The 57671-nt window shown below is 60.8% G+C and carries 46 protein-coding genes (2 of these 46 running past the window's edge); 35 read left to right on the forward strand and 11 right to left on the reverse strand.

Annotated features, from left to right (window positions below):
* From AC07V4_RS03110 to AC07V4_RS03165, 12 genes are all read left to right on the forward strand, one after another.
* On the forward strand, window positions 1-755 hold the 3' end of the coding sequence (locus AC07V4_RS03110; RefSeq protein ID WP_492637231.1) for a methyl-accepting chemotaxis protein. Its footprint begins 1207 nt before the window's first position; the window shows 755 of its 1962 coding nt (coding positions 1208-1962); its start codon lies off the left edge, out of view; the stop codon is at window positions 753-755.
* Between the two features lie 295 nt (window positions 756-1050).
* Entirely contained in the window at window positions 1051-1506 is a 456-nt protein-coding gene (gene aroQ / locus AC07V4_RS03115; RefSeq protein WP_492637232.1) for a type II 3-dehydroquinate dehydratase, read from the forward strand.
* 24 nt (window positions 1507-1530) lie between these two features.
* Window positions 1531-1995 carry an acetyl-CoA carboxylase biotin carboxyl carrier protein gene (gene accB / locus AC07V4_RS03120; RefSeq protein WP_010213489.1) on the forward strand — a complete coding sequence of 155 codons (465 nt, stop codon included), beginning with the start codon at window positions 1531-1533 and terminating at the stop codon, window positions 1993-1995.
* A 17-nt stretch (window positions 1996-2012) separates the two neighbouring features.
* Entirely contained in the window at window positions 2013-3374 is a 1362-nt protein-coding gene (accC, locus tag AC07V4_RS03125) for an acetyl-CoA carboxylase biotin carboxylase subunit (protein WP_492637233.1), read from the forward strand.
* Between the two features lie 266 nt (window positions 3375-3640).
* Entirely contained in the window at window positions 3641-4519 is an 879-nt protein-coding gene (prmA, locus tag AC07V4_RS03130) for a 50S ribosomal protein L11 methyltransferase (protein WP_492637234.1), read from the forward strand.
* A 30-nt stretch (window positions 4520-4549) separates the two neighbouring features.
* On the forward strand, window positions 4550-5779 hold the full coding sequence (locus AC07V4_RS03135; protein WP_492637235.1) for a DUF3426 domain-containing protein: 1230 nt from the start codon (window positions 4550-4552) through the stop codon (window positions 5777-5779).
* Between the two features lie 185 nt (window positions 5780-5964).
* Window positions 5965-6978, forward strand: coding sequence for a tRNA dihydrouridine synthase DusB (gene dusB / locus AC07V4_RS03140; RefSeq protein WP_016976994.1), 1014 nt, complete (start codon window positions 5965-5967; stop codon window positions 6976-6978).
* Window positions 6975-7295: a DNA-binding transcriptional regulator Fis gene (fis, locus tag AC07V4_RS03145; protein ID WP_002555375.1), complete on the forward strand. Its 321-nt coding sequence runs from the start codon at window positions 6975-6977 to the stop codon at window positions 7293-7295. The genes dusB and fis overlap by 4 nt, the downstream gene beginning before the upstream one ends.
* Window positions 7296-7376: 81 nt before the next feature.
* Window positions 7377-8984, forward strand: coding sequence for a bifunctional phosphoribosylaminoimidazolecarboxamide formyltransferase/IMP cyclohydrolase (gene purH, locus AC07V4_RS03150; RefSeq protein WP_431749080.1), 1608 nt, complete (start codon window positions 7377-7379; stop codon window positions 8982-8984).
* 170 nt (window positions 8985-9154) lie between these two features.
* The gene (purD, locus tag AC07V4_RS03155) at window positions 9155-10447 is read left to right on the forward strand and encodes a phosphoribosylamine--glycine ligase (protein ID WP_492637236.1); all 1293 of its coding nucleotides are present in this window, start codon (window positions 9155-9157) and stop codon (window positions 10445-10447) included.
* Window positions 10448-10553: 106 nt separating this feature from the next.
* Entirely contained in the window at window positions 10554-13325 is a 2772-nt protein-coding gene (locus AC07V4_RS03160; RefSeq protein ID WP_492637237.1) for a hybrid sensor histidine kinase/response regulator, read from the forward strand.
* A 162-nt stretch (window positions 13326-13487) separates the two neighbouring features.
* Window positions 13488-14084, forward strand: a complete 597-nt coding sequence (locus AC07V4_RS03165) for a MarC family protein (RefSeq protein WP_060755028.1) — start codon at window positions 13488-13490, stop codon at window positions 14082-14084.
* Here the strand turns inward: AC07V4_RS03165 and AC07V4_RS03170 are convergent.
* From AC07V4_RS03170 to cobG, 5 genes are all read right to left on the reverse strand, one after another.
* Window positions 14081-14860: a hypothetical protein gene (locus AC07V4_RS03170; RefSeq protein WP_492637238.1), complete on the reverse strand. Its 780-nt coding sequence runs from the start codon at window positions 14858-14860 to the stop codon at window positions 14081-14083. The genes AC07V4_RS03165 and AC07V4_RS03170 overlap by 4 nt on opposite strands.
* Window positions 14861-15098: 238 nt before the next feature.
* Complete coding sequence (cobJ, locus tag AC07V4_RS03175) at window positions 15099-16736, reverse strand: precorrin-3B C(17)-methyltransferase (RefSeq protein ID WP_492637239.1); 1638 nt, start codon at window positions 16734-16736, stop codon at window positions 15099-15101.
* Window positions 16736-17467: a precorrin-2 C(20)-methyltransferase gene (locus AC07V4_RS03180; protein WP_492637240.1), complete on the reverse strand. Its 732-nt coding sequence runs from the start codon at window positions 17465-17467 to the stop codon at window positions 16736-16738. The genes cobJ and AC07V4_RS03180 overlap by 1 nt, the downstream gene beginning before the upstream one ends.
* A complete protein-coding gene (locus AC07V4_RS03185; protein ID WP_159953946.1) occupies window positions 17467-18093 on the reverse strand; it encodes a precorrin-8X methylmutase in 627 nt (208 codons plus the stop codon). Before AC07V4_RS03185 ends, AC07V4_RS03180 begins: the two co-directional genes overlap by 1 nt.
* The gene (gene cobG / locus AC07V4_RS03190; RefSeq protein WP_492637241.1) at window positions 18086-19432 is read right to left on the reverse strand and encodes a precorrin-3B synthase; all 1347 of its coding nucleotides are present in this window, start codon (window positions 19430-19432) and stop codon (window positions 18086-18088) included. The genes AC07V4_RS03185 and cobG overlap by 8 nt, the downstream gene beginning before the upstream one ends.
* Window positions 19433-19470: 38 nt before the next feature.
* Between cobG and cbiE the strand changes: the two genes are divergently transcribed.
* The 11 genes from cbiE to AC07V4_RS03245 all read left to right on the forward strand — a co-directional run bounded on the left by cbiE (window position 19471) and on the right by AC07V4_RS03245 (window position 31800).
* Complete coding sequence (cbiE, locus tag AC07V4_RS03195) at window positions 19471-20676, forward strand: precorrin-6y C5,15-methyltransferase (decarboxylating) subunit CbiE (RefSeq protein ID WP_492637242.1); 1206 nt, start codon at window positions 19471-19473, stop codon at window positions 20674-20676.
* Window positions 20673-21392, forward strand: a complete 720-nt coding sequence (locus AC07V4_RS03200; protein ID WP_492637243.1) for a cobalt-precorrin-6A reductase — start codon at window positions 20673-20675, stop codon at window positions 21390-21392. The genes cbiE and AC07V4_RS03200 overlap by 4 nt, the downstream gene beginning before the upstream one ends.
* Window positions 21393-21663: 271 nt before the next feature.
* Complete coding sequence (locus AC07V4_RS03205; RefSeq protein ID WP_492637244.1) at window positions 21664-22059, forward strand: DUF2946 domain-containing protein; 396 nt, start codon at window positions 21664-21666, stop codon at window positions 22057-22059.
* A gap of 47 nt (window positions 22060-22106) precedes the next feature.
* Window positions 22107-22589, forward strand: a complete 483-nt coding sequence (locus AC07V4_RS03210) for a copper chaperone PCu(A)C (RefSeq protein WP_492637245.1) — start codon at window positions 22107-22109, stop codon at window positions 22587-22589.
* 11 nt (window positions 22590-22600) lie between these two features.
* Complete coding sequence (locus tag AC07V4_RS03215) at window positions 22601-22990, forward strand: DUF2946 domain-containing protein (protein WP_492637246.1); 390 nt, start codon at window positions 22601-22603, stop codon at window positions 22988-22990.
* A 95-nt stretch (window positions 22991-23085) separates the two neighbouring features.
* Complete coding sequence (locus tag AC07V4_RS03220; RefSeq protein ID WP_492637247.1) at window positions 23086-25146, forward strand: TonB-dependent copper receptor; 2061 nt, start codon at window positions 23086-23088, stop codon at window positions 25144-25146.
* Between the two features lie 122 nt (window positions 25147-25268).
* Complete coding sequence (locus AC07V4_RS03225) at window positions 25269-26651, forward strand: PepSY-associated TM helix domain-containing protein (protein ID WP_492637248.1); 1383 nt, start codon at window positions 25269-25271, stop codon at window positions 26649-26651.
* 150 nt (window positions 26652-26801) lie between these two features.
* Window positions 26802-28910, forward strand: coding sequence for a TonB-dependent receptor (locus AC07V4_RS03230; RefSeq protein WP_492637249.1), 2109 nt, complete (start codon window positions 26802-26804; stop codon window positions 28908-28910).
* 156 nt (window positions 28911-29066) lie between these two features.
* On the forward strand, window positions 29067-29849 hold the full coding sequence (locus AC07V4_RS03235) for an ABC transporter ATP-binding protein (protein ID WP_492637250.1): 783 nt from the start codon (window positions 29067-29069) through the stop codon (window positions 29847-29849).
* Window positions 29846-30793, forward strand: coding sequence for an ABC transporter substrate-binding protein (locus AC07V4_RS03240; protein WP_492637251.1), 948 nt, complete (start codon window positions 29846-29848; stop codon window positions 30791-30793). Before AC07V4_RS03235 ends, AC07V4_RS03240 begins: the two co-directional genes overlap by 4 nt.
* Window positions 30790-31800 (forward strand): FecCD family ABC transporter permease, encoded by a 1011-nt coding sequence (locus AC07V4_RS03245; protein WP_492637252.1) that lies wholly within the window; start codon window positions 30790-30792, stop codon window positions 31798-31800. Before AC07V4_RS03240 ends, AC07V4_RS03245 begins: the two co-directional genes overlap by 4 nt.
* Before the next feature lie 41 nt (window positions 31801-31841).
* On the opposite strand, the gene AC07V4_RS03250 is transcribed toward AC07V4_RS03245, so the two are convergent.
* On the reverse strand, window positions 31842-35792 hold the full coding sequence (locus AC07V4_RS03250; RefSeq protein WP_492637253.1) for a DUF4329 domain-containing protein: 3951 nt from the start codon (window positions 35790-35792) through the stop codon (window positions 31842-31844).
* Entirely contained in the window at window positions 35740-36450 is a 711-nt protein-coding gene (locus AC07V4_RS03255) for a DUF4329 domain-containing protein (RefSeq protein ID WP_492637254.1), read from the reverse strand. The genes AC07V4_RS03250 and AC07V4_RS03255 overlap by 53 nt, the downstream gene beginning before the upstream one ends.
* Before the next feature lie 288 nt (window positions 36451-36738).
* Here AC07V4_RS03255 and urtA point away from each other — a divergent pair, with 288 nt between their 5' ends.
* The 11 genes from urtA (at window position 36739) to ureC (ending at window position 46842) form a co-directional block, all read left to right on the forward strand.
* Window positions 36739-38004, forward strand: a complete 1266-nt coding sequence (gene urtA / locus AC07V4_RS03260; RefSeq protein ID WP_492637255.1) for an urea ABC transporter substrate-binding protein — start codon at window positions 36739-36741, stop codon at window positions 38002-38004.
* 168 nt (window positions 38005-38172) lie between these two features.
* Entirely contained in the window at window positions 38173-39675 is a 1503-nt protein-coding gene (urtB, locus tag AC07V4_RS03265; protein ID WP_492637256.1) for an urea ABC transporter permease subunit UrtB, read from the forward strand.
* Window positions 39675-40742, forward strand: a complete 1068-nt coding sequence (urtC, locus tag AC07V4_RS03270; protein WP_492637257.1) for an urea ABC transporter permease subunit UrtC — start codon at window positions 39675-39677, stop codon at window positions 40740-40742. The genes urtB and urtC overlap by 1 nt, the downstream gene beginning before the upstream one ends.
* Window positions 40739-41572: an urea ABC transporter ATP-binding protein UrtD gene (urtD, locus tag AC07V4_RS03275; RefSeq protein WP_492637258.1), complete on the forward strand. Its 834-nt coding sequence runs from the start codon at window positions 40739-40741 to the stop codon at window positions 41570-41572. The genes urtC and urtD overlap by 4 nt, the downstream gene beginning before the upstream one ends.
* A 149-nt stretch (window positions 41573-41721) precedes the next feature.
* On the forward strand, window positions 41722-42420 hold the full coding sequence (gene urtE / locus AC07V4_RS03280; protein ID WP_492637259.1) for an urea ABC transporter ATP-binding subunit UrtE: 699 nt from the start codon (window positions 41722-41724) through the stop codon (window positions 42418-42420).
* Between the two features lie 31 nt (window positions 42421-42451).
* Window positions 42452-43291, forward strand: a complete 840-nt coding sequence (locus AC07V4_RS03285) for an urease accessory protein UreD (protein WP_492637260.1) — start codon at window positions 42452-42454, stop codon at window positions 43289-43291.
* A 48-nt stretch (window positions 43292-43339) separates the two neighbouring features.
* Window positions 43340-43642: an urease subunit gamma gene (ureA, locus tag AC07V4_RS03290; protein WP_032878149.1), complete on the forward strand. Its 303-nt coding sequence runs from the start codon at window positions 43340-43342 to the stop codon at window positions 43640-43642.
* A gap of 9 nt (window positions 43643-43651) precedes the next feature.
* Window positions 43652-44164: a GNAT family N-acetyltransferase gene (locus AC07V4_RS03295; RefSeq protein ID WP_492637261.1), complete on the forward strand. Its 513-nt coding sequence runs from the start codon at window positions 43652-43654 to the stop codon at window positions 44162-44164.
* 5 nt (window positions 44165-44169) lie between these two features.
* Window positions 44170-44703 (forward strand): GNAT family N-acetyltransferase, encoded by a 534-nt coding sequence (locus AC07V4_RS03300; RefSeq protein ID WP_492637262.1) that lies wholly within the window; start codon window positions 44170-44172, stop codon window positions 44701-44703.
* Complete coding sequence (locus AC07V4_RS03305) at window positions 44700-45005, forward strand: urease subunit beta (RefSeq protein WP_017737512.1); 306 nt, start codon at window positions 44700-44702, stop codon at window positions 45003-45005. Before AC07V4_RS03300 ends, AC07V4_RS03305 begins: the two co-directional genes overlap by 4 nt.
* A 136-nt stretch (window positions 45006-45141) precedes the next feature.
* Window positions 45142-46842 carry an urease subunit alpha gene (gene ureC, locus AC07V4_RS03310; protein ID WP_492637263.1) on the forward strand — a complete coding sequence of 567 codons (1701 nt, stop codon included), beginning with the start codon at window positions 45142-45144 and terminating at the stop codon, window positions 46840-46842.
* A 100-nt stretch (window positions 46843-46942) separates the two neighbouring features.
* On the opposite strand, the gene AC07V4_RS03315 is transcribed toward ureC, so the two are convergent.
* On the reverse strand, window positions 46943-53812 hold the full coding sequence (locus AC07V4_RS03315) for an NEL-type E3 ubiquitin ligase domain-containing protein (RefSeq protein WP_492637264.1): 6870 nt from the start codon (window positions 53810-53812) through the stop codon (window positions 46943-46945).
* An 85-nt stretch (window positions 53813-53897) separates the two neighbouring features.
* Window positions 53898-54836, reverse strand: coding sequence for a DnaJ C-terminal domain-containing protein (locus AC07V4_RS03320; protein ID WP_492637265.1), 939 nt, complete (start codon window positions 54834-54836; stop codon window positions 53898-53900).
* A gap of 237 nt (window positions 54837-55073) precedes the next feature.
* Here AC07V4_RS03320 and AC07V4_RS03325 point away from each other — a divergent pair, with 237 nt between their 5' ends.
* Window positions 55074-56342 (forward strand): Hsp70 family protein, encoded by a 1269-nt coding sequence (locus AC07V4_RS03325; RefSeq protein WP_492637266.1) that lies wholly within the window; start codon window positions 55074-55076, stop codon window positions 56340-56342.
* A gap of 133 nt (window positions 56343-56475) precedes the next feature.
* On the opposite strand, the gene AC07V4_RS03330 is transcribed toward AC07V4_RS03325, so the two are convergent.
* Both AC07V4_RS03330 and AC07V4_RS03335 read right to left on the reverse strand, forming a co-directional pair.
* On the reverse strand, window positions 56476-57489 hold the full coding sequence (locus tag AC07V4_RS03330; RefSeq protein WP_492637267.1) for an AI-2E family transporter: 1014 nt from the start codon (window positions 57487-57489) through the stop codon (window positions 56476-56478).
* Between the two features lie 110 nt (window positions 57490-57599).
* Window positions 57600-57671, reverse strand: partial view of a PsiF family protein gene (locus AC07V4_RS03335; RefSeq protein WP_492637268.1) — the end only. Its footprint extends 228 nt past the window's final position; only the last 72 of its 300 coding nucleotides appear in the window; its start codon lies off the right edge, out of view; its stop codon occupies window positions 57600-57602.

Here is a 57671-nt window from a genome sequence, read left to right on the forward strand (position 1 = left end):
CCGAGCGCCAGGCCGGCGATACGGCGCAGATCCGTGATTCTCTGGGCGAGCTGGAAGCGACTATCCAGCAGGTGGCGGGTGATGCCAGCCAGGCTGCCGGAGCCAGCCGTAGCGCGGGTCAGGCGGTGGAACAAGGCCAACGCGTGATCGGCCTGAGCCTCACCGGGTTGCATGCCCTGGTAGGAGAAGTGCAGCAAAATGCGCAGATGATCGAAAAACTGGCCGAGGAGTCGGCCACCATCGGCGGCGTATTGACCGTGATCCGCTCGATTGCCGACCAGACCAACTTGCTCGCTCTCAATGCCGCCATCGAGGCAGCTCGTGCCGGTGAGGCCGGGCGAGGGTTTGCGGTGGTGGCCGATGAGGTCCGCTCCCTGGCCCAACGCACCGCAGGCGCCACCGCAGAAATCCAGGGCCTGATCGCTGGCCTGCAAGCCGCCGCCCACCAGTCGGTACAAGGTATGCGCGCCCAGGTCGAGCACGCCGAAGCCACCGCCCAGCAAGCCCAGGCGGCGGATGGTGCGCTGGATGAAATCGTCGGCGCGATCCAGACCATCTCCGACACAGCCGTGCGCATTGCCGATGTGACGGCACAGCAGAGTGGCGCCGTCAGTGAGATTCGCGATAACAGCGAGCGGATTCACCAACTGGGCGAGGATAACTTGCTGCGAATTGGGCAAGGGCGTAGCCAGGGTGAGCACTTGCTGGTGCTAGGTGGGCAGCTCAACACGGCGGTGCAAGCGTTCCGGGTCTGACTCGGTCTCAGCCTGGATGGAGATCAAATGTGGGAGCTGGCTTGCCTGCGATAACAGTGGGTCAGGCAACCTGTTCTGCACTGACATACCGCAATCGCAGGCAAGCCAGCTCCCACATCGATCTGCGTCGACCTCGCGACCGTGTTGGCAATGACCGGATCCAGGGGGCTAGTCACAAATTTTGCGCTATCCTCGCTAATCGTGCCGGCTACTGCATAGAACTGGACAGTCACAAAGGCTTTGCGGCATAGTCGCCGGGTTCTGCCGTACCCACTTCAATAACAAGGAACAGCCGATGGCGACCTTACTGGCTCTTCACGGACCCAACCTGAACCTGCTCGGCACCCGTGAACCGGGCGTCTACGGGGCAGTGACCCTGGATCAGATCAACCTCGATCTGGAACGCCGGGCCCGTGAATCCGGCCACCATCTGCTCTACCTGCAAAGCAATGCCGAGTACGAATTGATTGATCGCATTCATGCCGCGCGTGGCGAAGGCGTGGATTTTATCCTGATCAATCCCGCCGCTTTTACGCACACAAGCGTTGCATTACGTGACGCGCTGCTGGCGGTGAGCATCCCATTCATCGAAGTGCATTTGTCGAACGTGCACAAACGCGAAGCTTTCCGCCATCACTCCTACTTCTCCGACGTTGCGGTAGGTGTGATCTGCGGCCTTGGCGCCAGCGGTTACCGACTGGCCCTGGAGGCCGCCCTGGAACAACTTGAACAACCGGCCAAGCGCCCCTGACCGTCCCTTGGGAGTTGATGATTCATGGATATCCGTAAAGTTAAGAAACTGATCGAACTGCTGGAAGAATCCGGTATCGACGAGCTGGAAATCAAGGAAGGCGAAGAGTCCGTACGGATCAGCCGCCACAGCAAGACCCCGGCCCAACAGTTCTACGCACCGCAAATGCAAGCACCGGCTCCAGCGGCTGCTGCACCGGCCGCCGCTCCTGCTGCCGCCGCCGCTCCTGCCGCGCCAGCTGCTCCTGCGCTGAACGGCTTCGTGGTCAAGTCGCCAATGGTCGGTACTTTCTACCGTACCCCGGCCCCAACCTCGCCAGCCTTCGTAGAAGTCGGCGCAACCGTGAAAGTGGGCGACACCATCTGCATCGTTGAAGCGATGAAGATGATGAACCACATCACTGCTGAAAAAGCCGGCGTCATCGAATCCATCCTGGTAGAAAACGGTCAGCCGGTTGAGTACGACCAGCCGCTGTTCACCATCGTTTGAACCGCGGAGTGCCTTCGATGTTGAAACCTGCGAAGAAACTGGAAAAAGTCCTGATCGCCAACCGCGGTGAGATCGCCCTGCGAATCCTGCGCGCCTGTAAGGAACAAGGCATCAAGACCGTCGCTGTTTACTCGACGGCCGACTCGGAACTGATGCACGTGAAACTGGCGGACGAAAGCATCTGCATCGGCCCGCCACTGGCCACGAACTCGTACCTGAAAGTCCCAAGCATCATCGCCGCGGCAGAAGTGACCGGCGCTACCGCTATCCACCCAGGCTACGGTTTCCTCGCGGAAAACGCTGACTTCGTCGACCAGGTGGAAAAATCCGGTTTTACCTTCATCGGCCCGAAAGCCGAGACCATTCGCCTGATGGGCGACAAGGTCTCCGCCAAGGAAGCCATGATCGCTGCCGGCGTGCCAACCGTTCCAGGTTCCGACGGCCCACTGCCTGAAGACGAGGAAACCGCCCTGCGCATTGGTCGCGAAGTCGGTTACCCGGTGATCATCAAGGCCGCCGGTGGCGGTGGTGGTCGCGGCATGCGCGTGGTGCACAAGGAAGAAGACCTGATCGAAGCCGCCAAGCAGACCCGCTCCGAAGCAGGCGCCTGGTTCAACAACCCGATGGTCTACCTGGAGAAGTACCTGACCAACCCACGTCACGTGGAAGTGCAGGTACTGTCCGACGGCCAGGGCCACGCCATTCACCTGGGTGACCGCGATTGCTCGCTGCAACGTCGTCACCAGAAGGTACTGGAAGAAGCCCCGGCACCGGGCCTGGACGAAAAAGCTCGCCAGGAAGTACTGGCTCGCTGCGTCAAGGCGTGCATCGACATCAACTACCGTGGCGCCGGCACCTTCGAGTTCCTCTACGAGAACGGCCGCTTCTACTTCATCGAGATGAACACTCGTGTGCAGGTAGAGCATCCGGTTTCGGAGATGGTCACCGGTATCGACATCGTCAAGGAGATGCTGAGCATCGCCGCTGGCAACCCGCTGTCCTTCACCCAGGACGACGTGAAGATCCACGGCCACTCCCTGGAGTGCCGCATCAACGCCGAAGACCCGAAAACCTTTATCCCGAGTCCAGGCCTGGTCAAGCATTTCCATGCTCCAGGCGGCAACGGCGTTCGCGTCGATTCGCACCTGTACAGCGGCTACAAGGTTCCGTCCAACTACGACTCGCTGATCGGCAAGCTGATCACCTGGGGCGCGACCCGCGACGAGGCCATGGCCCGCATGCGCAACGCCCTGGACGAAATCGTGGTCGACGGCATCAAGACCAACATCCCGCTGCATCGGGATCTGGTTCGTGATGAAGGCTTCTGCAAAGGTGGTGTGAACATTCACTACCTGGAACACAAGCTGGCCAACCAGTAAGTGCTCCACCCAACACAGCCGCCTTCGGGCGGCTTTGTTGTTTCTGGCCCCTGGATTTTCTGGATGAACACAATCCAATGTGGGAGGGGGCTACACCCCGATGAGGGAGTGTCAGTTGATGCATCTGTGCCTGATCCACCGCCATCGAGGGCAAGCCCCCTCCCACATTTGATCGGTGTATGTCGTCTTCTTCTGTGCGCTCGCGTAAACTTGCGCCCTTTCGCGACCCACCCGTCGCATATTCAATTTTTTCAAAGGTGCCCGCCATGCCTTGGCTGCAAGTCCGTCTCGCCATCAGCCCAGAACAAGCCGAAACCTACGAAGACGCTTTCCTCGAAGTCGGCGCTGTATCGGTCACCTTCATGGACGCCGAAGACCAGCCGATCTTCGAACCCGAACTCAACACCACCCCACTGTGGTCCCACACCCATTTGCTGGCCCTGTTCGAAGACGGCACCGATGCCGCCAGCGTACTGGCCCATATGGAACTGCTCACTGGCGGCCCGCTGCCGGAACATCACAGCGAAGTGATCGAAGACCAGGACTGGGAACGTAGCTGGATGGATAACTTCCAACCAATGCGTTTCGGCCAGCGCCTGTGGATCGTGCCGAGCTGGCACGCCGCCCCGGAGCCGGACGCCGTCAATCTGCTGCTGGACCCGGGCCTGGCGTTCGGCACCGGCACCCACCCGACCACCGCACTGTGCCTGGAATGGCTGGACGGCCAGGACCTCGCCGACTGCAATGTGCTGGACTTCGGTTGCGGCTCGGGGATCTTGGCGATTGCCGCATTGCTGCTGGGCGCCAAGGAAGCGGTGGGCACCGACATCGACGTGCAAGCCCTGGAAGCCTCCCGTGATAACGCCGGGCGCAACAACATTCCGGAAGGCAAATTCCCCCTCTACCTGCCGGAGCAATTGCCCCAGGTGCAGGCCGACGTGCTGGTCGCCAATATCCTCGCCGGACCGCTGGTTGCCTTGGCACCCCAGCTGTCAAGCCTGGTCAAGCCGGGCGGTCGCCTGGCGCTGTCGGGCATCCTCGCCGAACAAGGCGAAGACGTCGCCGCCGCTTATGCCCAGGATTTCGAACTGGACCCGATTGCCAACCGCGATGGCTGGGTACGCATCAGCGGTCGTCGGCGCTAGAATGAGCGCTTGCCTGAATCGGATGGCCGCATGACCGACAGTTTCGTCACCCAGTGCCCGCATTGCCAAGCCCGCTTCCGCGTCAGCCACGCCCAACTGAGCGTGGCCCGTGGCGTGGTTCGCTGCGGTTCGTGCCTGCAAGTGTTCAACGCTGCTCGCCAACTGCTGGAGCAACGCGCCCAGGCACCTGCACCGGAACCTGAACAACCGGAGGTCGTTGAGAAGGCGGCCGAGGCGCCCAGGGCCATCAGCCAAAAGCAGTGGACTGCCGAAGAGCTGGACCTGGATAACCTGGACCTGGACGAAGAACTGGCCAAGCTGGAACGCCGCGAGATTCAACACACCCAGCCACTGGCCGCGGAGCGCCGCCAGCCAGGTGCCGACCGCCGACAAAAAGAAGATTCCCTCAGTGCCAGCCGCGACACCGCCAAGGCCGAGGAAGAAAAATGGGCTGCCAGCCTGTTCAGCGAACCGCCCGAAGAACGTGTCCAGGCCGCCGAGAATGAACACCCCTCTGCGACCAGGCAGCGCACCGAACCGTCGATGTCGCACCCTGCCGGCGATCTGGATGATGAACCGCCGCTGGGCTCGCACCCGGAAGATGACGATCTCGACCCACCCTTGACCCCGGTCATCGACGTAGTGGATGAGCCCGCCGCCGAAGAACCAGCGCAGCCCCGCCGCAAGCAGGCACGGCCGCAGGCAAGCGTTCACGACGACGTGCTCCAGGACCTGGAAGACGACCCGCTGCATCTTTATACGCAGAAGCGCCCTTCAAGCCTGGGCCGCCGACTGCTGTGGCTATTGCTGGTTTTGATTGCCGCCGCCGGTCTTGCAGGCCAATACATTGCCTACCAATTCGATGACCTGTCCCGCCAGGATGCCTACCGTCCATGGTTCCAGCAGCTGTGCCCGAAACTCGGATGCACCGTGCCGTCACGGGTCGATATTGCCCACATCAAGAGCAGCAATCTGGTGGTGCGCAGCCATCCGGAGTTTGCCGGTGCACTGGTGGTGGATGCGATCCTCTATAACCGTGCGACGTTCTCCCAACCCTTTCCGTTGCTGGAGCTGCGCTTCGCGGATTTGAATGGCAACCTGATTGCCAGTCGTCGCTTCAAACCTGCCGAATACCTGAGCGGCGAGTTGGCCGGTGTGAGCGAAATGCCCTCGCAGACGCCGATCCATATCTCCCTGGACATCCTCGACCCAGGCAATAAAGCCGTGAACTACAGCCTGAGCTTCCATTCTCCCGAGTGAGGCGGTGCAGGGCCCAAGGTTTGACGGCGGATTATTGACTGCATCGCCGCCGACCAAACCGACGGCGATAAAGAAATAACTGCTCAGATTTTATCCAATTCAGCCTTTAACCAGTCATCGAGAGCGGGTATCATGCCAACCCTTTTTCGAACTCTAATGATCCGGCCCCACAACAGGGAAGTCCTATGTCGGCGGTACGCATCGGCCCATACACATTGCAGAACGGCTTGATTCTCGCCCCGATGGCGGGCGTCACCGACCAGCCCTTTCGTCAGCTGTGCAAGCGTTTGGGCGCGGGTCTAGTAGTCTCGGAAATGGTCACCAGCGACATGAGTTTGTGGAACACCCGCAAATCGCGCATGCGCATGATCCACGAAGGTGATCCCGAGCCCCGCTCGGTACAGATCGCCGGTGGTGATGCGCAGATGCTGGCGGATGCAGCCCGGGCCAATGTGGAGTTGGGCGCGCAGATCATCGATATCAACATGGGCTGCCCGGCCAAGAAGGTCTGCAACAAGGCCGCCGGTTCCGCGCTGTTGAAAGATGAGCAGTTGGTAGCCGAGATCCTGCAGGCCGTTGTCGCCGCAGTGGATGTGCCGGTTACATTGAAGATTCGTACCGGCTGGGACCGGGATAACAAGAACGGCCTGACGGTGGCGAAGATTGCTGAACAGGCAGGAATTACAGCGCTGGCGGTACATGGCCGCACCCGCGCCGACCTTTATACCGGTGAAGCCGAGTACGACACCATTGCCGCGATCAAGCAGGCGGTGTCGATGCCGGTGTTTGCCAATGGCGACATCGACTCTGCCGAGAAAGCCCGGCGCGTGCTGCACGCAACCGGTGCCGATGGCTTGTTGATTGGCCGGGCCGCCCAGGGGCGGCCGTGGATTTTCCGTGAGATCGAACACTTTCTGCGTACCGGCGAAGTCTTGCCGGCACCGGAGCTGATCGAGGTGGAACGTATTCTGCTAGAGCATCTGGCCGCCCTGCACGCCTTCTATGGGGACGTGATGGGTGTACGCATTGCTCGCAAGCATGTCGGCTGGTATCTCGCAACCCTGCCGGGCGCCAGGGAGTTTCGCGCCCACTTCAATCGTTTGGATGATACGGAAGCACAGTGCGCCAACGTTCGTGAGTTCTTCAGCGAGCGTTACAAGAGCCTGGGGACAGGGGACGGAGAGGGGGTGGCCGCATGACGATGATGACCGAGACTTTAGTGAGTGGAACAACACCCGTGAGCGACAACGTCAATTTGAAACAGCACCTCAACACGCCGAGCGAAGAAGGCCAGACCCTTCGCGGGAGTGTCGAGAAAGCGCTGCACAATTATTTCGCCCACCTTGAGGGCGCTTCCGTCACGGACGTGTACAACCTGGTGCTCTCCGAAGTCGAGGCACCCTTGCTCGAAAGCGTGATGAACTACGTCAAGGGCAACCAGACCAAAGCCAGTGAGCTGCTGGGCCTCAACCGTGGCACCTTGCGCAAAAAGCTCAAGCAGTACGATTTGCTGTAAGCATTCAATCAAACCAGAAAGGCGCCCGCGTAAAACCGGTCGCCTTTTTTGCTGACTCCTTTGCTTTTGATGGAAATTGAGATGACCGACCAGACCACCCGCCTGCCGATCCGCCGCGCCTTGATCAGTGTTTCCGACAAGACCGGGATCCTCGAATTTGCCCGGGAGCTGGAAGCCCTGGGCGTGGAAATCCTCTCCACGGGCGGGACCTTCAAACTGCTGCAGGACAACGGCGTGGCCGCAGTAGAAGTCGCGGACTACACCGGTTTCGCAGAAATGATGGACGGTCGGGTCAAGACCCTGCACCCGAAAATCCACGGCGGCATCCTCGGCCGTCGCGGCACTGACGATGCCATCATGGCCGAGCACGGCATCAAGCCGATCGACTTGGTAGCCGTCAACCTCTACCCGTTCGAAGCCACCATCAACAAGCCAGGCTGCGACCTGCCGACCGCCATCGAAAACATCGATATCGGCGGTCCGACCATGGTTCGCTCCGCCGCTAAGAACCACAAAGACGTGGCCATCGTGGTTAACGCCAGCGATTACGCCAACGTGCTGGAAAGCCTGAAAGCCGGTGGCCTGACCTACGCTCAGCGCTTCGACCTGATGCTCAAGGCGTTCGAACACACCGCAGCCTACGACGGCATGATCGCCAATTACATGGGCACCGTGAACCAGGCCGCCGAGACCCTGAGCACAGAAGGTCGCAGCCAGTTCCCACGCACCTTCAACAGCCAGTTCATCAAGGCCCAGGAAATGCGCTACGGCGAGAACCCGCACCAGAGCGCGGCGTTCTACGTGGAAGCCAAGCCCGCCGAAGTGGGCATTGCCACCGCAACACAACTGCAAGGCAAAGAGCTGTCCTACAACAACGTGGCTGACACCGACGCCGCGCTGGAATGCGTGAAGAGCTTCGTCAAGCCGGCCTGCGTGATCGTCAAGCACGCCAACCCATGCGGCGTGGCCGTGAGCCCGGACGCTGAAGGCGGCATTCGCCAGGCGTACGAACTGGCCTACGCCACCGACACCGAATCGGCCTTCGGCGGCATCATCGCCTTCAACCGTGAACTGGATGCCGAGACCGCCAAGGCGATCGTCGAGCGTCAGTTCGTCGAAGTGATCATCGCGCCAAGCGTCAGCGAAGAAGCCCGCGCCATCGTCGCTGCCAAAGCCAACGTGCGCCTGCTGGCCTGCGGCGAGTGGTCGGCCGAACGTGCCGCTGCCTGGGACTACAAGCGCGTCAACGGCGGCCTGCTGGTGCAGAGCCGTGACATTGGCATGATCGGCAGCGCCGACCTGAAAGTGGTGACCCAGCGCGCCCCGACCGAGCAAGAGATCAACGACCTGATCTTCGCCTGGAAAGTGGCCAAGTACGTTAAATCCAATGCCATCGTCTACGCCAAGAACCGCCAGACCATCGGTGTCGGCGCCGGCCAGATGAGCCGTGTGAATTCGGCGCGTATCGCCGCGATCAAGGCCGAACACGCAGGCTTGCAGGTAGCCGGTTCGGTGATGGCTTCCGATGCGTTCTTCCCGTTCCGTGATGGCCTGGACAATGCCGCCAAGGCAGGCGTGACCGCCGTGATCCAACCGGGCGGCTCGATGCGTGATGCTGAAGTGATTGCAGCCGCTGACGAAGCCGGCATCGCCATGGTGTTTACCGGCATGCGTCACTTCCGTCACTGATTGATTGTGTCTCAAGCGGGCACTGGCTTTAGGTGGGAGCTGGCTTGCCTGCGATAGCATCACCTCGGTGTAACTGATACACCGAGGTGCCCGCATCGCAGGCAAGCCAGCTCCTACAGAAAAACGACCCACAGTGCTCCCAAGAATTTGCGTCATCCGAGGTTTTTGAAATGAATGTTTTGATCATTGGCAGCGGTGGCCGTGAACACGCCCTGGCCTGGAAAGTTGCCCAGGACCCACGCGTCCAGAAAGTATTCGTGGCTCCCGGCAACGCCGGCACCGCCATTGAAGCCAAGTGCGAGAACGTCGCCATCGACGTGCTGGCCCTGGAGCAGTTGGCCGACTTCGCCGAGAAGAACGTCTCCCTGACTATCGTTGGCCCGGAAGTGCCGTTGGTTGCTGGCGTCGTGGATCTGTTCCGTAGCCGTGGCCTGGATTGCTTCGGCCCGACCGCCGGTGCTGCCCAGCTGGAAGGCTCCAAAGCCTTCACCAAGGACTTCCTGGCGCGCCACAAGATCCCGACCGCCGACTACCAGAACTTCACCGAGATCGAGCCGGCCCTGGCTTACCTGCGTGAAAAAGGTGCGCCGATCGTGATCAAGGCCGACGGCCTGGCCGCCGGCAAGGGCGTGATCGTAGCCATGACGTTGCAGGAGGCCGAAGACGCCGTGCGCGACATGCTCGCCGGCAACGCCTTTGGCGACGCAGGTTCGCGCGTGGTTATCGAGGAGTTCCTCGATGGCGAAGAAGCCAGCTTCATCGTGATGGTCGACGGCAAGAACGTACTGCCGATGGCCACCAGCCAGGATCACAAACGCGTCGGCGACGGCGACACTGGCCCGAACACCGGCGGCATGGGCGCCTACTCCCCTGCCCCAGTGGTCACCAGCGAGGTGCACCAGCGCGTCATGGACCTGGTGATCTGGCCGACCGTGCGCGGCATGGCCGAGGAAGGCAACGTGTACACCGGTTTCCTGTACGCCGGCCTGATGATCGACAAAGCCGGCAACCCGAAAGTCATCGAGTTCAACTGCCGCTTCGGCGACCCGGAAACCCAGCCGGTGATGCTGCGTCTGCAATCGAGCCTGGTGCTGCTGGTGGAAGCGGCCCTGGCCCAGGCGCTGGACAAGGTTGAAGCACAATGGGACCCACGCCCGAGCGTCGGCATTGTACTGGCGGCCGGTGGTTACCCTGCCGACTACGCCAAGGGCGATGTGATTGAAGGCCTGGACGCGGCTGCTACGCTGGAAGGCAAGGTGTTCCACGCGGGCACCGCGCTCAAGGACGGCAAGGTCGTGACCGCCGGTGGCCGCGTGTTGTGCGCCACCGCCATGGGTGCCAGTGTCGACGCCGCGCAACAACAGGCGTACAAGCTGGCCGCGAAAATCGATTGGAAAGGCTGTTTCTACCGCACAGACATCGGCTACCGCGCCATTGCCCGTGAACGTGGCGAGAACAGCTGAACAGCTACACTATCCGTTCGGTTAGGTAAGGGCCTTCGGCCCTTGCCCTACCCATGTCACCCCGCGCATAGTTAACCCGTGCATCAACCTACGAAGGGATTTCGCCGTGCGCTGGCTCAGGATCGCCATAGGTTTCACAGTCAGTCTGCTGACACTGCTCTGCTTGTTTCCGGCCCAGGCCGCGGCGCAAGGCAGTGGTTGGGCAGTATTGCTTGATGAACAGGCCGACCTGCAACTGAGTGACATCCGTTCCGCCCGCTACACCAATCAATTCAGCCCCATCGAACTGGACCGGATTACCGCTGCGGAACCGGACGGCGCGTTGTGGGTACGCTTCAAACTGCAACCCGGCAAGCATGAGCAAGTGCTGCGGGTGTTCGCCCCGGACCTGTCCCACCTGAGCCTGTACGTGCTGGACGGCGACACGCTGGTAGAACAACAAACCACCGGCACCCGCCAACCCCAGGCGGAACGGCCGCTGCCCAGCAGCGACTTCATGCTGCCGATGCCCCAGAGCCAGAAGCCCCTCGATGTCTACCTGCGTCTGGTCTCGGAGCACGAGCTGCGCCCTTATATCACTCTGGAGCCAGCCGTACTGGCAGCGGCCGACCAGAACCAGACGCTGATCTACGGGCTGCTGTTCGGCGTGTTGTTGATGCTGATCCTGCACAACCTCACGCGATTCGCCTATCACCGCTCGCGTAGCAGCTTATGGCTGGCCGCCTGCGAGGTCCTGTTGATGCTCAGCCTCGCGCTGTTGCTCAACCTCGTCGGGCCCTGGCTCCCGAACTGGCATGCGGTCCAGACACCAGGTGCCTACCTCGCGCTGCTGCTGACCGCGCCCTGTGGGCTGATGTTTGCCTATCGTTTCTTCATGCCCCTCGGGCCGCACCCACTGAACAAGCTGTTGATGGCCGACATCCTGTTCATCGTGCTGTGCGGCCTGCTGCTGTTGTTCGTCAACACCTTGCCGCTGAACATCATCACCTATGCCTTGGTCGCCCTAGCGGGCTTGAGCATGCTGTTTGTCTCGGCCTATCACTGGCAGAAGGGCTACCGCCCGGCACGCCTGTTCGTGGCGGCCATGGTGGTGTTCAACATCGGTACGCTGATCATCCTGCCCGCCCTACTCGGCCTGACACTGGTGGCGCCACAGGGTTTGATCGTCACCCTGTTGAGTTTCATCTGTCTCAGTGGCCTGCTGATGAGCCTGGCCCTGGGCGAACGCCAGCGTGCGATTGTTGAAACCCGTTTCAGCCTCAGCCGCGACCTGGCGGCCAGCAACGCCGAAATCGCCGCCAAGGCCGAATTCCTGGCGAAGATCAGCCACGAAATCCGCACCCCCATGAATGGCGTGCTGGGCATGACCGAACTGCTGCTGGGCACACCGTTGTCGGTCAAACAACGGGATTACGTGCAGACCATCCACAGCGCCGGGAATGAACTGCTCACGCTGATCAACGAGATACTCGATATCTCCAAACTGGAGTCCGGGCAGATCGAACTGGACGATGTGCAGTTCGACCTCAATGCACTGATCGATGACTGCCTGAGTATCTTCCGGGCCAAGGCCGAGCAGCAGAACGTCGAGCTGATCAGCTTTATCCAGCCCCAGGTGCCCCGCGTTATCAGCGGCGACCCGACGCGCCTGCGCCAGGCGTTGCTCAGCCTGCTGGAAAACGCCCTGCAAAAAACCGATGAAGGCGAAGTGCTGATCGTCGTCGCCCTGGACGAGCGCAGCACCAAGCCGCGCCTGCGCATTGCCGTACAAGACAGCGGCCTGCCCATGGAAGCCGCCGAACGCGACGCCCTGCTGCACAGCGAACTGCACAGCAAGAACTTCCTGTCGGCCACCCGTTTGAGTGGCCACTTGGGCCTGGTCATCGCTCGCCAACTGATCCTGCTGATGAACGGCGAGTTCGGCATCAAGAGCGGCAGCCACCAGGGCAGCACGCTGTGGCTGACCCTGCCGCTGGACCCGGAACGCCTGGAACACCCGACCTCCGATCTCGACGGCCCGCTCAAGGATGCACGTGTGTTGGTCGTGGACGACAACGACACCTGCCGCAAAGTGCTGGTCCAGCAATGTTCGGCCTGGGGCCTGAACGTGAGCGCCGTGCCGTCGGGCAAAGAGGCCCTGGCGTTGTTGCGTACCAAGGCGCACCTGCGTGATTACTTCGATGTCGTGCTGCTGGACCAGAACATGCCCGGCATGACCGGCATGCAGCTGGCGGCGAAGATCAAGGAAGACCCGAGCCTGAACCATGACATCCTGCTGATCATGCTCACCGGCATCAGTAACGCACCAAGCAAGATCATCGCGCGCAATTGCGGGATCAAACGCATCCTCGCCAAACCCGTGGCCGGGTACACCCTCAAGACCACCCTGGCCGATGAACTGACCCAGCGCAGCAAAGGAGTGGTCCAACCGCGCCCCGTGCTCAGCGTGCCGGCAGCTGTCACCGTGCCCAGCGACTTCCGCATCCTGGTGGCCGAGGACAACAGCATCTCCACCAAAGTGATTCGGGGCATGCTCGGCAAGCTCAACCTCAACCCCGACACGGCCAGCAACGGCGAAGAAGCACTGGAAGCGATGAAAGCCCAGCGCTACGACCTGGTGTTGATGGACTGTGAAATGCCGATCCTCGATGGCTTCTCCGCGACCCAACAACTGCGAGCGTGGGAAGTCAGCCACCAGCGCATTCGCACACCGGTGGTGGCGCTGACCGCGCACATTCTGTCGGAACACAAAGAGCGCGCACGACAAGCCGGGATGGACGGGCACATGGCCAAGCCGGTGGAATTGTCGCAGTTGCGCGAGCTGGTCGAGTATTGGGTGGCGCAGCGTCAACAGCGCCCGGAACACGCTCCCTCCTGACCTGAAAGGCAGTCTATTGTGGGAGCTGGCTTGCCTGCGATAGCGGTGTGCCAGGCAACGAATATATGGCAGATGTACCGCTATCGCAGGCAAGCCAGCTCCCACATTTGCAGCGTTTCGCCTGATAGACTCCGCAGACTTCTCTCATCGCGAGCCACGCCCATGCTCCACGTGTTATTCAGCGTCTACCTGAAAATGCTGGTGCTCTACAGCCCGTTCTTCGTGCTGTCCTGCTTTATCAGCCTGACCCGTGGTTACTCCAGCAAGGAACGCCGGCGCCTGGCTTGGAAAGTGGCGTTGGCGACGCTGGTGTCGAGCGTGCTGCTCTACCTGTTCGGCCGGGTGATTTTCAGTGTGTTCGGCATCACCGTGGACGCCTTCCGCATCGGCGCCGGCAGCGTGTTGTTCATCTCCGCCCTGGGCATGGCCCAGGGCAAGTCGGCGGTGCAGGCCGACAACGTGCAGCAGGACGTGACCATCGTGCCGCTGACCATCCCCCTCACGGTCGGCCCCGGCACCATCGGCGCCTTGCTGGTGATGGGCGTCAGCCAACCTCATTGGGATGACAAGATCATGGCCATCCTCAGCATCGCCCTGGCCAGCCTCACGGTGGGTGTGGTGCTGTACTTGTCCAACCGTATCGAACGCATCCTCGGCGACCAGGGCTTGCAGATTGTCAGTCGGTTGATGGGGTTGTTCGTCTGCGCGCTGGCTGCACAGATCATCTTTACCGGTGTGCGCGGCTATCTGGTGCCCTAGATCCGGTACTTGGCGATCGCCAGTTGCACCTTGTCACCCGCACTCTCACGCATTAGTTGAATGGTTTTTTCATTGACCATCGAGGTATTCAGCACCAGGCAGGTCTGCCCGCTGAAGGCCTCGAACGAAGAACTGTCCCACTCCAAAAACGGCAACCCCACCTGCTTGTTCACCCCATGGGAGCTGTAAGTCACCAGCACCATCGTCAGTTCGCCGTCGACTTCGGCGCAAGAGGCCAAACCGAAATCCCCACCTTGGCGCACCGTACAATTGCGCTTGAACAATTCGAAGGACGCCGGTTGTTGCTTCAATGCTTCCAGCGCATCGGCCGCCAGTTTGGGCAGCGTCGCCAGCAACGGGCCGATCAGGGAAGTCGAGGCCAGCATCGCCGTAATGATGTTCAGTGCCGCCAGTTGCACCGTCAGGCCTTTACCCGAGCTTGAGACCCGCTCAAAACGGCTGCGCACCGGCAGCCAGCCCAGGCTGACCATCACCTTGATAAATTCGTCATACCAGGCCTCCGTACCTCGCTGGGCCTTCAATACCTCACTCACGTAGCTGCTCGCCAGCAGGTAGCTCTTGCGGATGTACTCGCGGTTCAGCGCAGACATGCCTTCCACGAACGAAATCACACCGTTGTTCACCACCGCAGCATTGCTGTCATCCTCCGTATCGATTGGCAAGGCGGGATGCTTGGCCGGTGCCCCCGGCAACTTGTAGGCGGCAATCGACTTTCGCCTTTTCGCATTAATGATCCTTCTATGATGTCGCTCCATTTTCAGTTCTCCACAAGCACCCCAACTCGGGGCTTATGTCCACACTAGTCCAGGCGTTGCCAGGCTTTCCAGGCAACAAACATCGCTCGCGCGGGCGCTTCGAAAAACGCTGCCCAGCAATTGCGGGTGCTATGTCGCCCTCTTCCATGTTTCGTCACTGAAAAAAGAAAAAGCCCCGAATCACCGCAGGTTAATACCCACTGTCATTCGGAGCTTTCGTGCAGCCATCCAGCCCTTTTCAGGAGGTCGGTTTTTCGCCATACCAACGCGGCGTGTACACCCATTCGCCACCACCGGCGCGCGGGAACACGCAGGTGGTGGACGAACCGATCAGCACCATGGTGCGCATGTCCACCTGCTCAGGCGTCAGTTGCCCCAGGGTGGTGACGCGCAGGGTCTGGCCCGGACGCCCAATATCACGGCCCAGCACCACAGGTGTTTCAGGCGTACGGTGCAACGCGACGATTTCCAGGGCGCGCCCCAATTGCCATGGCCGCGAACGGGAAATCGGGTTGTAGAACGCCAAGGCAAGGTCGGCCTGGGAGGCGAGGTCCAGGCGCTTTTCGATGATCGACCACGGTTTGAGGTTGTCCGACAGTGACATCACACAGAAGTCATGGCCCAGCGGCGCCCCCGCCTGGGCGGCGGTGGCCAGGGACGCCGAGACGCCTGGAAGGATCTCCAGGTCGACCTGATGCCAGGCCGGGTCGCGGGACTCGTGCAACGCCTCGATCACGGCGGCGGCCATGGCGAACACGCCAGGATCGCCGGACGATACCACCACCACCGAACGGCCCTCGGCAGCCAACTCGAAGGCATGGCGAGCGCGCTGCATTTCTTCGCGGTTATCGGTGCAATGCTGCACTTGGTCGTCACGGAACGGGCCGGCCATGCGCACGTAGGTTTCGTAGCCCAGCACGTCGGTGCAGCGCGCCAGCTCAGCCTTGACGGCAGGGACCATCAACTCGGCCGCGCCCGGCCCCAGGCCGATCACGGCGAGGCGGCCACGGGGCCGGCCAATGCGCGAGAGGTCCAGCGGTTGCTCGGCGACATTGATGACGATATCGGCATCCTGGCTGACGCTGACAAAACGCAGCGCAACACCCAGCTCCAAGGCGGCGTCATGCAACGACGCTTCAGCCATCTGCGTATCACTGGCCAGCAGGCACGCCAGGGATTGCACGGCGATACCCGCTTCACTTAACGCCGTGCGCACACGACCGGCCAGTTGCGCGCCGGGCTTGCAGGTCACGCTCACATTCTTCGGATAGATCAGCAGCTCATTGGCCGCCGGTGCGCGCTCGGCACTCCCCACGTGAATCGCCAGACGCGCCTGTTGATCCTGGGGCAAATGGGCTTGATCCAACCACGGTGCAGTACCTTCGATGCGCACACTCTCGCCGGCCAGCAGATCCGAGACAAAGCGCTTGCCCAGCTCCAGGTCCGCTAGTTCATAACCACTTGGCGGGTTGAGCAGGCAGGTGCCGAAACGCAACTCGCCGCTGGTGGTGATTGCAGCGGCCACGTTCAACGCAGCGGCAATCTCCCGCGCCATGACGTTCACACCGCCCAGACCACCGAGCAACGGCACCACAGCGCTGCCATCCTCAGCCACCGCCAGCACCGCAGGCTCTTCGCCTTTCTCCAGCAGCAACGGCGCTAGCGTACGAATCACGATGCCCGCCGCACACAGCACAATCAACGGCGTACCTTGTTGATACAGCTGACGCAGGGTTGTGCCGAATTCACTGTAGGCCTGGTCCGCACCGTCAACCCGGCCGGTCAGGCCATGGATCAACGCGCCGGGATAAACCTGCTGGATCTTACGCGCCGTGGCCAGGCTGCCTTGGCCCAGAATGACAATCGCCGGAGTCATCAACCTTGCCACCTTTCACCCGGCACGATGATCAGCGAGAAATACGGCGAAGACGCCGGATCGACCTGATCCAGCGCCACGATTTTCTGGTTGGCCATGGTGGCGCGCTCCACATACAGCGCACGCTCGGCCAGGCCGAGCTCTTCCAGCACCTGGCGCACCTTGGGGAAGTTACGGCCCAGCTTCATGATCACCGCCGCGTCGGCATCCGCCAGGCGGCGCTTGAGGTCGTCATGGGGCAATACACCCGACAGCACCGACAGGCTCTGATTGCGATACACCAACGGCGCGCCCAACACCGAGGCACCGCCAAGCATCGAGCACACCCCCGGAATCACCTGGGCTTCGTAGCGTTCAGCCAAGCGGTCATGCAGGTACATGTATGAGCCGTAAAAAAACGGATCTCCCTCGCAGATCACCGCCACATCACGACCGGCGTCCAGATGCGCGGCGACATCGACGCTGGCTGCGTCGTAGAAATCGCTAATCACCTGTTCGTAAGACATCGGTGCCGGTAGCACTTCAGTGGTCACTGGGTACACCAGCGGCATCAGAGTTTGCTGAGGCACCAGATGGTCTTCGATGATGCCGAAGGCATTGCCCTTCTTGCCCTTGGCCACGAAGTACGCCACCACTGGCGACTCACGCAGCAGGCGCAGGGCCTTGAGGGTGATCAGTTCCGGGTCGCCGGGGCCAACGCCCAAGCCGATCAAACGTCCACGTGCCTGCATTATTCGACCTCCGTGGCCAAGGCGTTGACCGCCGCGGCAGCCATCGCACTGCCACCCAGGCGGCCCTGCATGATGACGAAGGGCACGCCACGGCTATCGGCGGCGAGCATGGCCTTGGATTCGGCGGCACCGACAAAACCTACCGGAAAGCCGAGAATCAAGGCCGGTTTCGGTGCACCGGCGTCGAGCATTTCCAGCAGGTAGAACAAGGCGGTCGGCGCGTTGCCGATCACCACCACACTGCCTTCCAGGTGCGGGCGCCACAGCTCCAGAGCGGCAGCGGAACGGGTGTTGCCCAACTCCCGCGCCAGCTCCGGCACGCTGTCGTCGCGCAGGGTGCAGATCACTTCGTTGTTGGCCGGCAGACGCGCCCGGGTCACGCCTTCGGAGACCATCCGCGCATCGCACAAGATCGGCGCGCCGGCGGCCAGCGCATCGCGCCCGGCCTTGCCAGCACCTTCGGAAAACTGCAGGCCATCGATGGCCTCGACCATGCCGCAGGCATGAATCACCCGCACCGCGAGTTTCTCCAAATCAGCCGGAATGCGTTCCAACTTGGCTTCCGCGCGAATGATGGCGAAGGAGTTGCGATAGATCTCCTGACCGTCGCGGATGTAATCAATCATCGGTGTTGCTCCGTGGGCGAGCACGCAACAAGGCGCCCGCCGCTTCAATGGAAAGGGTGCGCGCGTGCAGCCGGCCGAAACCGGGTTGGGCTGCGTCGCGAAAATAGAGGTCGTAGTGGCCGGGACTCACGGCCAGCAAGGTCACGGGGGCGACATGCGCAGCGGCACAAGAACGCAGACAACCGGACAGGTGTACGTCCGCGCCGGGATGCAGCGCAGCCAGTTGCACGGCGTCGACCTTGGTGTCCGCCAAGGCTTTAGCGCAGCCGCTGGAACCGGTGCAGGCGGTCATGTGCGCCAGAGGCTGGTCGACTGAGCAGAGCAAGCCCAACTGTTCCAGGCGCTGGGTCACGGCATGAGGTTTTTCGACGTTAGGCAGCAGCAGGCCTTGCCAGGGGGTGAAGCGCAACGTGCCGTCGCCGTGGTCGCTGGCGAGTTGTGCGATGCCTTTGAGCATTGTCGAATCCAGACGCCCCAAGGGCGCGATGGCGGCAACGTAGAACTGATTCTTTTGAGCCTGTGGATAAGTTCCCAGGTGCAGAAAAGCGCCGCTGGACGGGCGCTTGAAGCCGTCGATAGGCAGAAGCGGCAGATTTAAACGGGCCAGCAAGTTATCCACAGGCAGATGGCGCATGCGGGTCTGTTCCGGGGTGGCGAGGTCTAGAAATGCTTCCAGCACCGCCACCACCAGAGCGTGACCTTGATCCAATGGCACAGCCGCCAGCGGCGCATCCAGTCCTGGACAACCGGCCAGGCCGAAGGCGAGGAGCGTCTGGCCATTACGTACGAACGCCGACAGCCACAGGTCATGGTGATGTTCAAGCATCGCCAGGGCTTCGCCGCCATCCAACTGCACGGCGAACTTGGCCGACAACTCATGAAAACGCGGATGGTTTTGCAGGGTGGCGAGGATCTGATCCGCCAGCGGGCGGGTGTCGAACAGCATCTGCGGGTCAATACCGGCACTGGGGCTGAGCATCAGGTTGCGTACATCGTCACCCGCCGCATTGCTGGGCCCCAGGCCAGCAGCCAGCAGCCTCGCGATCAAGGCATCCTGCTCAGTGCCGATCCCACGAATCTGCAAGTTGGCGCGGTTGGTCGCCTCGATCACCCCGCCCGCATGGGCCTGCGCCGCGTCCGCTACCGCGTGGGCTTGCACAGCAGTAATGGAACCACCGGCCAGTTTGATCCGACAAATACCGCCATCCAACGCCTGGACAATACGCAGCAACCCCGGACAAGCCGAGGGGCGCAAGGTATTCACAGCGGGCGTTGGGTTCACGAAGCTACCGGTTGACGGGTAAAGGCGCGGTATTATGCCTGCTTTGTCCGACGGCATGAAAAGCCTGCCCGTCGGATGTCGTTCAAGGAATTCATATGTCGCCCTGGCTGACGGTTGTAGGCATCGGTGAAGACGGCTTCAAGGGGCTGGGCAGAAATGCCCGGCATGCCCTGTTGCGCGCCACTCGGATTATAGGCAGCCAGCGCCAGTTGGACTTGTTGCCGGTATGCATTCGTGGCGAACGCCAGTTGTGGCCAAGCCCGTTTTCACTGGCACCGGTACTGGCGCGACGCGGTGAACCGGTATGTGTGCTGGCCAGTGGCGATCCGATGTTCTATGGCGTGGGTGCCAGCTTGGCGCGACAGGTGGCAGCTGAAGAGTTGCTGATTCTGCCGTCGCCTTCGTCTGTATCGTTGGCGGCGGCACGATTGGGTTGGCCGTTGCAGGAAGTGGTGACGTTGTCCGTGGTTGCACGGCCGTTGGCGGCGTTGCATGCCCACCTGTCCGGTGGGGTGCGGCTGTTGGTGCTGAGTAATGACGGCAGCAGTCCGGCTTTGATTGCTTCGTTGCTGGCTGAGGCCGGGTTCGGGCCGAGCCGGTTGAGCGTGTTTGAGCATCTGGGCGGTACGGGTGAGCGGCGTATCGACAGCTTGGCGGGTGATTGGCAGCACACCTCAGTCGCTGACTTGAACCTGGTCGCCATCGACTGCGTGGCCGACATCCATGCCCCACGCTTGTCACGCCTCGCCGGGCTGCCTGATTCGGCGTTCAAACACGACGGCCAACTGACCAAACGCGATGTGCGTGCCATGACCCTCGCCCGCCTCGCACCGATGCCCGGCGAATTGCTGTGGGATGTGGGTGCGGGCAGCGGCTCCATTGGTATCGAGTGGATGCGTACTCACCCCAGTTGCAGAGCGCTGGCGATTGAAGCCGATACCGGTCGCCAAGACTTGATCGAACATAACCGCGACGCCCTTGGCGTGCCCGGCCTGCAATTGATCCGCGGCAAGGCACCCGAGGCGTTAAGCGACCTGGAGGCACCGGATGCGATTTTCATCGGCGGCGGTGTCACCCGCGACGGTGTGCTCGATACCTGCTGGCGACAGTTACGGCCGGGCGGCCGGTTGGTCGCCAATGCCGTGACCCTGCAAAGTGAAATGACCTTGATGAACTGGCGTGCCCAACATGGCGGCGAGCTGACCCGCATCCATGTGGCGCAGGCACAGCCGCTGGGGGAGTTCGATACATGGCGGCAGGCGTTGCCGATTACCTTGCTGGAAGTGATCAAGCCGTTATGAAACGGATTCTGTTGCTGGGTGGCGTGACTGAAGCGCTGGCAATTGCCCGTACGCTTGGCCCGGAACATGTTTACAGCCTGGCCGGTGTTGGCCGCGTGCCAACTGATCTCAATTGCCAGGTGCGAGTTGGCGGTTATGGTGGAGCGCAAGGGTTGGCGCAGTTTGTTCGGGATGAGGGGATTAGCCTGATTCTCGATGCAACCCACCCGTATGCGGCGCAGATCAGCCGCAATGCTGCCGAGGCGGCAAGGGCATGCGGCGTACCGTGCTGGGCATTGCGCCGCCCGGCGTGGCAGCCACACGCGGGGGATGATTGGCGGGAAGTCAGTGACTGGGCAGAATTGATCGAAGCGCTGAAACCCTTCAAGCGTCCACTGTTCACGCTGGGCCGAGAGCCGTTGCAGCACCTTGATGAAATTCCACCGGAGCAATTCTGGACGTTACGTGCGCTGGATGTGTACCCGGGGAATGAGCGGTGTGAAGTGATTGGCGCGCGTGGACCGTTTCGGATCGAAGACGAACGCGCCCTGTTCGAACGGCGCGGCATTGATGTGTTGGTCAGCAAGAACAGCGGTAGCACAGCCACCGAGCCGAAGCTGGAAGTGGCGCGGGAGCGCGGGGTGCCGGTGGTGGTGCTGAAGCGGCCGGTGTTGGCAGCGGTGAATCGAGAGTTCACTACCGTAGCTGCGGTGCTACAGGCAATCACCGTTCTCTAAACACCACTGCCCCCTGTGGGAGCTGGCTTGCCTGCGATGGTATCACCTCGATCCAACTGGAAGACCGTGTCGTCTGCATCGCAGGCAAGCCAGCTCCCACAATATTCAGCGTGGCCATGAATTTCGCGCCCCATCGAAAATTGGCAATTCCAGGTTCCCGTCTATCCTCAAATCCAGTACTGCGACACCAAACCACACCGCCCCTTTTTACTTATCCCCCCCGATCAGGCTAAATACCCACCTGATCGTTTAACCCTACGGATTGTCCGCCATGGCCCGTCAACGCTTTGCAATTGTGTGGATCGCCTGCTTTGCAGTGCTGTTCAACGCCTTTGCCATGCCGATGGCCAGTGCGATGCAACAGTCCCAGGACCCCGTGCAGCAATTGCTGTGGGGCAGTTTCTGTTCGTCCAATGGCGCCAGCTTCAAAACCATTGCCTTGGGCAAGCTGGATATTCCGGCGCCGCAACCGGACGATCATTCCACCATGCAGCATTGCTGGTGTTGCTCAGGTTCTGCGCCACTGGTGGCGGTGCCGGGGCATGTGCCGCAGTTGTATCTCACGCATTTCGATGCGATGAAAAGCCTGCCGCCACCCCAACTGCAAAACCCAACCCCGCGCCAGCAATGGCCGAGCCTCAACCCCCGCGCCTCTCCAACGGTCTGATTTTCTTCGCAAGTGAACTGCGTTTAGAACCGTTCTGGAGAACTGCCATGCTCAAATCTTCCCTGCTTCTGGCTGCGTTGTTGTTGCCGGTGTGCGTTGCTGCCAATGCCGACGACTACAAGGCCGGCAACCTGCTGGTCAGCGATCCCTGGTCCCAGGAATTGCCACCCAATGCGCCCACCGTAGCGGCGTACTTCGTGATTCATAACACCGGTGAAACACCAGACCGACTGCTCAGCGTCGAGACACCCGTAGCGGACAAGGCCGAACTGCATGAACATGTGATGCAGGGCGACTTGATGAAGATGCAACAAGTGCCCAGCGTGACGGTGCCGGCCAAGGGAGACCTGACCTTCGCGCCAATGGCCTATCACGTGATGCTGCTGGGGCTCAAAGACCGCAGTCTGCTGGCCGATGGCAAGCAGTTCCCACTGACGTTGACCTTCGAAAAAGCCGGCAAGGTGCAGGTGGAAGTCTCGGTGCAGAAAGCACCGCCAACGGCCGGCCACGAGCATATGCACGCCCAATAAGCTGACACTCGATGGGCGCCCCTCGCGCCAGGTTGTCCCCACGCCGCCACGTGATGCGCGGCAGTTGGATCAGCCTGTTCGCCATGCTGATGATTTTTATCGGTCCGCTGATTTCCCAAGCGATGCCGATGGATCATCACGCCGGTATGTCGATGAGCATGCCGATGGACTACGGCGACTCCCATCACAAAAAAGCGCCCGATGAGCACCACGCGCTCTGGGCCAAATGCGGCTATTGCGACCTGCTCTTCAGTTGCCCCGCCCTGCCCGGCAGCGTCTCGCCTGTCATCCTGGGCTCCCCAACGCCCGCCAACGCCCTCACCCCCGCCACGCGCCTGGGCCATGCCCGGCAGAGCATCTTCCCTGGCGCCCGCAGCCGCGCGCCCCCCATCAACGCGTAAGCGCCCTTAACACCGTTACTTCACCCCGGCCGACTTTAGACAGACAGCCGCAGGCTGCTGGCCGTGTTGTTTACGAATGATTGATGGAATTTTTCATGTCCAGGTTTCCTGCTGACTCCCGTTTGGGATGCACCCCTGTTTTCGCCGTTCTGTGCGGCGCACTGCTGGTACCACAGGCTCACGCCGACGAGCACGAGTTGAGCCCCACCGTGATCACGGCCATCGCTCCCAGCTCGCCGCTGACCGTGGTCACCAACCCGAAAGACCCACGCCAACCAGTGCCCGCCAGCGACGGCGGCGATTACCTCAAGACCATTCCCGGCTTCGCCCTGGTACGCAATGGCGGAACCAATGGCGACCCGGTGTTGCGTGGCATGTTCGGCTCGCGCCTGAATATCCTCACCAATGGCGGCATGATGCTCGGCGCCTGCCCCGGACGGATGGACGCGCCCACCTCGTACATCTCGCCGGAGACCTACGACAAGCTGACCGTGATCAAAGGCCCACAGACCGTGCTTTGGGGCCCGGGCGCGTCGGCCGGTACGATACTGTTCGACCGCGAGCCAGAGCAGTTCGGTGAGCTGGGCACACGGGTCAACGCCAGTGTGTTGGCGGGTTCCAACGGACGCTTCGACAAGGTCATCGACGCCGCGGCCGGTGGGCCGCTGGGCTATGTACGGGTGATCGGAAACCAGGCCCATGCCGACGATTACAAGGACGGCAATAACAAAACCGTCGCCTCGCGCTACGACAAGTGGAACGGCGATGTGGCCGTCGGTTTCACGCCGGATGCCGACACCCTGCTGGAACTCACCGCCGGCCGCGGCGATGGCGAAGCACGCTACGCCGGGCGTGGCATGGACGGCTCGCAGTTCCTGCGCGAAAGCCTGGGGCTGCGTTTCGAGAAATCCAACATCGGCGAAGTGCTGGATAAGGTCGAGGCCCAGGTCTACTACAACTACGCCGATCATGTGATGGACAACTACACGCTGCGCACGCCATCCGGCACAGGGATGATGGCCGGGCCGATGGCTTCCAACGTCGACCGGCGTACCCTCGGCGCGCGGATCAAGGCGACCTGGCGCTGGGCCGATGTGCAACTGATCAGCGGCCTGGATGCGCAGACCAACGAACACCGCCAGCGCAGCAGCATGGGCATCGACACCTACAAGGATTTGCCACGGGTCAAGGACGCCAACTTCCATAACTACGGGGTGTTCGGTGAGCTGACCTGGTACGCCGCCGAGCGCGACCGCCTGATTACCGGCGCACGCCTGGACCGCGCCTCGGCCAAGGATTTCCGCCAGACCACCGGCTCGGGAATGATGTCCCGCCCCAACCCCACCGCCGATAACACCCGTGCCGACACCCTGCCGTCAGGCTTTGTGCGCTACGAGCACGACCTGGCCGACACGCCCACCACGGTCTACGCAGGCTTGGGCCACGCCGAACGCTTCCCTGATTACTGGGAGCTGTTTTCGCCAAAAACCGGCGCGGTCGGTTCAGTGAATGCGTTCGACGGTGTGAAGCCGGAAAAAACCACCCAACTCGACTTCGGCGCGCAATACAAAACCGCCGACCTCGAGGCCTGGGCCTCGGGTTACATCGGCCAGGTACAAGACTTCATCCTGTTCGACTACAAGCCCGGCATGATGGGTACCACCTCCCAGGCGCGCAACGTCGACGCCCGCATCATGGGCGGCGAACTGGGCGCGGCGTACAAACTCACACCCCATTGGAAAGCCGACGCCACCCTCGCCTACGCCTGGGGCAAGAACACCAGTGACGGCAAGGCGCTGCCGCAAATGCCGCCGCTGGATGCACGTTTCGGTCTCACCTATAGCGAAGACGACTGGAGCGCCGGTGCCTTGTGGCGTGTGGTCGCGGCACAAAACCGTATCGACCAGAACAAGGGCAACGTGGTCGGCAAGGACTTCGACAAGAGCAGCGGTTTTGGCGTGTTCTCGCTGAACGCGGCGTACCGCATCAACAAAAACTTCAAGGTCAGCACCGGCGTCGACAATCTGTTCGGCAAGGCTTATGCCGAGCACTTGAACCTCGCCGGCAACGCGGGCTTCGGCTACCCGGCCAATGATCCGCAGGCCATCAAGGAACCCGGCCGCACCCTGTGGACCAAGGTCGACATGGCCTTCTAAAAGCATCGGGGGCAAGCCCCCTCCCACATTTGAAGGTGTTCACAAACCAAAAGTGTGGGAGGGGGCTTGCCCCCGATGACGGCCTGACTGACACAAAAAAACCAAGCCTTGCGGAGCACCTGATGAGCACTCAAAAAGTTTCCTTCTACAACCTGGCCTGGCGTTGGCACTTCTACGCCGGGCTCTTTGTCGCCCCGTTCATGGTGCTGCTGGCCCTCACCGGCATCATCTACCTGTTCAAACCCCAACTCGATCCACTGATGTACCGCGACCTGCTCACCGTGCCCGCCGCCGGGCACACGCTGACCGCCGATGAGCAATTGCAACGCGCCCAGGCCGCCTACCCCCAAGGCACGATCAGCAAATACCTGCCACCGGCCGACGCCACCCGCAGCGCGCAGTTCGTGATGCACAACGACGGCCGCGAAGTGACGGTATTCGTCGACCCCTATCGCGGCACCGTGCTCGGCGAACAGGATTCCAAATACAACCTGCAAGCCATCGCCCGCGCCCTGCACGGTGAATTGATGATCGGCACCGTCGGCGACCGCCTGGTGGAGTTAGCCGCTGGGTGGGGCGTGATGCTGGTGGTGTCGGGCCTCTACCTGTGGTGGCCGCGCGGCAAGTCCTCGGCGGGCGTGTTGTGGCCACGCATCAACGCGCGCGGTCGTGTGTTCTGGCGTGATATGCATGCGGTCACCGGCTTCTGGGGCGCGTCACTGCTGCTGGTGATGCTGCTCAGCGGCATGACCTGGACCGGCTTCTGGGGCAAACAGTACGCCGAACTGTGGAACACATTCCCGGCGGCCATGTGGAACAACGTGCCGCAGTCCGACCAACAGGCACGCAGCCTCAATACGGCCAGCCAACAGACCGTGCCCTGGGCCATGGAGAACACGCCGATGCCGATGTCCGGCGACCACGCCGAACACATGAACCACGGCACCCTACACTCGGGCCCCGCTGCGCCCACCGTGCGCCTGCAGCAGGTGGTGGACCTGGCCAACGCACGCAAGGTCGAGCCCGGCTACAGCATCACCTTCCCCACTACGGCCACCGGCGTGTTCACTGTCGCGGTATTCGCCAATGACCCGCGCAATGACGCCACCCTGCATGTGGACCAGTACACCGGCAAGGTCCTGGCCGATGTGCGTTGGGAACACTACAACGTTGTCGCCCGCACCACCGAAACCGGCGTGATGCTGCACGAAGGCAAGATGTTCGGCGTGGTGAACCAGATCATCGTGCTGCTGATCTGCCTGATGATTCTGCTCAGTGCGGTCAGCGGTGTGGTGATCTGGTGGAAGCGGCGGCCAGTTGGCGGATTGGGTGTTCCGCCATTGCGCCATGACCTGCCAAAGTGGAAAACCGCGATGGTGATCATGCTCGCGCTGGCGATCATTTTTCCTCTTGTTGGCGCGTCTTTGATCGTGGTGTGGGCGCTGGATCGTCTGGTGCTGTCGCGCTTGTTCGGCCAACATGAATCTGCCTCAGGTTCGGCATGAATCAGGCGAGATGCCCATGGCAGAGGCCTTCTGTAGCCTTGCGCGACTTTTGTCCCGCAGCCAATAAGTGTTAACTTATAACACTTTCTGCGTTATCGTTGCCCGCCGCACCTTGCGGCGGCAACCCTCCAAGAAGCGATTGACCGACCGATGAACAAGTACCTTGCGTCCGGCCTGTGCCTGCTCGCCTTGCACAACAACGCCCAGGCCCTGACCCTGCCCGCCAGCCCCGTGACCGCACCTGCCGTGGATAACGAACGTGTCGATCTGAACACGCCGACCACCGCCGGTTCGCGCCTGAACCTCACGGCGTTGCAAACCCCTGGCAGTGTCGAAAGCCAGACCGGCACGCAGATCCGCGAACGTGGCGATGCCAGCGTGCAAGACGCGATCTCCCGCGCCACCGGCATCAGCCGTACCGGCACACCAGGCGACGGCGGCACCTCATTGTCGGCCCGTGGTTTTACCGGCCAGGGTTCGGTGATGCAGCTGTACGACGGCAATCGCATGTACATGGGCATGGGGACCTCGACGTTTCCAGTGGACACCTGGTCGGTAGAGCGCGTCGACGTGCTGCGCGGCCCGGCCTCGGTGCTATACGGTGAAGGCGCCACGGGCGCAGTCATCAATACCGTGTCGAAAAAGCCCTTCGAAGGTGAGATCGAAAACCACATCCGCCTCGGTTACGGCTCTTATGATCGCCAACAGCAAGCCCTCGACAGCGGTGGTTCGCTGACCGACACCCTGAGCTATCGCCTCAACCTCAATCGCCTGCGCAGCAATGGTTTCATCGATCGTGGCGATTCCAGCAGCGACTTCGTCAGCGGCGCCTTGCGCTGGCAGGCGGCGGATAACCTGAGCTTTACCTTCGCCAGCGACTACGGCGACCAGCGCCCACAAAACTACTTCGGTACGCCGCTGATCAACGGCCAGTTGCACAAGGGTCTGCGCGAGAAGAATTACAATGTCAGCAACGACACCCAGCACTACAACGACCAATGGACGCGCCTGACCAGCGAGTGGCAGGTCAACGACAACATCAGCGCCACCAACGAGCTGTACTACCTGAAAAACCAGCGCCGCTGGCAGAATGCCGAGAACTACAACTTCACCGGCGGCCAACTCACCCGCAGCGGCAACTACGGCATCAAGCACAACCAGGAACAGGTCGGCGACCGCCAGACCTTTACCTTCAAGCACACGTTGTTCGGTCTCGACAGCCAGACCGTGACCGGCGTTGAATACAATCGCATCCGCTTCCGCCTGGCCAGCAACACGCCGTTTAGAGATGTGCTGGACAACGGCCAACCCATTGACCTGTACCATCCGGTACCCGCGCCGTTCCAAAGCAAAGATCCGTTCAAGCCGGTGTTTGCCACCACCACCAAAACGGTCGCCGGCTTCGCGGAAAACCGCCTGCAACTCACCGACCAGTTGTCGCTGATCACCGGCATCCGTCGCGACTACGCTCATATCGAGCATGATGATTTGCGCACCGGTGGCCAAGCCGACAAGACCCTCACCGGCAATAACTGGAAGGCCGGGCTGGTGTATACGATTACCCCGGATACCTCGATCTACGGTCAGTACGCTACCAGCACCGACGGTGTCGGCGGCCTGATTTCCCTAAGCCCCGGCCAGCAGCAGTTCGACTTATCCACCGCCAAACAGACCGAGGTGGGCATCAAGCAAGCGTTCTGGGACCAGCGCGGTGAATGGACGTTGGCGGCCTATCACATCGTCAAGAAGAAACTGCTGACTGACGTACCGGGCGATCCGAACCTCAAGCAGCAAGTCGGCCAGCAATCCTCACGCGGCCTGGAAGCAAGCCTCGACCTACAACTGCCCCACGCCTGGGCACTGCAAGCCAACGCCGCCATCGTGCATGCGCAGTACGACGACTTCAAACAGGACGTCGGCGGCGTGCAGGTCTCCCGCGACGGCAACCGTCCGGTGGACGTACCGCGTCGCACCGCCAACCTGTGGCTGAGCAAAGCCGTGACCGACGACATCCGCGCCGGTGCCGGTGTGCGTTATGTCGACGCACGCTACGCCGACATGGCCAACCAGAATGAGCTGCCGAGCTACACCGTGGTCGACGCCACGGTGTCGTGGAAGGCGATGCGCAACACCACGTTGGGCCTGCAATTGAACAACTTGTTCGACCGAACCTATGCCGTCAGCCAGTACAACGACGGACAGCAATGGATTCTGGGCGAACCGCGCTCGCTCTTCGTCACAGCGGACTACACCTTCTAACCGACCAAAACACAGGTCAGAAATGTGGGAGGGGCGGTGCGACGATTCGACTTGCCCCCGATAGCAGTGTGTCAGTCAGCACATCCTTCACTGATACACCGCCATCGGGGGCAAGCCCCCTCCCACATTTGAACTGTGCTGGACTTGAGAGACACGATGACATCGCTAAGCCTCACCGCCCTCAACTGGTCCCCAACCAGTCACTGCCAGCACCAGTTCCACCTGCGTGACGCCAGCCTTCAGGTCGGTGCGGGGGAGTTTGTCGGCCTGATCGGCCCCAACGGCAGCGGCAAGACCAGCCTGCTGCGCTGCGCTTATCGGTTCACCAAGCCAGAGAGCGGTGATGTGCGACTCGACCACCAGAATGTGTGGAAACAAAGTTCGAAATGGTGCGCGCAACGCATCGCCGTGGTGCTGCAAGAGTTCCCGGATGCCTTCGGCCTGCGGGTGGATGAGGTGGTCGCCATGGGCCGCACGCCACACAAAGGTTTGTTCGATGGCGACACCTTGCACGACCAACAACTGATCCGGCAGGCACTCGAATCGGTAGGCATGCATGGCTTCGAAGACCACGCATTCGCCACCCTTTCGGGGGGTGAAAAACAACGCGTGATCCTCGCCCGCGCGTTGGCCCAGCAGCCACAATTGCTGATCCTCGACGAACCCACCAACCACCTCGACCCACGGTATCAGCTGGAGCTTTTGCGGCTGGTCAAGCGTCTGCATATCGGCACTCTGGCGAGCATCCACGACCTGAACCTGGCCGCCGCCTTCTGTGATCGCCTGTATGTGATCAACCACGGGCGCATCGTCGCCAGCGGTACGCCCCATGACGTGCTGACCACCGAGTTGCTGCGCGATGTGTTTGGCGTCGAAGCGCTAATCGACACCCACCCCCTGTCCGACTACCCCCGAATCACCTGGATAACCCAACCATGACCTTGCGCGCCCTGCTCGCCGTAGCCCTGCTGTTCGGTTCCGCACACGCCTTTGCCGAAGCTACCCACTACCCGGTGACCATCAAGAGCTGCAACCGCGACGTGACGTTCCAAGAGGCGCCGAAACACGCGGTCAGCCACGACATCAACATGACCCAGATGATGCTCGCCCTGGGTCTCAAGCCGCGCATGGCCGGCTACAGCGGTGTGACCGGCTGGAAGTCGGTCACACCCGAGATGGCCGAGACCCTCGACGGCTTGCCGGAGCTGGCGAGCAAATACCCGTCGGTGGAAACCCTACTCAACGCCAACGTGGATTTCTTTTTCGCTGGCTGGGACTACGGCATGCGCGTGGGCGGGGACCTCACGCCGAGTACCCTGCAACCTTTGGGTATCAACGTGTATGAGCTGACCGAATCCTGCGCCTTTGTGATGAAGCGCAAGGCGGCGACCCTGGACGACACCTACAACGACCTGCGCAACCTGGGCAAAATCTTCGACGTGCAGGACCGCGCCAATGCCGTGATCACGCAAATGCAGGCGCAAGTGGCCGAGGTGCAAAAAGACCTTCCTGCCGACAAGCCGCGAGTGTTCCTGTACGACAGCGGCGAAGACCGTGCCATGACCTCCGGCCGCCTGGGCATGCCCCAGGCGCTGATCGAGGCCGCGGGCGGGCGCAATATCCTCGATGACATCAACGCCAGTTGGACCCGGGTCAATTGGGAAACCGTGGTGGAACGCAACCCGCAGGTGATCGTCATCGTCGACTACAGCGAAATCAGCGCCGAACAGAAGCAGGCCTTCCTGATGAACAACCCAGCCTTGCAAGCGGTGGACGCCATCAGGAACCAGCGCTTTATCGTGATTCCCTACGTGCAAGCCACGCCGGGCATCGACAATGTGCTGGCCGTCGAAACCCTGGCCAAAGGGTTCCACGGCGAATGATCTCCCGTCGCTACGCCTTACTGCTCATGGCCCTCGGATCGCTGCTGCTGATCTCTGGCGTGATCTCGCTGGGCTTCGGCCCCGCACGGGTGCCGGTGGAGGTGGTGTGGCGGATTGTGCTGTACAAGGCGCTGGGGATCGGCGAAGTGAATTGGCCGACGGGGCAGGAACATATCGTCTGGTTGATCCGCGTGCCGCGCATGTTGCTCGGTGCCTTGGTCGGTGCCGGATTGGCATTGATTGGCGCGGTGCTGCAAGCCGTCACGCGCAACCCACTGGCCGATCCACACCTGCTGGGCGTGACGTCTGGCGCCACGTTGGGCGCGGTGATCGTTGTGCTGCATGTGGGCGAAATCGTCGGCCTGCTGACCCTGCCCATCGCTGCATTTATCGGCGCGCTGCTGAGCATGCTGGTGGTTCTGGCGGTGGCCAGTCGTAATGGCCGGTTGGAGAGTGATCGCCTGCTGCTGTGCGGCGTGGCCGTGTCATTCGTGATGATGGCGGCGGCCAACCTTTTGCTGTTCATGGGCGATCATCGTGCGGCGTCAGCGGTGATGTTCTGGATGCTCGGCGGCCTTGGCCTGGCGCGTTGGGAGCTGCTGGCGATTCCGACCGCTACGGTCGTGCTGGGTCTGCTGGTGCTGGTGAGCATGGCTCGTCCGTTGAACGCCTTGATGGCCGGCGAACAGACTGCCGTCACCCTCGGGCTGAACGCACGCAATGTGCGCCTCAAGGTATTTCTGGTGGCATCGTTGATGACCGGCGTACTGGTGTCCATCAGCGGCTCCATCGGCTTTGTCGGGCTGATGGTGCCGCACATCGCCCGGCGCCTGGTCGGCGCCGAGCATCGCCGGTTGCTACCGGTGTGTGCGCTGCTGGGCAGCCTGTTCCTGGTATGGGTCGACGTAGCGGCACGCACGCTGATCGCCCCGGAAGACTTGCCGATTGGCGTGGCCACGGCGGCGATTGGCGGGTTGTTTTTTATCGGACTAATGCGCAAGCCTTGATCAGAATGAGGCGTTTTCGGCAGCCGCGCTGAGGGCGATCGTCAAAGCTCATCCTTGTTGCGCCCATACCAGGGCTCATTTGCCCCCAGCCCCGCCGTATCCGTTTTTTCACCCAAAGGCCCCAGTGCGTTCCAGAAGACGTCGGTGACCAGTACTGATAGGCTGCCCATACGCCGCAACTGACGCACTAGCACACTAGGAGTGGCCGCTGGACGGGCGCGGAGGATGGCGGTTTCCTCCCCAGTCATTGCGGGTATGTACTTGAGCATCCCTCCCCCACGACAAGACAGGTAAAGGCTCTTGGCGTCAGGTAAGTTACTCCGCATGACTGAAAGGTAATTGCCCAGATCATCGCTGGAGGCAAAATTAGCCAGCAGGTTGATGTCAATCCGAGACAGGCCAGGCATGCTGGGAATTGACTTATAAAAGGCATGCACAGCCGCAATTTTGTAGCTGCGCAGCACATTGGTGACCGGCACATCGAACCCGGCGTGATCCTTCCAGAACAAGCCTTCCAACGTACTACTGCCGAAGCCGGCGCGGTCCTCCACAGGATCGATCGCGACAAATCCGGAAATTTTCGGCGGTACAAGCACTGCCCCTAGATATGACGTGTCGACAAACGGGGCAATCAATCGCTGGGCGTATCGGGCAGCGTCATCGGCGTAGAAATACAGCGGGCCACAGAATGAATGGTAGTAAGGATCGTCAGCAAAAGCGTGCGACGGCCGCTTGGGCGACCACTGTGCATCGACCTGCTCTTTGCGGCCCCAGGTCGGACTGGTGACCCGAACGTGCAACTCTCCGATACCCGCCAACAGACGTACATAGTCCCGCACCGTCAAGGAGCCTTCACGTACTCGCGTGGCGTCGTGGCGCACGTTGTTCGACCACTGCGACACAGCTGCTGTTTTAGGCGCGCGAAACCACAGCAGTGCACCGTCCGCACACAACAAGTAAAGCGGCAGTGTCACTCCGTTACGGGGAGTGGTCATGTACGTCAGCGCTTTCACAATCGTGACAGGCGTGAAGAAGTGCCGGGCCATTTCGTCGCTGGCCGGGGCAATCGTTTCGGTCGATGCGCACAGGTACAAGCCATACATCAGGTAGCCCTGGGGTAATTGGCCGTCGACAAAGACGGCTCTCAAGGCGTCAAAGTTCTCTCTGACAAGGGGTAAAGTCGCCATGTACAGCTCCCTGCCCGATGCCTTTAATACATAACCAAAGGCCACTTGAGCCTGTGGCTTCCAACCAAGCTGGACGTGTCGGACAGCATCGAGGGCGCGGGTAAAAATCGGACTGCACGGTGTGTCGGCTGCGACTTGGCGCACGGCCAATGGGCTCGGGATATATTGATTCAGCGCGAAATCAGGCTTGAGTGTCCTCGGACTCCCCCACAACGCATCCCCCTTCACGACGCGCAAGAGACCGGCCTTGGCCACAGCATTGACGAAATCCTGTGGTGATAGCGCGCCCGTGCGCAGTTGCTGCTCAAAATCGTTGTCGGCCAAATCACCTTTGACGAGGTTAAGAGCGACCAACTTACGGCTCAACAGCTTTTCCTCTTCAGAGTCCGACAGGTCATAGCTAAGAATCGCCCCGTTCGCTCCGAAAACGTACTCGCGCTTGATATGCACCTCTCTGTCTAACAACTCTGCCAGCACAGCACTGGGAATCATGCTTTGGTAGACAGTTTTCTGTAGGCCCGACAGCAATATGGGCACTTCTTGAATGGGCAGGGAACGGTAGCGAGCGATGATCGTGCCTCCCCCCGGGTAAAGCCCCTCGGCAACGCTGGCGTCAGGGTAGATCCAGTTCAACGTCACCCCCCGAGGCGGCAGTATCAAGGGTTCAGTGGCCACGCATAGGCCGTTGGCCAGCTTGAGGATGACCCCACCATAGGCGCGGCGAAAGTGGTTGCCGATAGCGCTCAGGGCGTGACGTGCCGCATCATCGGGCGAGGCAAACGCGGGGCTCAAGCGTCGCGAACTCAAGGTTTTGTAGCCAGCCCAGTCGTTGCCCACTTTGCCGACCTCATCCCAACACTGGCTGGTACGCACCACCTGGAGCTCACCCTTGGTTGCCCACTGCCTGACAAAGTCCAAATGCGTCGTGATGCCAGAATCCAGCTGCGTACGTGCCTGCGCTAACAAGTTGTCTGCCTCGCCGCCTATTTTTACGTCGATAGGAGAGGGCTGGTAACTTAACAGCGCGCCATCCAGGGTAGAAAAGTAGATGGGTAGGCTGTGTGTACGATCACGCTGAGCTTCATAGAGCGCGGAATACAGCACTTCCGGCATGACGAAATACAACGTCAGCCAAGTACTCGCCACTGCCTTCCACTGCGGCGACCACTGCTGTGACCTGAATAAGGCATGTAACTCAAACCCCTCGGGCAGCAGGAACTCGTCACGGCTCGTTCGAGAAAACAATCTATTGAGATCGAACAAGTCGCCGGCGGAGACAGCCCCTACCACTTCGGTCGCGATGTACTGTTCCTGGTCCTTGCGCTTGAGGATAAATGCGAAACACGCCTGCGCGGCGAGATTACGACCATGCACTCGCTTGTGCAGGTCGCGGGTGGCCTCATTGAGGGTTGTGAACAAAGAACCATAGGTGACGTAGTCGGGCGGGCCGAGTCTGGGTGCATAGTCATAATTGGGCGTCCAGTCACTGTAGACAACCCCGCGTGGCCCCCACAACGAATTGCCCTGGATGATTTTGAATTCGCCGGCAGAAGCTAATCTCGTGACCCAATCGGTGGGTTTTATCTCTCCGCGATCAAGCTTGCGTGCAAGCCCATGCTCTGCAGCGGACGGGCTGAGATTAGCCCGTAGCAGCACCTCCTGGGACGAGCGGTTCGGGGCGTATTCCAATAAACAGTCCTGCGCCCCGGAAAGGTAGGCCACCCGCCCAGCCTGGAGAATTGAGTACATCTCATCGCAGGAAAACACCTGCAGGTTGATCAACGCTTCATCCCGCGTCCAGTGTCGCTGCTTGACCCAGTCGGGATCGACCATGGACAACGCCGGATGGGAACCATAACGTGCATGCAGCTCATAGTGCTCGGGAGGAATCAGTGCACCTTGCCCGTCCATGGGGAAAAACAGCATGAACGCAAATGGATTGCCGAGGCTTCGCTTGGGAGGCGTGATCACAAAATGACCGTCAGGCCCCTTGAGTATGTAACCACCGAGGTAACGATTTCGAGTGTTGCCAATCTGCTCATGGGCGTACAGCGCAGCATCCCGCGATGACAGAAACGAGCCACTCAAAGCCTCCGGGTACTCCGTAGCCAGTACCGCCGTGCTCTTGCCCACACGCCCGACCTCACGCCAGAATTGGCCTGCCCGAACCACCCACAGGTCGGTGGCATCGATCACCCTGCGCAAAAAATTGCGTGGGGTCAGCGTGCCTGCGGCCATCTCGGCCTGGGCCCCCTTGTCATCGATCCCCCCATCACTGCCTCGTTGGAACAACTCGGTAGCCAGATTCTCGGGAGGGACTTTGAGCTTAAGCAACGCCTGATCCGAGCTACTCATGTAGAGGGCAAGACCACGCTGGGGATTCTGAAGCGCCATCGTCTTGCTTCCCTCCCGGATAGCCGCCCCCACCTGTGCCGGAGAAAAAAACACATTGGCCAGCCAGGCTTCTCGTGCAGCAACCTTGCTCACTTCGGGCCCGTCACCGACATAAAGGGCTTCCAGGCGATACTCAGCAGGTATTTGCGGATGCCCATCCGGTCCCTTTGGAAACAACGCATCGAGCGAAAACAGCGGTTCGCGAGCGGGCGATGCAACAGTTGCGACGTAACGATCCTGATTGACGTGCTTTAGCACCACGCCAATGTGCGATTCAACCGCCTCTGGCGGCGGCGAGGAGAACGCCGCCGTCAGCGCCTGGGACGCGTCGGGGAAGATCGCAGTGAACAGGGGCTGTTCAGTCACCTCTGACGAGGAAAAAGGTTCGAAAACAACCCAGTCGGACGGCACTTTTCCGCGAGAGCCCCCCCCAAAGTGCGGTCGGCACAATCAAGCTGAGCGAGCCAAAGGTGGAGATTTTCTTGACGAAATCATCAAACCCGCCGTACACGCCCACCGGACTGTCGGGTGGTTTTCCGGCCTGCACCCACAGGGCAAAACTGAATTCCGCTGCTGATCCGGATGGGGTATGACGGATCAGCGAACCATCCGGGCCGGAGAGATAAGAAGACGGGAAAAAATCACGGTCATGCACATCCCGATAAAAGTCCGTACCGGACATGAACCCCAGAAACGCCTTGGCCATGCGCTCATCAAAACTGCGGTTTCTCTGGAGAATCCATGCATGTTGCGCGGGGTGCGAATGGTAGCTGGCGACGCAGGTATAGCCTTGTGGCTGAAGATAGTAGCCATCAGTGCCGATGCCCAATACCGTCCGCAAATCGAACTGCATACCCTCGCCCCTCACCGGCCGGGTCGAGAAATACTGGCCGGTGGGGTCTCGCAAAATCACCCCGCCGTATTCGACATCTCGTCGTTGACCAATTTCCTGATGAGCCCAGTTCGCCGCATCCACTTCATGCAAAAAAGCAGGGCTCAATGGTGGCAACTTGGAAGCCCCTCGGTTTGAACTGGCAGCCCGCTCTTCACGTGACAATCTGATAGCCATGACAACTCCTGGAAGAAATGCCTGGGCACAGCGCCCAGGCCTTTCATTCTCGGAGTGAAGCTCCCTGTCCAACCGGTAGATAAGTAGCGGCAGTACCAAGCACCACAACAGCACATCGTCGTGCCCCGAAGCCGCAATCGAGGGCCACATTGGTGCAACCAGCCCGGCTTGCACGTTTGTTTGGCCCTTGCCCATCAGGGTTGGATGACTTCGGCACACCCCTTGCTATCACCTGCGTAACGTCCCTCATTTGCCCCCTAACACAACATCGGTCACGGAGATCGCACCATGAAGCGTCGCAGCTTGATCAAGGCTTTCACTCTTTCGGCATCCATTGCCGCCATGGGCATGACCTGGACCGTACAGGCCGCCGAGACCATCAAGGTCGGCATCCTGCACTCGCTGTCCGGCACCATGGCCATCTCCGAAACATCGCTGAAAGACATGGCGCTGATGACCATCGACGAGATCAACTCCAAGGGCGGTGTGAACGGCAAGATGCTAGAACCCGTGGTAGTCGACCCCGCTTCGAACTGGCCGTTGTTTGCGGAAAAAGGTCGGCAGTTGCTGACCCAGGACAAAGTCGCCGTGGTATTCGGCTGCTGGACTTCGGTGTCGCGCAAGTCGGTGCTGCCGGTATTTGAAGAACTCAACGGCCTGCTGTTCTACCCGGTGCAATATGAAGGCGAAGAGATGTCGCCGAACGTGTTCTACACCGGTGCGGCACCGAACCAGCAAGCCATCCCGGCAGTGGAATACCTGATGAGCGAAGAAGGTGGCAGCGCCAAGCGCTTCTTCCTGCTGGGCACCGATTACGTGTACCCGCGCACCACCAACAAGATCCTGCGTTCGTTCCTGCACTCCAAAGGTGTAGCGGATAAAGATATCGAAGAGGTCTACACCCCATTCGGCCACGCCGATTACCAGACCATCGTGGCCAACATCAAGAAGTTCTCGGCGGGCGGCAAGACGGCGGTGATCTCCACCGTGAACGGCGACTCCAACGTGCCGTTCTACAAGGAGCTGGCCAACCAGGGTTTGAAGGCCACCGAGGTGCCGGTGGTAGCGTTCTCCGTGGGTGAAGAAGAACTGCGCGGCATCGACACCAAGCCACTGGTGGGCAACCTCGCCGCGTGGAACTACTTCCAGTCCGTTGAGAACCCGGTGAACAAGAAATTCGTCGCGGATTGGAAAGCCTACGCCAAGAAACACAACCTGCCGGGCGCCGACAAAGCGGTGACAAACGACCCAATGGAAGCCACCTACGTGGGCATCCATATGTGGGCGCAGGCGGCGGAGAAAGCCAAGTCCACCGACGTCGACAAAGTGCGTGAAGCGCTCGGCGGGCAAACCTTCGCCGCACCGTCGGGCTTCACCCTGACCATGGACAAGACCAACCACCACCTGCACAAGCCGGTGATGATCGGCGAGATCCAGGCCGATGGGCAGTTCTCGGTGGTGTGGCAAACCCAGGAACCGATTCGGGCACAGCCGTGGAGCCCGTACATCCCAGGCAATGACAAAAAGCCGGACTATGCGGTGAAAAGCAACTAAGCCACACCGCAGCCTGGATGTCGGGCACGGTCAATGTGGGAGCTGGCTTGCCTGCGATATAGGCGCCTCGGTGTATCAGTCTTACCGAGGTGATGCCATCGCAGGCAAGCCAGCTCCCACACAAAGCCCTATGCCCACACTGTCCGCACATGATCAGGACACTTTGTTATGCCTACTGCCCTCTACCGTTTCATCCTCACGGCCCTGCTATTGCTGCCTTTTGCGGCACACGCCGGCGACGCCGAAGACTTCCTGGCCGCCAACCCGGCCCAACAAGCCAAGCTCCTCCAGGACTGGGCCGCCCAGCCTGATCCTGCACGTATCGCGTTGGTGGACGCCCTGCAGCAAGGCCAACTCACGCTCAACGGTGAAACCAAGACCGTACGCCTGAACAACCGCCTGCGCAGCCTGATCGACAACGTACAAGCCAGCCAACAACTGCTCGCCGCCGACCCCAAGGTGCGCCTGGACGCAGCGGTAATCCTGCAAAAAAGCGCACAGCCTGCGCAGCTCAAATTTCTCGACCAGCAGGTCGCTGCCGAAACCAACGAGGACGTGCATACCGCCCTCAGTCTGGCACTGGCCAACCTCCAACTGGTGGACCCCGACCCGGTGGTGCGCCTGGCCGCCGTGCGCTTGCTCGGTAGCACCGGCGACCCGTTGGCGCGCACGCGCCTGGAAGCGTTGCTGGCCCCCGGCGTTGAAACCGACGCCGCCGTACACACCGCCGCCGAAACCAGCCTGGCCCAGGTCAAACGCAAACTGATGCTGGGCGAGATTCTCGGCCAGGCCTTCAGTGGCATGTCCCTGGGCTCGATCCTGCTGCTGGCGGCCCTTGGCCTGGCGATCACCTTCGGTTTGCTCGGCGTGATCAATATGGCTCACGGTGAAATGCTGATGCTGGGTGCCTACTCCACTTATGTGGTGCAATTGCTGATGCAGCGCTACGTTCCACAGGCCATCGAGTTCTACCCGTTGATCGCACTGCCGGTGGCGTTTTTTGTCACCGCCGCCATAGGCATGGTCTTGGAGCGTACGGTGATTCGCCATCTCTACGGTCGCCCCCTGGAAACCCTGCTCGCCACGTGGGGCATCAGCCTGATGCTGATCCAACTGGTGCGCCTGGTATTCGGTGCGCAGAACGTAGAAGTGTCCAACCCCGCGTGGCTGTCTGGTGGTATTCAAGTACTGCCCAACCTGGTGCTGCCGTACAACCGCATCGTGATCATCGCCTTCGCGCTGTGCGTGGTGGTGCTCACCTGGCTGCTGCTGAACAAGACCCGCCTGGGTCTCAACGTGCGCGCCGTGACCCAGAATCGCAACATGGCGGCCTGCTGCGGCGTGCCGACCGGGCGTGTGGATATGCTCGCGTTTGGCCTGGGTTCCGGCATCGCTGGCTTGGGCGGCGTGGCACTGAGCCAGATCGGCAACGTCGGTCCCGACCTGGGGCAAAGCTACATCATCGATTCCTTCCTCGTCGTGGTGCTCGGCGGTGTCGGCCAACTGGCCGGTAGCGTCATGGCCGCCTTTGGTTTGGGCATTGCCAACAAGATCCTCGAACCCCAGATCGGTGCCGTGCTCGGCAAGATCCTGATCCTCGCGCTGATCATTCTGTTTATCCAGAAACGCCCGCAGGGACTCTTCGCACTGAAAGGACGGGTGATCGACTGATGAACCAACCCTTGATGCTCACAGCCACACAAAAAGCCGGCCCAAAAGTGACGATCGCGGTGGGCGCCGTCATCCTGATCCTGTTGCTGGCGCTGCCGTTGTTTTCGCTGCTATCGCCGGAAAACCCGCTGCATGTGTCGGCCTACACCCTGACGTTGGTTGGCAAGATCCTCTGCTACGCCATCGTCGCCCTCGCGCTGGATCTGGTGTGGGGTTACGCCGGGATGTTGTCCCTCGGCCACGGATTGTTCTTCGCCCTCGGCGGCTATGCGATGGGCATGTACTTGATGCGCCAGGCCTCGGGCGATGAACTGCCGGCGTTCATGACCTTTTTATCGTGGACTGAACTGCCGTGGTATTGGGTGGGCACCGAGCACTTCCTCTGGGCGATGTGCCTGGTAGTGTTGGCGCCAGGGTTGCTGGCGCTGGTGTTCGGTTTCTTCGCCTTCCGTTCGCGGATCAAGGGCGTGTATTTCTCGATCATGACCCAGGCCCTGACCTTTGCCGGCATGTTGCTGTTCTTTCGCAACGAGACCGGCTTTGGCGGCAATAACGGCTTCACCAATTTTCGCAGCATTCTCGGCTTTGGCATCACCGAACCAGGCACGCGGGCGGTGTTGTTCGTGGCCACGGTGCTGTTGCTGGTGACCAGCCTGTACATCGGCTGGCGCCTGGCCAAAAGCAAGTTCGGCCGGGTGCTGACCGCCCTGCGCGATGCAGAAAACCGTCTGATGTTCTGCGGCTACGACCCTCGCGGCTTCAAGCTGTTCGTGTGGGTGCTGAGCGCCGTGCTCTGCGGTTTGGCCGGGGCGTTGTATGTACCTCAGGTGGGCATCATCAACCCCAGCGAAATGTCGCCGACCAACTCCATCGAAGCCGCCGTCTGGGTTGCGCTCGGCGGGCGCGGCACGCTGATCGGCCCGTTGCTGGGCGCCGGCGTGGTCAATGGCATGAAGAGCTGGTTCACCGTGGCCTTCCCGGAATACTGGCTGTTCTTCCTTGGGGCGCTGTTCATCATCGTCACCTTGTACCTGCCCAAGGGCGTGATCGGGCTGTTGAAGAAATGAGGAACGTCATGCTTGAACCTATTTTCGACGCCGGCACCGGCCGCGATGCCATCGGCATTGGCCAGGCTACCGGCAAGGGCCTCAACACCCGCCACGGCACCATCCTGACCCTGGAAGACATCAGTGTCAGCTTCGATGGTTTCAAAGCGCTCAACGACCTGAACCTGTACATCGGTGTCGGTGAATTGCGCTGCATCATTGGCCCCAACGGCGCGGGCAAAACCACGCTGATGGACGTGATCACCGGCAAGACCCGCCCCAGCCATGGCACCGCCTGGTTTGGCGAAAACATGGACCTGACTCGCCTGAGCGAAGTGCAGATCGCCCAGGCTGGCATCGGCCGCAAGTTCCAGAAGCCCACGGTGTTTGAAGCCTTGAGCGTGTTCGAAAACCTGGAGCTGGCGCAGAAGACCGACAAATCCGTGTGGGCCAGCCTGCGTGCACGCCTGAGCGGTGAACAGAAAGACCGCATTGATGAAGTGCTCGACACCATCCGCCTGACCGCCTCGGCGCAGCGGCCAGCCGGTTTGCTGTCTCACGGCCAGAAGCAGTTCCTGGAAATCGGCATGCTGCTGATGCAAGACCCACAACTGTTGTTGCTGGACGAACCGGTGGCGGGTATGACCGACGCCGAAACCGAATTCACTGCCGAACTGTTCAAGCGCCTGGCGGGCAAACACTCGCTGATGGTGGTGGAACACGACATGGGCTTTGTCGGCTCGATTGCCGATCACGTGACCGTGTTGCACCAGGGCAGCGTGCTCGCAGAAGGGTCGTTGGAGCAGGTGCAGGAAAACGAGCGGGTGATCGAGGTTTATCTCGGCCGATAAGGCTGCCACAGACTGCTTTATGTGGGAGCTGGCTTGCCTGCGATGACGGCGGGTCAGCCAAGCAGTTGTCACTGATAGTCCGCTATCGCAGGCAAGCCATCTCCCACATTTGAACCGGTTCTCACAGGGGGATCGAGGAGGTTTTGGATATGTTGCAAGTCGACAAGTTGCACCAGTACTACGGCGGCAGCCACATCCTGCGCGGACTGTCCTTTGACGTAAAAATCGGCGAAGTCACCTGCCTGCTGGGCCGTAACGGCGTAGGCAAGACCACGTTGCTCAAGTGCCTGATGGGTTTGCTGCCGGCCAAAGAAGGCGCGGTGAACTGGGAGGGTAAGGCCATCACCGGGTTCAAGCCGCATCAACGTGTGCATGCGGGGATTGCCTACGTGCCCCAGGGGCGGGAGATTTTCGGACGGCTGACAGTGGAAGAAAACTTGCTGATGGGTCTCTCGCGGTTTCCGGGTTCAGAGGCCAAGGGAGTGCCCTCATTCATCTACGAATTGTTCCCGGTGTTGCTGCAGATGAAACATCGACGTGGCGGCGATCTGTCCGGCGGCCAACAGCAACAGCTGGCAATTGGGAGAGCCCTGGCCAGCCGCCCGCGCTTGCTGATCCTCGATGAGCCTACCGAAGGCATCCAGCCGTCGGTAATCAAGGAAATCGGCGCTGTGATCAAGCAACTCGCCGCGCGCGGCGATATGGCAATCCTGCTGGTGGAACAGTTCTACGACTTTGCCGCCGAACTGGCCGACCAATACCTGGTGATGTCCCGTGGCGAGATCGTGCAACAGGGCCGAGGTGAAAATATGGAAAGTGAGGGTGTACGCGGGCTGGTTACCATCTAATCTGTAGCGTCCTAACGATAAGCACTAAAACATGACCTTGCCCGTTTCCCCTGCCCTGTTCACCCCCAGCTGGCACGCCGAGCTGGAACTCGGCTACGCGCGTTTCGGCGACACCACACGCCCGGTAATGCGCCGCCACCTCGGCCCGTTGCGGGTGCAAAAGCACCTGTACGCCGAAGGCCCCGAGGTGTGCCAGCACATCATCGTGCACCCGCCCGGGGGTATTGCCGGAGGGGATCGCCTGGACATCAGCGCCCATGTCGGCGCAGGTGCGTGGGCCCAATTGACCAGCCCTGGCGCGGCCAAGTGGTACAGGGCGAGCGGCCCCGCGTATCAGCAACTGGACCTCACGGTGGAAGCCGGTGCCACGCTGGAGTGGCTGCCCCAGGAAACCATCGTATTCAGTGCGGCCCAGGCCGAACTCACCACGCGCATCGAGCTTAAAGGTGATGCACGACTGTTCTACTGGGACGTGATAGCCCTCGGCCGCCCCGCCAGCGGCGAACGTTTCGACCTCGGCTATTTCCAATCCCACGTGGATATCCGCCGCGACGGCCAGTTGCTCTGGCATGAGCGCCAGCGCATTGTGGGCGCCGACGGCTTGCTCGACTCGCCTATCGGGCTGGACGGTCAACCCGTGTTTGCTACGTTGCTGCTGGCCGCTGATATCGACTCTGAACTGCTGGAAACCTGCCGTGCCCTGCCTCATGCGGTGCGCGGCGACCTGACCCAACTACCCGGCCTGCTGGTGGCCCGTTGTCTGGCCAGTGAAGCGCTGTTGGCACGGGCATGGTTGATTGATTTATGGAAATTGCTACGCCCTGCCGTACTGGGCCGAGAAGCCGTATCTCCACGAATATGGAGCACATGAAGACCAAATGTTGCTTTTAAGCATGCACCTTATGAAGGATCTTGAACCATGGACCTGACCCCACGGGAAAAAGACAAACTGCTGATCTTCACCGCAGGCCTGGTAGCTGAACGCCGCCTGGCACGAGGTGTGAAGCTCAATTACCCGGAAACCATCGCCTACATTTCCGCCGCCCTGATGGAAGGTGCCCGCGATGGCCGCACCGTGGCCGAACTGATGCACTTCGGCACTACCCTGCTCAGCCGTGAACAGGTGATGGAAGGCATCCCGGAAATGATCCCGGATATCCAGGTGGAAGCCACCTTTCCCGATGGCACCAAACTGGTGACTGTCCACCAGCCGATCGCATAAGGCCCCACCATGATTCGTGATGCAACCCAAGACGATTTGCCGGCCATCCGCGATATCTACAACGACGCGGTGCTGAACACCACGGCCATCTGGAACGAACAATCGGTCGACCTGGACAACCGCCAGGCCTGGTTCAGTGCCCGCCATGCCCAGGGTTATCCCATCCTGGTCTCGGTCGAAAACAATGAAGTCACCGGCTACGCCTCGTTCGGCGACTGGCGCCCCTTCGAGGGCTTCCGCTACAGCGTCGAACACTCGGTGTACGTGCGCAATGACCAGCGCGGCAAAGGCCTTGGCCCCTTGTTGATGCAAGCCCTGATCGAACGTGCGCGCATCGGCGGCAAGCATGTCATGGTCGCCGCCATCGAAAGCGGCAACCACGCCTCGATCCGCCTGCACGAGCGCCTGGGCTTTATCACGACCGGACAGATGCCCCGAGTGGGCATCAAGTTCGGCCGCTGGCTGAACCTGACCTTTATGCAACTGGCCTTGAACCCGGGCGCCGAACCGCCCAAGGAGTGAGATCGATGAACGCCGCGCAACTGCGTCGAGTCAATGCCGAAAGTTTTGCCCATTACCGCCAGGGCTTGATTGAACTGTTACTGGACGCGGTCAAGCATGGCGCGTCAGTCGGTTTCATGGCCGACTTCGATGAGGCCCAGGCCCGCACGCACTTGAGCGGCGTACAAGCAAGCATCGAAGACGCCAGCCTGCTGCTGTGGGTGGTGGTGCGTGATGAAAAAGTAATCGCCAGCGTACAGTTGGCGTTGTGTCAGAAAACCAACGGCTTGAACCGTGCCGAAGTGCAAAAGCTGCTGGTGCATAGCAGCGCACGGCGCCATGGCCTGGGCCAGCAATTGATGAACGCCCTGGAACTTGCCGCACGCCAGCACAAACGCGGCCTCCTCTATCTGGACACCGAAGCGGGCTCCGGTGCCGAAGCCTTCTATCAATCGCTGCACTACACCAAGATCGGTGAACTGCCCGACTACTGCCAAAGCCCGGACGGGCGTTACACCCCGACCGCCATCTACTTCAAGACCCTGGGGCAACCTGCATGATTCCTGGTGAATATCAGATCCAGCCTGGTGATATCGAACTCAACGTGGGCCGTCGCACGATCAGCCTGAGCGTGGCCAATAGTGGCGACCGGCCGATTCAGGTGGGTTCGCACTACCATTTTTTCGAGACCAATGACGCGCTGACGTTCGATCGTGCGGCCAGCCGTGGCATGCGCCTGAACATTCCGGCGGGGACGGCGGTGCGGTTTGAGCCGGGGCAGAGTCGGGAGGTGGAGTTGGTGGATTTGAGCGGTGGGCGCCGGGTGTTCGGGTTTGCCGGGCGGGTTATGGGTGATCTTTAGGGCCTCATCGCAGGCAAGCCAGCTCCCACATGAGACTGTGTTCACCTATTTGGATTTGTGAATACAGTCTCATGTGGGAGCTGGCTTGCCTGCGATAGCTATTTCACATTCAACACAAATATTTCAGGGCAACCACATGAAAATCAGCCGCCAAGCCTACGCCGATATGTACGGCCCCACCGTCGGTGACAAGGTCCGCCTGGCCGACACCGAGCTGTTTGTCGAAGTGGAAAAAGACTTCACCATTTACGGCGAAGAAGTGAAATTCGGCGGCGGCAAGGTGATCCGCGACGGCCAGGGCCAAAGCCAATTGCTCGCCCATGAAGTGGTCGACACCCTGATCACCAACGCGCTGATCATCGACCACTGGGGTATCGTCAAGGCCGACGTCGGCCTGAAGAACGGTCGCATCGCCGCCATCGGCAAAGCTGGCAACCCGGACATCCAGCCTGGTGTGACCATGGCCATCGGCGCCAGCACCGAAGTGATCGCAGGTGAAGGCATGATCCTCACCGCCGGCGGCATCGACACCCACGTACATTTCATCTGCCCGCAGCAGATCGAGGAAGCGCTGACCAGTGGCGTCACCACCATGATCGGCGGCGGCACCGGCCCCGCGACGGGCACCAATGCGACCACCTGCACCTCCGGCCCGTGGCACCTGGCGCGCATGCTCCAAGCCAGCGATTCGTTCCCGATGAACATCGGTTTCACCGGCAAAGGCAATGCGAGTCTGCCGGAGCCGTTGATCGAGCAGGTCAAGGCCGGCGCCATTGGCTTGAAGTTGCACGAAGACTGGGGCACCACCCCTGCCAGCATCGACAACTGCCTGAGCGTCGCCGACCAATACGACGTGCAGGTGGCAATCCACAGCGACACCCTCAACGAGTCCGGCTTCGTCGAAACCACCCTGGCCGCGCTCAAGGGCCGCACCATCCACACCTACCACACCGAGGGTGCCGGTGGCGGCCACGCGCCGGACATTATCAAGGCCTGCGGTTTCCCCAACGTATTGCCCAGCTCGACCAACCCGACACGCCCCTTCACCCGCAACACCATTGATGAACACCTCGACATGCTGATGGTCTGCCACCACCTGGACCCAAGCATTGCCGAAGACGTGGCCTTCGCCGAAAGCCGCATCCGCCGCGAGACCATTTCCGCTGAAGATATCCTGCACGACCTTGGCGCGTTCTCCATGATCAGCTCCGACAGCCAGGCCATGGGCCGCGTGGGCGAGGTGATCACGCGCACCTGGCAGACCGCCGACAAGATGAAAAAACAGCGCGGCGCCCTGCCCGGCGATGGCCCTGGCAACGACAACTTCCGCGCCAAGCGCTATATCGCCAAGTACACCATCAACCCGGCGATAACCCACGGCATCAGCCATGAAGTGGGCTCCATCGAAGTGGGCAAATGGGCTGACCTGGTGCTGTGGCGCCCGGCGTTCTTTGGTATCAAGCCGACCCTGATCCTCAAGGGTGGTGCAATTGCCTCAAGCCTGATGGGCGATATCAATGGTTCGATCCCCACACCACAGCCGGTGCATTACCGCCCGATGTTCGCCAGCTTCGGCAGCGCACTGCACGCCACCAGCCTGACCTTTATCAGCCAGGCGGCCCAGGACGCCGGATTGCCCAAGTCCCTGGGATTGAAGAAACAAATTGCGGTGGTGAAAGGGTGCCGTAACGTGCAGAAAACCGACCTGATCCACAACGATTACCTGCCGGATATCGAGGTTGATCCACAGACGTATCAGGTCAAGGCCGACGGCGTGTTGCTGTGGTGTGAACCGGCGGATGTGTTGCCGATGGCCCAACGCTACTTCCTGTTCTGAGGCGCACGCCCTATCACTCGGTCAGTCAGGAAGCGAAGAAGACTTTTGCTTTCTTCCCCCCTGGCTGACCATGCTCGACAGTGCTCAAAGCGGTAGGTCGTTAAGTTGTCGACATGCCTCCTGAACCCGAGGAAGTCCCGGGTTGACTCTGCGTGTACGCCGCCGGATTCAACACCCGATCCGCCCGGCGCGACAGAGCCATCAAGGTTTGTGTTTCATCGGCTTGCAGTTGGTATTCCTGCGCTTGCAAGGCGGTGAGGTAACCCTCGTCGGTAACACTCGTATAGGCATCCTCAAGCGCGTCACGTTGCTGCGCTTTTCTTTGTTCAAGGGCAATAACATCCTCGGGGTATCGCTCCTTTAGGTAGTCCACCCAGTAGTCACGGCTGATCAGGTTTTCATGGAAAGCGTCGGTTTTTTCCAACGTCTCAATGGCCTTGGCCTCTTCTTCCATGCCAGCTCCGCTGATCGGAATGGCATAACGCATCTTTTCCGGAACACCCTCCAAATCCAAGCGACGTCGCAGGCCAATCAGGTATTGCAGGCGCACTTCAGCCGCATCGGAGTTGGGCCGGATGTGGCGGTCGGCGAGTTTTTCCACCTGTTCCAGGCGAAACAGGTTGCGCGACAATTTCAACAGAACAGGCCCCTTGCGTGGCAAGTCGGTGGGGTCGATACCAACCAACGTCTCGAACTCCAGGACTTTGATTTCCAGACCACTGAATGTGAGGATGCGCCCATCAGTACAGGTGCCATGAGAGCCGGACATGCCAAACAGGGTTTGACGCAATTCGGTATCACTGGCGGCCGCATCCATCACCCGCCACACCCGCTTGGTCAGGGAGGCACGGGCCGCGTCGAATTCCTTGGTCTGCGGCAACAGCGACAACAGATTGAAGAACGCGGCGTTATCCGGCTCGTGCGCCAGTTGATCCCAGAGCGCAATGCGACTGGTTTGTTCATCGGGAGGCAGGTTTTTCAACCAGGGCTCGCGAAACGCCGGATCAGTATGCGCGTCGCCCAGTACCTCATCGGGCAGCACGGGAGCGGCATCGATACTGCCCTCCTCGTCGCTGCTCGGCTGCGGGTGTTCCAGGTCATTGATCAGTTGCTGCACGTCCGCGCTGCTGAACCCCAGCGCCCGGTTACTTGAGATGCGTTCGGCATACGCCTGCAGGCGGTAAAGGTCATCCAGCGGTAAGTTGAAGTTATCGGACAGATCGACACCGTCCATCAGTGCATCATGCTCACCCTCCAATGCCCCTTGCGGAATAGAAGAAAGCTCATTACTACTCAAATCCAAAGAATGTAGCGCAGTGGCTTGCAGCGTACCTTGCGGCCAACTCGTCAGCTCGTTGTTGCTCAGGTTGAGTTCCTCAACGGTGCCCAGCGCGTCAAGCCGGAAAGTGTCCAGACCGCAATAGCTCACGTCCAGCCAGTGCAGTTGTGCAAGGTTACGCAGGGTGGGATACATCAGCTCTGGATCACTGATACCGCCCCCTGACAACCCCAACCGCTCCAACCTGGCCATGCCGTTCAAAGCACTCGGCAATACACCCAGGGGGTTGCTGTTGAGCACCAGGGAACTGAGGTTCGGAAAAGCGCTGAGAAAACCGTTGGAACCTTGCCCGGTGATCTGTACGCCACTCAAGTTAAGGCGCTCGATATGCTCGAACACCACAGGTAACTCCGGCAGCTCGCCCAGCACCAGACCATGGAATTCCAGCCCATTGCCCGCTGCTCCGACAGCACCGGCAAGGCTGTTGCGCCAGCTCTCCAAGAGACGCGATGCGGCGATCTTGCGGGTGCTGGATGACACTTCCAGATCACGCCCCAGCGTATAGCGGCGGGTGAATAGCCAGCCATTCAAACGCCGCGTCAGCGCCGCTTCGACCGGGTTGTCAACCGGCACCGCAAGCAACTGGCGCGCAAGGTCACTGCCACTCTCGCCAGGCGGAAACACATCGGGGAATGCCTGCTGTTCAAACCGGCTCAGCGTTGCGTCATCCAGGCCCAACACCTGCTCGACGCGCTGCCGCGCCAGCGTAAGGTCTGCCTGGCCCTGCGGGCTCAAAGGCACACCGGCCAGGTGCGTATCGAGCACCAGGCGATCCTGGGCCAGTGCCGCAGCCGGCAGTTGCGTCAGCCGCGTGTCGCGCAGGTCCAGCCAGATCAGATGCGGCAGGTGTTCCGCTCCGGTTGGCCAGGTGGTCAACGCAGTGCCGCGCAGCCCCAGGGAACGCAGTTGCTCCAGCCCGCTTACATCCAGGCGCTCAAGCGCGTTATTACTCAGGTTCAGATGCTCCAGCGCGGGCCATTCACCTTGCGCGAGCACCAACTCGGTGAGGCTGCTGCCGCTGACGTCGAGGCGCTGCACACCGCTGAAACCACGAATGAAGCGACTCATCTGCGATGAAGGCACCCGCGCGTTTTGCAAGTGCAAAGCCGTCACATGTTCGAAGCCGGTGGTCGGTAGGATTGGCAACTCGCTGACTGTCGCCCCCGGCAGGGTCAAAGTGGCCGACTGGGGGAGGCCGTATCGTTGCAGGAGGCCCTCGTTCCAGATCGTGCGCAGTGTGTAGGCGATTGACGAGCGATTGAAACCCTCGGGGCTTGCCGAGCGCCCGATAGCCCAGTGGTCAAGACTGTCGGTCAATTGCGCGTATTCGGTACTCAGCGCCTCAATCGCGTCAAACTGCGCTTGAGCGGTGCTCCAGCGCTCGAAGAACAAGGCATTGAGTGGCCCGCTGAACGGTGTACTGAGGTTACGTGTTCGACCCAACCCATCGCTGAGGACGCCGTTGCAATACTCACGAACCATTTCGTCCTGATCCATCAGGTGTTCAGGGTGGCTGCGCACATAGTCATACGCTGTCTTGAAGCGTTCGCGATTGAAAATCGACCAATTCACCGACAATTTTGACCAATGCTGCTCACCGCCCGGGGCAAATAACTCGGCCGGTAGCTGGTCGATGGATGCGTGTTTCAAGTCCAGGCGTTGCAACTCGGGAAGTCCCATGGCCCCAAGGGGGAAAGCCCGTTGTCCGCCGCCCGACAGCATCAAGCTGCGCAGCTTGGTCAAGCGGCTGACATCCAGCGGCCGTGATGAACTGAGTGTCGAGTGCACTTCCAGTATTTCAAGGCTGGTCATGGCTTCCAATCTTGCCAGCTCATCGGCGGCCAGTTCCGTATCTGAGACTATTTTCAGTCGCTTCAGCCCCGACATCCGTTCCAGCGCCTTGGGCACACTTGAGAGTGACGTACTAGCCCCGCGCAGGGTCAGATCCTGCACCTGAGGAAAGTACCCCAGCACCCGGTCGATATGCCCTTCAATCACCCCACGGCCACTGATACTCAAGGTACGGACATGAGAAAAGTCCGCGCTCAGCTCCGGCAGCGAGGCGTCACCCGACAGGTTGAGCTGGTCAAGCCCCGGCAGTTCGGCCAACGGCGCATTGCGCCAGCTGGCCTTGAGCGCTTGCGCCATAGCGGGGCGTGAATCCAGTATCGAATACTGTCGAATAAAAGGGTCTGTCGATTCGGTCATCTGCCAGACATTGAGCGTCGACTCCAGTTGTCGCCATTCGCTCATGCGATTGTTGAGCAGGGTGAAGATCTGTGCGTCGGTCTTGCCTGCGAGCATTTGCGTGAAGATAAACCCGTTGGCCTGGCCATCCGTCATTTGCGGATAAACGTCCTGCACACGGCTGACCAACGACGGCGAACCACCCTGGCCCCGACCACTGGCCGGGTATCCCACCTGCGTCCGCGAAATCCTTTGCGGCGGCTTGAACCAGCGTTGACGGTGCGACGCGCCCTCAACGATATCCGTCGACGCCGCACGATGCTCGGTAGCGTAGTCGATGATCGCACGGCGCAGTTCCAGGCTCTGCCCTACGTGCGGCAGGCCCAGCGCATGGCGGGCCTGGTCAGGCATAGCGTGCATCAGCGAGGCGTAGAAGTTGTCGCCATGGCGCGGCACACTGTTGAGTTCCTCGCCCCGCTCATTAAATGCCTGGTACTGCGGCCCACGCTTGACCAGATACTTGGTTTGCACGGCCGTTTCACTGCCGATGCTATCGAGTAATGGGCCGCTGATAGCGCCATCGCGCACCTCAAGGCGCAGTTGGTCAGACCATCCAGGCAATTTTTCCAGGGTGTGCAGGGCCAGGCGTTTGCTGTCGGCCGAGACCAGGTTTTCCATGTGCAGGCCGGCATAGGCGTGCCCCATGCGGCCCTGACGCACCTGCCAGTGGGCGTTTTCCTGCATGGCCAGGGGCACGCGGCCGGAGCTCCGGAAGCGGCCCAGTTGTTCGCTATCAGCATCGGCCAACACGCTTCGCGCGGCGTGTTCACTGAGCCCCGGGTACAGCCGTTGCAGCTTGGCCACGTAAGGGTCGGGTAATTCGGTGCCTTTGTAGAGGCTGTCAAACAGCGCCGGTTGGCGGGTACGGGCATAGTCGGTCAGTTGCTTGCGCAACTCCTGTGGCCGGTTGGCGACCACCCGTGCCGATTCGCCGCCGAGCATGGCAACGATTTCAGACTCATCGAGGGCCGCCAGGATACTCGCGGGTAACTGGCTGCTCAGAACGTCGGCGCGGCTGATACGAATCGGCGCCTTGAGCTTGACCCCATGATACAAACGCTCGACGCCATAACGCTGGGCGGGACCGCTGAAGCTTGGCTCGTCGAATACCTCCAGTACACGGCCCATCGGCCAGCGCGGCATTTCCGTGATCAGTGGCAAGGAATACAGATAGCGACCGTCCACGGCCTGGCCGGTACCGACCTGCTCGATAACCCGGGCCACATCCTGATCGGCGTTGAACAGCCGCAAGGCATCGGCCAAAGGTGCGGGCGGCGTGGTGTTATCCAGATGCACCTGGCGCAACGTCGCGTCGCTGATGCCACTGATATCGGCGATTTTCAGCAGTTGCTCGTTGCTTAAGTCCTCCGTCACCGGGCCGAGACGCTGCATCAGCGTCAAGCGGTCCCAGGTCTGCGGCCGCTCCAGGGTATGGCGCCAGGCACCGCTACCGTTATGGCTCAGCGGCGGCTGGTAGGCAGCAGTGTCCGTGGGGTGCTTGATCCGCCAACGGTTGAGGGATGAATCAAAGGTCTTTTCATAGTGCTTGCCGGACTGGCGAATATAGCTGTTGCCTGCGTGTTGATATTCGCCCGCCGGATTGGGAGCGACATCTACTGGCAAGTTGACGGGGCTTTCATAACCAGACAGGTCGGCACGCCACAAGCGCTGCTGACCGTTCGGTAGGGTCACAGGATCAAGGCTTTCGATCACCGGCTCGGGCTTGACCGCGATCACTTTGGGCAGGAGTTTTGCGCCGCCGGCCATCACCGCCAAAAACGCCAGGTTCTCCGCCACATCCACCAGGTGCCCCTTGGCCGCCCGGCGGTCGCCTTCAGCCCATTCGATGGAACCCTCCAAGGTTTCGTACAGCAACTGACCGGCCATCACCACCATCATCACTTCACCCAACACCGGCACAAACATGGACACTACGTTCAACGCCATAAAGCCGATACTCAGCAGCTTGGCGAACTTCTCGGAACGTACTCGCGCGTCCACATCTGCGGTGGGCACCGCATGGCTACGGGCATCGGCAAGCAGCTTGTCGCGGTGCTGTTCGAAGAGGTAGTCCCAGAGGTCAAGGTTATCGTCCCACCACACCGTACCTTTTTGATTCATCGTTCCAACATTGAGGAACGGGTCTGGTCTAGACCGCTTGATCGGCGCCGGGTCGGGTGGCACGTCACGCACGGGGATGAATACCGAAAACGGATTCAAGCCCCTGAGGAAATCATCCAGCAATGGAAAATAAGGCTTCATACCGGCAACGGACCCAGGCGCCGGCGTCACGTCGGTGAGCTCACCGAAATACCCAGGCAAGTCACCGTACCTGACGAACCGGCTGAAAAAACGTTGATACGCCGTCGGGCTGCCATCATCGGGCGCCGAGGTATCTCGCGCAGTGAAACGCTCCTTGAAGATTGCTTGCATCTGGTCGTAGGTGACGCGTTTCAACGGGTGATGCGGGTCATGGGGGATGTAAAGGATCAGGTCATTGGTGTAGCGGCGAATCTCGCAAATCACAAAGGCTATGCAGCCGGTCATGCGGCTTCTCATCAGCCCCAAGTCGCGGAACCACACTTGCCGCGTGCCCATCCACGGATGGTTTTCGCCATTGATCACCGAGACAAGCATCCGGTAGTCATCCGGCCCGATATCTTTTGTCAGCAGCGCCTGCTCCGCCGCCGCCGCCAGGTCGGCCTTGCGTGCAGCACTGAATTTGTGTCGCAACGCTTGCTCGGTCACCGAATCCTTGGGGTGCACGAAGTCTTTGAGATAGCGCTGATATTGCGCGCCAATATCCAGCGATCGGCACAGCCCGGTAAATTGCGCAACGGTCAGTGAGGTATTGACCGCCTCGAAGGTGTCCGCCTGCGTTGCCTCGACAACAAACCCCGACGACGCATCGAACGCCCCGGCCTTGCATTCCCACTCTTCAAAGTTATGCAGCGCCGCCTGTAGCAGAGGCAAGCGCACCACGTCAAAGGTGCGATAGGTGACAACAGGCAGTCTGACTTCGACCCGCGTACGCAATTGAAGGATCGTCTTGTTTACATCCAACTGCACCTTGAACTGCTCCTGCAGCGCTTTGACCAACAGAGGCTTGGCAAAGGTGTCGATGTCTTGCAGCGGCTTCATGGCCTTGTCGAGGGCAGTTTGCGCGGTGAAGCTGGCGATGGTTTTTTCGTTCAGTACCTGGCGTTGTGCCAGTAATGCCTGTTGATACCAGTCCGGCACTGGCGCGGGCGTGGCTTTGAGCTGGGCACGCCGCTCAGGCGTGGCATTGACCAGCCAATCGGGGCTCGCGCTTTCGAGGAAGTCGCGGTGAATACTAAGCGTGGCCGCTGGCCGGGGGCCGGCGGTGGAGAGAAGATCGGCCATGATGTTGCTCCTTTCAAATGGAGCATCAGCACATCATGGCCGATGGGTCGATCAGCGCTAGATAGTTAGCGCCTCACCGCTACTTTCAGAAGTTTTCCCGCGGGTTGAACGCGGCCTTTTTCGCCAGTTCCTGCCACAGCGCAATGGTCTCGTCATCGGCCTGCTTGGGCATCACGGCCTTGAGCTGGATGTACAGGAAACCGCGCACCCCGGCCTTGTTCAGCAAACCATGACCCTTGGCGCGCATGCGCTGGCCGTTCTGGCTGCCGGCGGGCACCTTGAGGTTGATCTTGCCGGTCAGGGTCGGCACCGCCACTTCCGTGCCCAGTGCCAGCTCCCACGGCGCCACCGGCAGGTTGATGATCAGGTTTTCGCCGTCCACTTCGAACTTGGAGTGCGGCGCAAACTTGATGATCAGGTACAGATCGCCATTGGCCCCGCCGCCAATGCCCGGCGCGCCCTGGGCCTTGAGGCGGATGCGCTCGCCGTCGGCCACGCCGGCGGGGATCTTCACGTTCAGGCTCTTGGTGGTGTTGCTGACGTGACGGCCCGAGGCGTCGTATTGCGGCACCTGGAAGCTGATCTGCTTGGACTCGGTGGCCAGCGTCTCCTCAAGGGACACCGTCAGTTGCATCTCCACGTCCTGGCCTTTACGCCCGGCGCTACGGCGCTGGCCACCGCCGAACGCGTCGCCCCGCGACCCGAAAATCGAGCTGAAGAAGTCCGAGAAGTCACCCGCATCCTGACCGCCGCCAAAGCCGCCACGGCTCTGCCAGCCTGGTGGCCCCTGGAACGGCTGACCATGCTGGCCATACTTGCGCAGTTCGTCGTATTCGGCGCGTTTGTCGGCACTTTTGAGCGCCTCGTAGGCTTCGGACGCGTCCTTGAATTTCTCTTCGGCGTCTTTTTCCTTGCTCACATCCGGGTGATATTTACGCGCGAGCTTGCGATAGGCGGCCTTGATTTCCTTGTCATCGGCGCTCGGCTCGACACCCAATATCTTGTAGTAATCTTTGAAATCCATCGGCGGTTCACCATCCTAAATCGAGATCGCACCGTCCGGGGCACAACGTGCGCTGGTTTGCACTTGTTGAGTCTTGTGGCCTGGGAGTACGTCAAAGTGTTATCGGCGCTTGCCGTATGCACCTGATGTGGGGGCAAATCCGGCACTTTCAAGCGCTATTTACGGATAACCGGCCTACGCATCCGCCTTCGACTGGCATACACTGCGCGGCCGTTTTTCGACCGGAACCCGATAGACATGAACAGCCCATCCCCAGCCCGTGCCTGCGGCATCGACTTTGGCACGTCCAACTCCACCGTCGGTTGGATTCGCCCCGGCGAGGAGACGCTCATCGCGCTGGAGGACGACAAGATCACCCTGCCGTCGGTGGTGTTCTTCAACTTCGAGGAGCGCCGTCCGGTGTACGGTCGCCTGGCGCTGCATGAGTACCTGGAAAACTACGAAGGCCGCCTGATGCGCTCGCTCAAGAGCCTGCTGGGTTCCAAACTGATCAAACACGACACCAGCGTACTCGGCACCGCGATGCCATTCACCGACCTGCTGGCACTGTTTATCGGCCAGCTCAAGAGCCGCGCCGAAGCCAACGCCGGCCGTGAGTTCGAAGAAGTGGTGCTGGGCCGCCCGGTGTTTTTCGTCGATGACGACCCGCTGGCCGACCAGGAAGCCGAGAACACCCTGGTGGACGTGGCGCGCAAGATCGGCTTCAAGGACATCTCGTTCCAGTACGAGCCGATCGCGGCGGCGTTCGACTACGAGTCCACCATCCAGAAAGAAGAGCTGGTGCTGATCGTCGACATCGGCGGGGGTACTTCGGACTTCTCGCTGGTACGTCTGTCGCCGGACCGTCGCCACAACGACAACCGTCACGACGACATCCTCGCCACAGGCGGCGTACACATCGGCGGCACCGACTTCGACAAACAGCTCTCGCTGAACGGCATGATGCCGCTGTTCGGCTACGGCAGCCGCATGAAGAGCGGCGCCTACATGCCCACCAGCCACCACATGAACCTGGCCACCTGGCACACCATCAACTCGGTGTACTCGCAGAAATCCCAGATCGCGCTGGGCAGCATGCGCTACGACATTGAAGACACCGGGGGCATCGACCGCCTGTTCAAACTGATCGAACAGCGCGCCGGGCACTGGCTGGCGATGGAAGTGGAAGAGACCAAGATCCAGCTGACCCACACAGACAACCGCCATGTGGCACTGGACCGTATCGAAGCGGGCCTGAGCGTGGACCTCAGCCGGGCACTGTTCGAGTCATCTATCGACAGCCTGTTGGAACGCGTGCGCGGCAGCGTCACGCAATTGCTCAATGACGCCTCGGTGAGCGTAGAGCAGGTAGACACGGTGTTCTTTACCGGTGGTTCCAGCGGCATTCCGGCACTGCGCCACAGCGTGTCGGCGATGCTGCCGAATGCGCGGCATGTGGAAGGCAATATCTTTGGCAGTATTGGTAGTGGTCTGGCGATTGAGGCCAGCAAGCGGTACGGCTACTGAGTTTTAGCTGAGGCTGTGGTGACCCAATCGGGGGCAAGCCCCCTCCCACACTTGACCGAGTTCCAACTTTGAAATGCGGTCGAATGTGGGAGGGGGCTTGCCCCCGATGAGGCCGGCACAGACAACACAAGGCTTAAACCATCCCCCCAAGTTTCAACTCACTCTTGAGGTAGGCGTAATAAATCGGCCCCGCCACCACTCCCGGCAGGCCGAATGCAGCCTCAAACACCAGCATCGCCAGCAACAGCTCCCAAGACTTGGCACTGATCTGCCCGCCCACAATGCGCGCATTGAGGAAGTACTCAATCTTGTGGATCACGATCAAATAGCCCAACGCCGCCACCGCCACCCAAATCGAAATAGACAGCGCCACGATGGTGATCAGGGTGTTGGAGATCAGGTTGCCGATCACCGGTAGCAGGCCCACCAGGAAGGTCAGCACGATCAGGGTCTTGGTCAGCGGCAGGTGAATCCCACACAGCGGCAACACCACGGCGAGAAATACCGCCGTGAAGGCCGTGTTGAGCGCGGCGATCTTGATCTGGGCGAAGACAATGTTGCGAAAGGCCTGGACCAGCAGGTGCAAGCGGTCGAACAGCGCGGCGGCCAGGGGTTTTCGCTTGGTCAGGTCGGGCACGCGTTGCAGGGCGATGATCGCGCCGAGCACCATGCCGATCAACAAGGTGACGAACATGTGGGCGGCGTCTTTGCCGACCAGTTGCAGTTCGCTCAGGTGTTTGCTCAGCCAGTCGCCGATGGCCACGCGGAATTCGGCGGCGCTGGCAGGCAGGTAGGCGTCGAGGAACGGCGGCAACTGGCCGCGCGCGCGGTCGACCACGCCCATGAATTTGTCGAGGGAAGCCCCGGGGTTTTCTGCTTCGTGGAGCAAGAAGCTGATGGCGCCGGCAAAGATCAGCGTCAGCACGCTAACGATCAAAGTGCCGAGCAAGGCCACGGCGAGCCAACGAGCACGTCGCCCTTCGATCAGCCGCTGCAATTGCGGGGTGAGCATATTGACCAGCTCATACACCAGCAAACCGGCCAGCAGGCTGGGCAGTAACTTCAATGGCAGGACCAACAGCAGCCCGCCGAAAATGATGACGCAACTGACCAGCAACAACACGTGACGCTGAGAAAACGTTGGCATACAGCCTCAAAACGAACGGCGTTAAAGGATGTTGCTGCCGGAACGAGGTAACTCGCCCCGGCAGCAGAGGGCTGTGTGCGAGTGTCGCAGCCTTCTATGGCTCGGGGCTATTACTTCTTCAGGCAAGTGCTCATAAAAGTCTTGCGCGCGTCGCCAGCCAAGGCTTGGGTTTTCGCCGTGGC

The sequence above is a fragment of the Pseudomonas sp. GW821-FHT03A09 genome, from assembly GCF_059421065.1.

What these genes read in the sequence shown, in the direction of transcription:
- AC07V4_RS03180 (WP_492637240.1), bottom strand. Translation starts at nt 17,467, where the DNA reads ATGCAGGCACGTGGACGTTTGATCGGCTTGGGCGTTGGCCCCGGCGAC.
- AC07V4_RS03315 (WP_492637264.1), bottom strand. Translation starts at nt 53,812, where the DNA reads ATGGCCGATCTTCTCTCCACCGCCGGCCCCCGGCCAGCGGCCACGCTT.
- cobJ (WP_492637239.1), bottom strand. Translation starts at nt 16,736, where the DNA reads ATGACTCCGGCGATTGTCATTCTGGGCCAAGGCAGCCTGGCCACGGCG.
- AC07V4_RS03295 (WP_492637261.1), top strand. Translation starts at nt 43,652, where the DNA reads ATGATTCGTGATGCAACCCAAGACGATTTGCCGGCCATCCGCGATATC.
- fis (WP_002555375.1), top strand. Translation starts at nt 6,975, where the DNA reads ATGACGATGATGACCGAGACTTTAGTGAGTGGAACAACACCCGTGAGC.
- purH (WP_431749080.1), top strand. Translation starts at nt 7,377, where the DNA reads ATGACCGACCAGACCACCCGCCTGCCGATCCGCCGCGCCTTGATCAGT.
- AC07V4_RS03135 (WP_492637235.1), top strand. Translation starts at nt 4,550, where the DNA reads ATGACCGACAGTTTCGTCACCCAGTGCCCGCATTGCCAAGCCCGCTTC.
- aroQ (WP_492637232.1), top strand. Translation starts at nt 1,051, where the DNA reads ATGGCGACCTTACTGGCTCTTCACGGACCCAACCTGAACCTGCTCGGC.
- AC07V4_RS03305 (WP_017737512.1), top strand. Translation starts at nt 44,700, where the DNA reads ATGATTCCTGGTGAATATCAGATCCAGCCTGGTGATATCGAACTCAAC.
- AC07V4_RS03170 (WP_492637238.1), bottom strand. Translation starts at nt 14,860, where the DNA reads ATGGAGCGACATCATAGAAGGATCATTAATGCGAAAAGGCGAAAGTCG.
- AC07V4_RS03300 (WP_492637262.1), top strand. Translation starts at nt 44,170, where the DNA reads ATGAACGCCGCGCAACTGCGTCGAGTCAATGCCGAAAGTTTTGCCCAT.
- AC07V4_RS03285 (WP_492637260.1), top strand. Translation starts at nt 42,452, where the DNA reads ATGACCTTGCCCGTTTCCCCTGCCCTGTTCACCCCCAGCTGGCACGCC.
- urtD (WP_492637258.1), top strand. Translation starts at nt 40,739, where the DNA reads ATGAGGAACGTCATGCTTGAACCTATTTTCGACGCCGGCACCGGCCGC.
- accC (WP_492637233.1), top strand. Translation starts at nt 2,013, where the DNA reads ATGTTGAAACCTGCGAAGAAACTGGAAAAAGTCCTGATCGCCAACCGC.
- AC07V4_RS03210 (WP_492637245.1), top strand. Translation starts at nt 22,107, where the DNA reads ATGCTCAAATCTTCCCTGCTTCTGGCTGCGTTGTTGTTGCCGGTGTGC.
- dusB (WP_016976994.1), top strand. Translation starts at nt 5,965, where the DNA reads ATGTCGGCGGTACGCATCGGCCCATACACATTGCAGAACGGCTTGATT.
- AC07V4_RS03320 (WP_492637265.1), bottom strand. Translation starts at nt 54,836, where the DNA reads ATGGATTTCAAAGATTACTACAAGATATTGGGTGTCGAGCCGAGCGCC.
- AC07V4_RS03205 (WP_492637244.1), top strand. Translation starts at nt 21,664, where the DNA reads ATGGCCCGTCAACGCTTTGCAATTGTGTGGATCGCCTGCTTTGCAGTG.
- urtC (WP_492637257.1), top strand. Translation starts at nt 39,675, where the DNA reads ATGAACCAACCCTTGATGCTCACAGCCACACAAAAAGCCGGCCCAAAA.
- AC07V4_RS03235 (WP_492637250.1), top strand. Translation starts at nt 29,067, where the DNA reads ATGACATCGCTAAGCCTCACCGCCCTCAACTGGTCCCCAACCAGTCAC.
- AC07V4_RS03230 (WP_492637249.1), top strand. Translation starts at nt 26,802, where the DNA reads ATGAACAAGTACCTTGCGTCCGGCCTGTGCCTGCTCGCCTTGCACAAC.
- cobG (WP_492637241.1), bottom strand. Translation starts at nt 19,432, where the DNA reads ATGCCGTCGGACAAAGCAGGCATAATACCGCGCCTTTACCCGTCAACC.
- AC07V4_RS03245 (WP_492637252.1), top strand. Translation starts at nt 30,790, where the DNA reads ATGATCTCCCGTCGCTACGCCTTACTGCTCATGGCCCTCGGATCGCTG.
- AC07V4_RS03215 (WP_492637246.1), top strand. Translation starts at nt 22,601, where the DNA reads ATGGGCGCCCCTCGCGCCAGGTTGTCCCCACGCCGCCACGTGATGCGC.
- urtB (WP_492637256.1), top strand. Translation starts at nt 38,173, where the DNA reads ATGCCTACTGCCCTCTACCGTTTCATCCTCACGGCCCTGCTATTGCTG.
- AC07V4_RS03255 (WP_492637254.1), bottom strand. Translation starts at nt 36,450, where the DNA reads ATGGCTATCAGATTGTCACGTGAAGAGCGGGCTGCCAGTTCAAACCGA.
- ureA (WP_032878149.1), top strand. Translation starts at nt 43,340, where the DNA reads ATGGACCTGACCCCACGGGAAAAAGACAAACTGCTGATCTTCACCGCA.
- urtE (WP_492637259.1), top strand. Translation starts at nt 41,722, where the DNA reads ATGTTGCAAGTCGACAAGTTGCACCAGTACTACGGCGGCAGCCACATC.
- AC07V4_RS03200 (WP_492637243.1), top strand. Translation starts at nt 20,673, where the DNA reads ATGAAACGGATTCTGTTGCTGGGTGGCGTGACTGAAGCGCTGGCAATT.
- ureC (WP_492637263.1), top strand. Translation starts at nt 45,142, where the DNA reads ATGAAAATCAGCCGCCAAGCCTACGCCGATATGTACGGCCCCACCGTC.
- cbiE (WP_492637242.1), top strand. Translation starts at nt 19,471, where the DNA reads ATGTCGCCCTGGCTGACGGTTGTAGGCATCGGTGAAGACGGCTTCAAG.
- purD (WP_492637236.1), top strand. Translation starts at nt 9,155, where the DNA reads ATGAATGTTTTGATCATTGGCAGCGGTGGCCGTGAACACGCCCTGGCC.
- prmA (WP_492637234.1), top strand. Translation starts at nt 3,641, where the DNA reads ATGCCTTGGCTGCAAGTCCGTCTCGCCATCAGCCCAGAACAAGCCGAA.
- AC07V4_RS03165 (WP_060755028.1), top strand. Translation starts at nt 13,488, where the DNA reads ATGCTCCACGTGTTATTCAGCGTCTACCTGAAAATGCTGGTGCTCTAC.
- AC07V4_RS03240 (WP_492637251.1), top strand. Translation starts at nt 29,846, where the DNA reads ATGACCTTGCGCGCCCTGCTCGCCGTAGCCCTGCTGTTCGGTTCCGCA.
- AC07V4_RS03325 (WP_492637266.1), top strand. Translation starts at nt 55,074, where the DNA reads ATGAACAGCCCATCCCCAGCCCGTGCCTGCGGCATCGACTTTGGCACG.
- AC07V4_RS03185 (WP_159953946.1), bottom strand. Translation starts at nt 18,093, where the DNA reads ATGATTGATTACATCCGCGACGGTCAGGAGATCTATCGCAACTCCTTC.
- accB (WP_010213489.1), top strand. Translation starts at nt 1,531, where the DNA reads ATGGATATCCGTAAAGTTAAGAAACTGATCGAACTGCTGGAAGAATCC.
- AC07V4_RS03330 (WP_492637267.1), bottom strand. Translation starts at nt 57,489, where the DNA reads ATGCCAACGTTTTCTCAGCGTCACGTGTTGTTGCTGGTCAGTTGCGTC.
- AC07V4_RS03220 (WP_492637247.1), top strand. Translation starts at nt 23,086, where the DNA reads ATGTCCAGGTTTCCTGCTGACTCCCGTTTGGGATGCACCCCTGTTTTC.
- AC07V4_RS03225 (WP_492637248.1), top strand. Translation starts at nt 25,269, where the DNA reads ATGAGCACTCAAAAAGTTTCCTTCTACAACCTGGCCTGGCGTTGGCAC.
- urtA (WP_492637255.1), top strand. Translation starts at nt 36,739, where the DNA reads ATGAAGCGTCGCAGCTTGATCAAGGCTTTCACTCTTTCGGCATCCATT.